This window comes from Pseudomonas sp. CFBP13508 (assembly GCF_005233515.1).
Classification (GTDB): Bacteria; Pseudomonadota; Gammaproteobacteria; order Pseudomonadales; family Pseudomonadaceae; genus Aquipseudomonas; species Aquipseudomonas mercuritolerans.
Genome location: NZ_QFZZ01000006.1, coordinates 115,344 through 172,514, shown reverse-complemented (window position 1 = coordinate 172,514; position 57,171 = coordinate 115,344). Strand labels below are relative to the sequence as shown.

The window sequence follows — 57,171 nt, the reverse complement described above, 5'->3', positions numbered from 1 at the left end:
ACAATGCAGGCCCCGGACCGAAGCGCGAGCCTGCGCAACAACGCCCAGCCCCGCGCCCCATCCTTGTCCGCCCGCCACATCTCCCCCGATACGCCACCGACCAGAGCCAGGACGATCACTAACCAGATCGGCATTTCTGCCAGTGCTTGTTGCTCGCTTGTCATCGCCTACCCCATGAACGCAAAAACCCGGCGCAATGGCCGGGTTTGGTGGTGTGGTGCCTGCCGCTCTCTGCGGTCGCACCTATCGAAGATGACTACTTTTTACAGGTCGATTCCGGTGGCAGCAACCCTGTTTTAATGCCACCCGGTGAATAAGTGGGTAACGCAGGGTGAATGCCTAGCGAATGTCGGCGAATACACCACCACGGCATTCTGTTGTTGCGGCGGTGTCCCATACGTCCCACTTTTCAGAATCGAAGTGGGACGCCTGAGAGCGCCTAAAATCGGGGCTTCGCCCCACTGTCCTACTTATCTTTCTTCTTTCTCGTGTAAAGGAAGAATTTTAAGAACACGCGTTCGCGCGTAAGCGCGTAGTGCTCGCCCGCTACGCTCACACGGGCGGGAGGCACTACTAAGCGGGACGGTGGGACAGCCCAACAACGACAAGGCCCACACCTGTCCCACTGCATCAAAACGCAGCGAGACAAGACGGGCCAGTGGGACAACCACAACCGGAGCGCTACCTGGGGTCACGCAGCCGCCCCCATCAGCACCCAGTAGATCTGCAGATGCGCCTCATGCAAACGCTGGTAGTACGTATCGCGGCCACAACCGCAGTGGACATACCGCAAGCGCATATCCACATCGAGCGTGCAGTAATGCTCACGCACCACCGTCACCAGCTCTGGCGCGAGGTGCTTGGTCACGATCAGCTCAATGTCCAACGAACTCTCCAGCGGCGCACGGAAGGCACGCCGCCCTCTGATCAGTTGCCCGTTGCTCTCCATCATCATGGCAACCATATTCCCCCCAGCCAGCCCCCCTTTCGAATGTTCCGAGTGCAGCTCCTGCGCCCACAACCGAAGCAGCGAATCGATCTCCTTAATCAAAGCAAGGCTCCTCGAACTCCACTCGCTGCAACGCCGAGGCACCGCCCCACCCTGTCGGCTTTTTGTAAGCCCAGGGCCGCTGGCCGCTCTTAGCCAACGCCGGCAACCGAACACGCCGCCAGCCCAACCGGTGCATGATCGCGCCGACACGCATCTGCTCCGGCTTGCCCCAGTGCCCGAAGTCCAGCTTCAAGGCACTGGTGAGCACGTCACTGCCGGTGGTGGTCTCGCCGATCTGCGACTCCTCGAGCCAGGTCAGAATCGGCCCTTCCCATTCATCCACAACGAAACGCTCGTCCTGCTCCTCGCCGAACATCGCCGCTTCATCCAGCGTTACCCACCAGAGATCGCCCGCGTCGTAGCAGAACACCGCCTCGGCCCATAGCTGATCGCGCATCGAGCGCAACAATTCCAGATCCACCTTGGTACACGCGACCGGCCAGTAACGCCGGTTGCCGGTGGCGTCCTTCAGGTACTCGTCTTGGTTGGTGGTACCCACGAAAACACACTGGCGTGGCACGTCCATCGTTCTGCGGCCGTAGCTCTCGCGGTAAGTGTCAGTGGACGCCGAAAAGAACTGCTTGGCCTTCGTACTCTCGGCCTTGTTGAAGCTATCCAGCTCCCCCAGCTCGACGATCCACTTGCCCCGGATCGCCTGAAAGCCGTCTTTGTCACCCAGCGCAAACGGGGTGTCCATAAACCACTCGCCGCCGAGGATGCTCATCGCCGTCGACTTACCGGCGCCCTGTGCACCTTCCAGAATCATCACCGAGTCAGCCTTGCAACCGGGCTTCATCACCCGCGCCACCGCCGATAACATCCAGCGCTTGCCGACCTTTGCTGAATAATCTGTCGCCTTCACGCCCATGACGTTGGTAAGCCAACTTTCAAGCCGAGGCACCTGGTCCCACTGCAGCTTGCGCAAGTACTGGCGCACTGGATGGAACGCATGGTCATGCGCAACGACACTCACCGCCTCGATCACATGCGAGGCCTTGACCCGCAAGTTGTACTGCTGCGCGAGCCACTTCATTACCCGAACATCGTCAATATCCGCCCAATCGCCTGTGCCGCCGCCATAAGGCGCCGCACGCAGCTTCACGATCTTCGAGCTGAACGCGCTGTAGCTAATCACACCGGCCCAACGCTCATCGTTGGCCAGGATCAACTCGACGTTCTGCATGTGCGCAATCAGCGCGCCGCTTTCGCTGCGTGCCAGCAGATCTTTCCAACCACCAGCAGCCGGCGGCTTGACCACCGCCAGTACCTGACGGCGCACCGCCTCCAAACCTTCCGCAACATGCAGATCGTTGAAGTCGGTCCACTTGGCTTCACGCTCACCGGAAAAGATCGGCGCAACAACCTGGCCACCGACAATTAGCGCCGCGTTGTTTGCTTTCTCTTCACCAGGGTTCCACGCATCGCCATTCGGCTTGGTGGTCTTCCAGTCATCGTCTCGGCAGATGATCAGCGGGCAACCGGCGAAACGCTCGCGCATGGCCTTGCAAACCACCAGCAAATTGCCCGCATCAAACGCAACGGCCACGGTCAATGACGTGGCCATATGCAGACTTGCGCCGGTCGCGTAGCCCTCACACACTAGCACCGGCTCGCCCGGATCCGGGTGCGGCCCGATCAGATGGAAAGCGCCCTCCTTCGACATGCCGTAAGGCCAATAGGACTTGTCCCGGCCGGTATCCTCTTGCTTGGTTGGGAACACCACCTGCAGGCCGACAATCTCGTCCCGGACATTGCTCATTGGCACCAAGAAAGCGCCGGTGCGCGGCGCATACCGAACGCCGAAGCCGACAATCTGCTTGCGATCCAGATAGTCGCTACGCCCCTTCTCCGGCATGCGCTTGAACATACCCGCCGCCCGCTTGGCCGCACGACGTGCCGCGTTGGCTGAAATCTCAGCCGCCCGCCGTTTGGCCTCTTCCTGCCGAGCGCGCATAACTTCGCGTTCTTCAGGCGACATTCGGCCGGCCTTGACCTTGATCTTCTGAGACTCGCCCGAACGCCAGTCACCGAACGCACCGAAGATCAGCGTCTCGCCTTTCTCAGTGCGCTGCTCGTGAACGACATACCAACCGTTCTTTTCCTTGCCCTTGTCTTGCATCGTCTTGCAGCGGGTCAGCTTGCCGAAAACCAATGGCTGCGCAGGCTCAAGACCGTAATCCGCGAATTGCCCTAACACCTCATCGAGCATGGCGCGCCCCTTTCAATTCTGCGAGGGAAAGGCAATCCACGCACTGAGTACAACCGGGCTGCGCCAGACGGCGAGCCTCGGGGATGGGGCCATCACAGGTTTCACAGAACAGAAACGAATGCGCCGCCAAAGTGGGCTTGGCGGCGAGGAGACGTGCAGCGAGCGCCTGATCGATGCGCTCTTGCACCAAGTCATTAGCAAAGTCGACGATATCAACCACGGTCAGTACCCCGCGTCGTCTGATTGACGTAGGTGGCGCGGTTGAACAGCCCCAGCAGTCCTTGAATGCCTCGAAACACCTGCAGGCGAATCGCGGCCAGTTCCTCATCGGAAACCACCCCGTCGCCAATGCTCTTGGCCCAGATATCCGCCAGATCGGCGACCTTCCGGAAGTACTCGGCAATCCCGATGGTCAACGTCTCGGGCATGTCATTGGTGTACGCCTCAGCCAGTTCCTGCCAAGTCGTATCACCGACCAAGGCATGCACTGCATCCAGAATGCGGCGATCCTTGGTCAGCTCCAGAATCTCGCCGAACTCTTGAATGTTCACCGTGTGGCTGGGGTGGGTTGGGGACAGCTTGTGCTGCAGCGTGGTCGCATTCCGGCCGGTGGTGGCGGCGATGGCTGCGGCGCCACCGGGGTAGTCCCGTGCGGCATGGTAAAGCGCGAGATCGAGCGGCAAAACTTCCCGCTGCGCCCGCTCAACAGAACTCAGAGCGATACGGCTCATGGCATTAATCCTTGTAAGTTGCCAGTGCCGCGCGACATGCAGTGGTGATACATTTGCCGCGTGGCTTGAAAGGGCCCAAACGCCGGCTAGATCTTCGGGATCGACACCGGCACCGTGCCGGGGCGAGCAATCCGTTGCTCACCCCTGGCGCAACAGCTGCCAAATCTGTGGTGGAAGAGGCAGCAACACCAAGGCTTCCGAGCCTTGGAAAAGCGCGATAAAGAGAGGTGGTTGCATGTGGTGTGCCCGCCTTTCTTTATCGCGACCCGACAGCGCTGTGGTGGCGCATGCCGGGAGGAACTGGGCGACCTTTGGGTCGCCTTTTTTCTGACTACGCTGCAGCTTTTTGTGGAGCCGAAGCGTTCAACAGCCAAGCCGCTTGGAATGCGTTGCCTTTTTGCTTCGCAGCAGTCGCTAACAGCTCGGCGTATTTGGTTTCACCTGTGTAATCCGTTCGCGGCAGGCATGCAGCCTGACGCCATTTGTTCAGTGCCTGGTAGCTTCTATTGCATACCTTCGCAGCGGCCCCGATGCCGCCTACGGCTTCAAACGCAAACGCAATTGCGCTCGGAAAATCTGCGGGGTCCAACATGACAACCTCCATTTATCAACTTGCGGTTGATGTTATAGATCAACTGACTATTGCGCAACCTTTATGAGACTCTCAACTCATGGTTGATAAAAATTCCCTTCGCGCAGCTTTCAGCGAGCGCCTACACGAAGCTCTCGACGATGCCGGCGTACGCGCTCGTGGTCGTGGAGTGGATATTCATCGTCAACTGAAAAGTGCAGGGGTGGATAAAACCACGCAAGCCATTAGTAAATGGCTGAACGGCGAAGCCATTGCTGAAGCAGACAGCATGTCAGCCCTATGCTCGTGGTTGAGGGTACGGAGGGAGTGGCTTGAATACGGTGTGCTGCCAAAAGAACAGGCAGGCGAAAGCAATGTTCGACAATTCGGAGTTAGTGACGGAACCAATGTAAGAGAAATCAATGAGCGATTTGGTAAAGTACCGTTGATCTCGTGGGTTCAGGCTGGTGCTTGGTGTGAAACTGTTTCGAACTTTGATTCCTATGATGCTGACTCTTGGCTTTCTTGCCCCGTCCCAATTAGTAACAATGGGTATGCACTTAAAGTGCTTGGCGACTCAATGACCAACCCTGGTCCTGGGCGCAGTTATCCAACGGGCTGTATCATTTTTGTTGACCCAGAAGCCGAAGCAAAAACTGGAGATCGTGTAATTGCTAGAGTCCCAAGAACAAATGAAGCGACTTTCAAAATTCTCGTTGAAGATGCCGGAAGACAATATTTGAGGCCAATAAATCCGCAATATCCAATCATCGATATTACGGAGGAGACTCATATCTGTGGAAAAGTAGTGGGCTCCTTCATCCCTGAATAAACGATAACGCCTCACAGCTACAACTCTATTGCATTGCCGAACATGTAGTAGCCATCCTTTAGCAAATAATCAACAATTTCAACTGAAAAACCTTGTTCCTTCACGAACTCGCCTAATTTTCTCAAATATTTCTCATCACATTCAAGCTCCGCCAGACTCTTCATTTGCAAGCCGAGTGCGGAGACTGCATATCCCTTGATTTTTAACGTAGCATTGAGATCGCTATGCGTGATCAACAATCCTTTTTTATGAGATCGCAAGAACCGAATCCACTTAACACCAGGCTCATGAGTAGTAATATTATTAGAAATATTTCCCGTAACACCAGTCAAAATTCCCAAGCTTTCCAGCTCTAAGTATTCTGCATAGCGCAGCGCGCCGTCCTCAACTTCAAAACCTGACCAAATAGCCCCATCCAAATCGAGCCTTAACACTCTCTCTATAAGTTTTGCCTCCCTCTGGGATAAATTTCGCACGAATTCCAGACAACGCAGAGAATAAGCTCCGGGTTGTTTAACCTCTCCCGCGAGCAACCGCCCCCAGAGCCTCTGCATGTCATCTGATGAAATTTGGCTAGCACAGTCTTTCCAGCGATAAATCCAGTCGTCTTCAACTTTTTCGTCACTTGGCTCCGCATCATCCTGCATTACTGATTCCTCAGCATAGATCAAAGCCTTTGTAATATTGACCTCTTTTTGAAGACTATCAGCCATCCCCTGCAAACTAACTTTTTCAATCAAAGTGGCAGTATTGATAACTGGCTCCACGCGAAGATTACTCTTGACTCTTCTTTCATCAGCAAAGGGAAGCTTCAAAGAAAAATCCGATAGCTCTCTGGTGCCATTGCGAATTTCTTGAATTTCACGTTCCATTTGAGCTAACGCTAACTGCTCAGCACGACGAACTTCAATATTTGCCAAACCTTCACGCCTAATCTGAGCTGGTCTGAAAATACTACCTATGCCTTTATCCGCGACTGATTCCCATATTCGGATAATGAGCTTCTCACCTGGTAACGTCATTTTGTTAGCCCTAGATAGGTTGGGAGTGGAAACGAAGAATGCGGTCGCCATGTCAATCTAGAACGCGCAAAGCAAAATCTCAACAGTCAACCAAAGGTTGTTGACCAATATCAATTATTGGTTGATATTAGCTTCACTCTTCCACCACAGAGCGAGGCAACACCATGCACACCACAGCAACCCTGCACGTCCACCCGGCCGCTGCCAACCCCTTCCAAATTTTTGAGATCCGGCGCCTAGCCCGCAAGTACGGCTGCGCGTTCGCCATCAGCAAACCGAAGCTGACAGCACGCATCACTCCTGCCCCAGTCAATCCGAACGGCGGAGGGCATGCAGCATGATCAAGTACAAAATCGACAACCGCACCCTGCAATTGCTCAATGCTCAGGTCAACTTGACTGAGACCTTCAACCATGTCCTCCGAACCGCGCCCAAGCGCGAGTGCCTGGCGTTTCGCCTCAAGGTTGAACGTGGCATCTCGGAAAGCACCTTCGTCGTGGAGCTGGGCAGCGAGCGCCACACGCTGACCCTGCCGAACGAAAAGAAGATGCATCTCAAGCTGGCCGACTTCATCGAAGAGATCGCCAACGGCCCGTTCGATGCGAGCAATACCAGCGATCTGCTGCACCGTCCCCACGCCAGCCGCGAATATGGCCGCTTTGAAATCTCGGACAAGCAGCGAGTGTTTGAGCTGGTGCGCACCGGCGGCGTGCTGAACCTCGATATGGGTTTCGACTACCCGCTAATCGTCGCGCTTCATCGCACTCATTCTCGATCAGGTGTCACCACCATCCTGAGCATCGGTAACAAAAGCCCGCACACCCGTTGCTTCACCGTGTACGGCAGCGATGACGAGATCTACGGAAAAGTCAGCGAGTCCATCAACCACCTTGCTGCAGCGGCAACACCAGCTGCGCACGCGGCATGAGGGGCACACCATGGAACGCACTCTCGCCCAAGCCGCAACCCACCTCGGCCTGACTCGGCCGAAGCTCATCGCACGTATGCGTGAAAAAGGTCTGCTCAACGAGCGGAACCTACCGGTCTATCCCAACCGTGATCGCGACTTCCTGCGAATCAAGGACGGCCAGTGGTACCACGATCAGCTCGGCATGCAGTACAGCCAGTCGACCAAGGTGAAACAACCTGGCATCCGCTGGCTAGCGGAACAGTTGGGTATCGATCTGCCTGCAATCCCGGCAGACAGCCGTGACGTGGCCTAGGGAATACGCCCGCCAGATCATCGCTATGCGGACACGAGAGGAGCGCAACGCCGCGCTCCTTGAAGTGCCCGAACATCTGCGCGAGCTGACCAGAACGCATTGCCTGAATGCCTGGAACCACCCGGCCAAAAAACAACGCAAGGAGGCCCAACAAAGCCATGAGTAACACAGCACAAAACCCGCTGCGCCTGCACCCGGCGCCGGAATCAGCCACGGTCGAATTGCTTTACCGCATTTTCGGCGACGTCCTGATCCCGCTCGACAAAGTGCGCGAGCAGTACTTCCGCAACCTCAACGAGCAATCGTTCGTGGCCGAGATCAGCAGCGGCCGCATCCAGCTCCCCATCACCACGCTGGACACCAGCCGCAAGGCACCGAAGTACGCACACATCCGGCACGTCGCTTCCCTGATCGACATCCGCGCCTACAAGGCCGACGAAGACATGCAGCGGCAGCAGGACGACGCCAACGAGTAACACCCAAAACCGAACGGCTGCCACCACCAGCCGAAGACTTCACCAGGAGCACACCACATGACTGCAGTTCAAATCTACGCGCTGATAGCGATCGTCCTCATGGTCGCCGGCGTTTACTGGCTCGCCTACCGGCACGGCTTCAACAGCGGCCGAGCCGAGGGACATTCAGAGGGTTACAGCGAAGGCTATGACGTTGGCGGCTGTGTTGGGTATCGAGACGGCCAAGCGATCCAGAGCGCTGATAGCGCGGAAGAAATCCGCAACTTGCAGCACACCCTTGATCAGGCGCACGACCAACGCAAGAAACTCTACGCCCACTATGAGCGCGCCTTGGCTGCCTCAAAACTTGGCGAACAGGAACGACTGACCCTACTGGAAATCGCCGAGAAACTCCGGATCGCATCTGAAACGTTCAGCGCCTTTCGCACCGGCAAAAAGCTGGAACGCGATACCAGCGTCCTCCGTGACCAGGCGCTAGCCATGGCTGCTCTGCTGGAACCGGCCGAGCAGGAGAACGCCGCATGAGCGAAATCCGTCCCCAATCCAGCACCCACCGCAACCCGGCTAACGCCCCATCAGCGATTGATGCACCAACGCGCACTCAAATTTCGGAGGAAAGCGGTATGCAAATGGACCAGCACGACACCCAAACCACGACCGCTTTGCTCCGCAAGGAAACCAGCGTCGACACACTAGAAACAAACAGTCTCTGCTGCGCAGCAGCAGGCATTATTGCTCCTTGCAGCAGCTCCACCGAGGCACTTATACCCCACGAAAAGCTGCGCGAGGCAGCGACCCCCAATGCCACGCTAAACGCTCAGAATCGTTCGCCCGCGCAGCCTGCCGAGGGGTATAAGCATCCCTCGTGCTCGCCCGAACGCACAGCGAAAATTGCCGCCAACAAGGTGCAGATCAACGAGCGTGCCGAGTTCGAAAAAGAGTTCCCAGTGCCCGAAGGTCTGCAGTACTGCACACAGCGAGGCACGTACATCACCGCACCAGGCGCGAAGACATCCGATTCATTCGCCCGTGAGCATTACGCGTATCGGGCCGGCTTCGCCGCGTGGAGTCGCAGAGCGTGGAAGCATGCCGCGCTCGTTGCTCAGCAAGAAGGGGCGAGCCCATGCAGCCTCTAACATTCGTCCTGCGTTTGATGCTGCAGGAGGCACAATCATGAGCCTTCCTCGCTGGGTAATGATCAACCGAGCCTCCGAACTCACCGGATATAGCGAAGACGCAATTCGCCACAAAGTTAAAAACGGTACGTGGGCTCAAGGCAGGGTCTGGCGCAAGACACCGGACGGCCGCATCGCAATCAACATGACGGAGTATGACAAGTGGGCCGAGAGCGCACCTCAGCAAGCGGCCTAGAAGCGGAGCTGGCTAAACACAAAGGGATTGAAATACACGGCGGAAGCATTCGCGTCGTATTCATGTGGCGGCGAATTCGCTGCCGCGAAACCCTTGGCCTGCCCGTGACCAAAGCCAACATCAAGCATGCCGCCCTACTCAGGGCGGCAATTCTTCACGAGATCAAGACGGGACATTTTGAATACGGCCGCCACTTCCCGAACTCAAAGAATGCGACCAACTACACCACGGTAAAAGACGAGCGGATCGGGGCGTTGATGGAACGTTACAAGCCGCTGAAGGCCGTCGACATAACTCCGATGACCGAAGAAAAATACGGCTACGCATTGGATATCTGCGCCGATCTGCTCGGCTCGGAACGCTTGGCGGGCGTCCTATTACCCGAAGATATCCAGCGATTGAGGACTCAGCTCATCGCCACCAGGGCGCCGTCGACGGCGAACCATTACCTGGCGACTTTCGCCGGCTTCTTAGCGTGGTGTGAAGACAACAGATATTGCCGTGAGGGGTTGGCGGCGGCTTGCGTCCGCTTCGCAATGATCGGACGTGAGCCAGATCCCCTGACGAAGGCAGAGTTCGACCAGTTGATAAATAAGGGCTGTTTACACGTTCAGGATTCGGCTGCGATCACACTCGCCGTTTACACAGGACTTAGACCCGGAGAATTATGCGGGCTGGCGGTGGAGGATATTGACCTGGCGTCCGGGCAGCTACACATAACCAGAGCGATCACTGCAGACGGCACCTTCAAAGTCCCCAAAACTGGTAAGCCCCGCACCGTATTTTTGATGCCACCAGCCCTCGATGCTTGCAAAAGCCTTATCGGTCTCGTCGAAAACCATGAACCGAGGACTATCGAGATTTATATGAATCGGCATGAGAGCAGGCAGGAAACGGTAACGCCATTGCTGTCTCCGACCACGCAGGCTCGAAAGAAAATCATCAATCACTGGTACGTCCCGACATCATGGAATACCAAATGGGCCGCCGTACAAAAACGCTCTGAGATACGCCCGCGTCGGCCCTATCAGACCAGACATACATATGCATGCTGGTGCCTGACTGCACGCGGAAATCTGGCGTTCATTGCGAAACAGATGGGTCACAAAGACTTCACTATGCTCGTGGAAGTCTACGCGAAATGGATGGACGATGAATCCCCCCAAGAACTTGAACTTATCTGGCACAATATTAAAAAATTAGCAAAACCCTTAATTTAGTCACCACCACCGTCCTTCTTCCCCATTTTAGAGGCGAACAAGCGCTTTTGCTCTTCGTATATTTCAGCAACCAGTCTTTCCGCCTCACGCTTTCTTCTGCGGACTTCTCGTGGATCACTAGGAGACCTAGCAGAAATCGAATTATTATACGCTCGCTGAGTTGCTATTAACTGCGCATAGGCGAGAGCAACATCACTAGGAACAGGATTATTATAAGGATTAGTGATCGCGTCAGTATTAATCTCATCAAAATCTAGCTCTTCACCTATGGCATGAGCCCAGGTGTGTTTTGAGGAATTATCGAACGTAATCTTCCACTCGGCGGCGTCATCCAAGGCAGCCTCTCTCACTTCATCAATAACCTCTGGGGATGTGGTTTGTTCCAAGTAAGTATTAGCGAAATCGAGGAATTGGTGGTGGCTATACAGAAAAAAATCCTGTCCAGTCTCCTCTGAGAATTCTTCGATTAAGCGCGGCAATGGTCCAATCGTCTTGCCTCCTTGCCTATCCCACCAGTCGTCTTTCTGCTCTCCCGTCACCAGTATGACGGGCTTGTTAACCGCTTTAGCTTTTTCAATAACTTGCTTCCAAATAATCAAGTCACCATAACGTTTGCATACATCACTAAAAACGGTAGAGCCTTTGTGTTTTCCAACATCTTCGAAGCCAGGAGGAATTCTATTCGCATACCGAACCTCTCCATCTTTTACAACAGCTCTCAATTGCTCTTCGGAATACCGAGCCCCTACCTTGCCCATCAACATTTCAGAAAGCGAAGACTTCACATCATCCGCGGTCAGTCGAGATTCGTGAAAGTCACGCTTAGCCTCAAGCTCAGCAATGACTTTATTAGAAACCTCAACAAATTCCTTATGCAGACTCTCAGGCAAAAAAGGATGTTTCGTTGCGCTATCGAAATTATCAAGTACCGAAGTCAGGCTACCTACGGCTGCTGTGTATAATCCGGCTTGTGCATGAGCAATTGAAGCGCGGTTATCGAGCAACTCATAGATTACTTGATATGGAATCCATAAACGGTCACCGAGGGAAGCAATCACTTTATAGAGCGCATCTCGCGCTTCATCAGATCGTTTATATACTGAGGTTAGGACGTTTGTATCAAAAACAAAAAAGCAGTTTTGCCATAATTTTGCGCGTCGTTCAGCGTCATCAGCGAAATGACTAGAGAACACATCCTTCATGCCTAACCCCTCCATATGAACAATGGCACATTAATACCATGCCGAGCTGATCCTCACCACTGTACTTGGCGTTGAGGGCAGGGCATCACGACGTGATACCCTTAAATACAGAATCTTACGATTTGGGTCTTTGTAATCCACGTGCCGTCAAATGCCCCAAATTTGCCCCATTTTTTTCAGCGTACCCTCCTAACCTACTGATGAATAAGCCAATTTCCGATCTATCCAGCCACACTCCGATGATGCAGCAATACTGGCGCCTGAAGAATCAGCACCCGGACCAGCTGATGTTCTATCGCATGGGCGATTTCTACGAGATCTTCTACGAAGATGCGAAGAAAGCCGCCAAGTTGCTGGACATCACCCTGACCGCGCGCGGGCAGTCGGCGGGTCAGGCGATTCCGATGTGTGGGATTCCTTACCACGCGGCGGAAGGTTACCTGGCGAAACTGGTCAAGCTCGGCGAGTCGGTGGTGATTTGCGAGCAGGTCGGCGACCCGGCCACCAGCAAAGGCCCGGTGGAGCGCCAGGTCGTACGGATCATCACGCCGGGGACAGTCAGCGACGAGGCGCTGCTGGATGAACGCCGCGATAACCTGATTGCAGCTGTATTGGGCGATGAGCGCCTGTTCGGTCTGGCGGTGCTGGACATCACCAGCGGCAACTTCACCGTGCTCGAGATCAAAGGCTGGGAAAACCTGCTGGCGGAACTGGAGCGGGTCAACCCGGTGGAATTGCTGATTCCGGATGACTGGCCAAAAGACCTGCCGGCGGAAAAACGCCGTGGCGTACGCCGTCGCGCGCCGTGGGATTTCGAGCGTGATTCGGCGCTGAAAAGTCTCTGCCAGCAGTTTTCCACCCAAGACCTGAAAGGCTTCGGCTGCGAAAACCTGACTCTGGCCATCGGCGCTGCCGGCTGCCTGCTGGCCTACGCCAAGGAAACCCAGCGCACCGCCCTGCCCCACTTGCGCAGCCTGCGTCACGAACGTCTCGATGACACCGTGGTGCTCGACGGCGCCAGCCGGCGCAATCTGGAACTCGACACCAATCTGGCCGGTGGTCGCGACAACACTCTGCAATCGGTGGTCGATCGTTGCCAGACCGCCATGGGCAGTCGCTTGCTGACTCGCTGGCTGAATCGGCCGCTGCGCGATCTGACGGTACTGCTCGCCCGCCAGACGTCGATCCGTTGCCTGCTCGACGGTTACCGCTTCGAAAAGCTGCAACCGCAGCTTAAGGAAATCGGCGACATCGAGCGAATCCTGGCGCGGATCGGCCTGCGCAATGCGCGGCCGCGTGACCTTGCGCGTCTGCGCGATGCACTCGGCGCGCTGCCCGAACTGCAAGTGGCGATGACTGATCTGGAAGCGCCGCATTTGCAACATCTGGCGGCCACCGCCAGCACTTACCCGGAACTGGCGGCGCTGCTGGCCAAAGCCATTATCGACAATCCGCCTGCGGTGATCCGTGACGGCGGTGTGCTGAAAACCGGTTACGACAGTGAGCTCGACGAACTGCAATCGCTGAGCGAAAACGCCGGTCAGTTCCTCATCGATCTGGAAGCCCGGGAGAAGGCTCGCACCGGTCTGGCCAATCTGAAAGTCGGCTACAACCGTATCCACGGCTACTTCATCGAGCTGCCGAGCAAGCAGGCTGAATCGGCGCCCGCTGACTACATCCGCCGGCAGACGCTCAAAGGTGCCGAGCGTTTCATCACGCCCGAGCTGAAAGAATTCGAAGACAAGGCGCTGTCGGCCAAGAGTCGCGCGCTGGCTCGGGAAAAGATGCTTTATGAAGCGCTGCTCGAAGACTTGATCAGCCAGTTGCCGCCGTTGCAGGACACCGCCGGCGCTTTGGCCGAGCTGGATGTGCTGAGCAACCTTGCCGAGCGCGCGCTGAACCTTGACCTTAACTGCCCGCGGTTCGTCAGCGAGCCGTGCATGCGCATCACTCAGGGTCGTCACCCGGTAGTCGAGCAAGTGCTGACCACGCCGTTCGTGGCCAACGACCTGAGCCTGGACGACAACACGCGCATGCTGGTCATCACTGGCCCGAACATGGGTGGTAAATCCACTTACATGCGGCAAACCGCTTTGATCGTGCTGCTGGCGCATATCGGCAGTTTCGTGCCGGCCGCCAGTTGCGAGCTGTCGCTGGTGGACCGGATTTTCACCCGCATCGGTTCCAGCGATGACCTCGCCGGTGGTCGCTCGACCTTCATGGTCGAGATGAGCGAAACCGCCAACATCCTGCACAACGCCACCGAGCGCAGCCTGGTGCTGATGGACGAAGTCGGGCGCGGTACCAGCACCTTCGACGGTCTGTCGCTGGCGTGGGCGGCGGCCGAGCGCTTGGCTCATCTGCGCGCCTACACCCTGTTCGCCACCCACTATTTTGAACTGACGGTGCTGCCGGAAGCCGAACCCCTTGTAGCTAACGTGCACCTTAACGCTACCGAGCACAACGAACGGATCGTGTTCCTGCACCACGTCCTACCTGGGCCTGCCAGCCAGAGCTATGGCTTGGCGGTGGCACAACTGGCGGGTGTGCCGAGCGAAGTGATCCTGCGAGCACGGGAGCATTTGAGCCGTCTTGAAGACACCGCCCTGCCCCACGAAGCGCCGAAACCGGCTGCAAAGGGCAAGCCGTCGACGCCACAGCAAAGCGACATGTTCGCCTCGCTGCCGCATCCGGTGCTGGACGAATTGGCGAAAGTGGATCTGGACGACATGACGCCACGCCGTGCGCTGGAAATGCTCTATGCACTGAAGAACCGGATATAAGCACTGAAGAAGCGGATATAACGCAAATCGCTTCAAGCTGTTAGAATCTCGCGCGGTTCGGGATGCTGCTGGCTCATAGCCTGGTCAGCAGGTATCGCTCCCGAACCTGGCGACCCCAACCGTGAAGGGGCAACGCTGCCGCCGCCTGAGGAGAAAATTAGAAATGACCTTCGTCGTCACCGACAACTGCATCAAGTGCAAGTACACCGACTGCGTAGAAGTCTGTCCGGTGGACTGCTTTTACGAAGGCCCGAACTTCCTGGTGATTCACCCGGACGAGTGCATCGACTGCGCGCTGTGTGAACCAGAATGCCCGGCTGTGGCGATCTTCTCGGAAGACGAGATCCCAAGCGGCATGGAAAACTTCATCGAGCTCAATGCCGAGCTGGCGGATATCTGGCCGAACATCACCGAGCGCAAGGATCCGCTTCCGGATTCTGCTGATTGGGATGGCAAGCCGAACAAAATCGAACAACTCGAACGCTGATCTACCCCGCGCTCGACTGAAAGGCCCCTTGCGGGCCTTTTTGCTTTTGCAGGTTTTACTTTTCTGCAGACGAAAAAAGGGGCGGTATGACCCGCCCACATTTTTTCCCTATTCCCTGTATTCCTTTTCATCGTCCTGATGAATCGCCTCCTGCGATGTCCGTTCCCCTCTTCCGTGATGGGCGTGTCTGTCCGTCGACACAGGCTTGATATTAGAGAGTTTCCGCAGCGGAGCAATCAGGCTCAGGCGCAGGTCTACGCTGACATAAAGACATAACAATTGAAAAATGTTCATATAAATCATCGAGTTAACGTTCACCATTGAGCGCAATCGCCTTCTGCCGAAGTATAAAAATAGCGAACACTTACGACACAGTAAGCAAAGGCTTACAGCGCGAGACTACAAACACAGAAATTGCCTACCGCTTGTCAGGTGTCTCGCGCTGACAGACCCGATGCACGAGACAGGCATAAATAAAAAGCCCCGACTGATTGAATCAGCCGGGGCTTTTTGCGGGCGGTCGATCAGGCGCTTATTGGAACAGCGACTCGCTCGACAGGCCATTCTTCTCCAGGATCTCGCGAAGGCGCTTGAGGCCCTCCACCTGGATCTGTCGTACCCGCTCGCGGGTCAGACCGATCTCCAGGCCTACGTCCTCCAGAGTACTGCTCTCATGACCGCGCAGGCCGAAGCGGCGGATCACCACCTCGCGCTGCTTGTCGGTCAGCTCCGACAGCCATTGATCGATGCTTTGCGACAGGTCGTCATCCTGCAGCAGTTCGCACGGATCGGTCGGACGATCGTCAGTGAGGGTGTCCAGCAGGGTTTTATCCGAATCCGGACCCAGCGAGACGTCGACCGAAGAAACCCTTTCGTTGAGGCCGAGCATGCGCTTGACCTCGCCCACCGGTTTCTCCAGCAGGTTGGCGATTTCTTCGGGTGAAGGTTCGTGGTCGAGTTTTTGCGTCAGCTCCCGTGCGGCCCGCAGGTACACGTTGAGCTCCTTGACCACATGAATCGGCAGCCGGATGGTCCGGGTCTGATTCATGATCGCGCGTTCGATGGTCTGACGGATCCACCACGTGGCGTAGGTCGAGAAGCGGAAGCCGCGCTCGGGATCGAACTTTTCAACCGCGCGGATCAGGCCGAGGTTGCCCTCTTCGATCAGATCCAGCAGCGACAGCCCCCGATTGACGTAACGCCGGGCGATCTTGACGACCAGCCGCAGGTTACTTTCGATCATGCGCTTGCGTCCGGCAGGGTCGCCACTTTGCGACAAGCGCGCAAAATGAACTTCTTCTTCCGGGGAGAGCAGAGGGGAAAAGCCGATTTCGTTGAGATACAGCTGCGTGGCATCAAGTGCCCGAGTGTAGTCGATGTATTTATGTTGTTTGAGTGTGGCGGAGTGTCTGGATTTGGAACGAACGGAAGGTGGAGCAGCCCCTTCATCATTCAACATCGAATCCGAATCGATGCCGGTCTCCATAAGGAGAACCTCATCGTCGATGTCAAACTCCGGCACTTCTTTACTGAGAGCCATTGTTATAGTCCTTTGGTGAGTTCGACCCCAAGCTCAAGCGACGCCTTTATCCTTGGCAACGCTGGAGCCTGTCCCCTCTACGCGACGGAACAGGCTGGCCTTCAAATCAACGTCTTGGCAGGAACTGCAGCGGATCTACAGGTTTACCTTGGCGGCGAATCTCAAAATGCAGTTTCACCCGGTCTGTACCCGTTGACCCCATTTCGGCAATTGTCTGTCCGACCTTGACCTGCTGCCCCTCCCGAACCAACAGCCTGCGGTTATGTCCGTAGGCACTGACGTAGGTTTCGCTGTGTTTGATGATGACCAATTCGCCGTAGCCCCTTAAGCCACTCCCGGCGTATACGACCGTCCCATCAGACGCAGCTAAAACAGGCTGTCCCAAATCTCCGGCGATATCAATTCCTTTATTCAAACTACCGTTTGAAGAGAATTTTCCAATCAGAACGCCATTAGATGGCCATCCCCAGCCGGTCGGGGCCGGGCCTGCCGGAGGCAGTGGAGCGGGTGCAGGTTTGCTCGCGACGGACGGTACAACCCCTTTGGAACCGGTGGTTGTAGTGGTTGTGGTGCCATTCGCCTGGCGCCGGATTACCGTGGTTTTACTCGACGAAGAAGGTGAAGAACTGGAGTTGCTGACGACCGCCGTCGGTGTTGAACCGCTGCGCCCGTCGAAGCGAATTGTCTGACCCGGATGGATCGTATACGGCGTAGGAATGTTGTTCCGGGCGGCGAGGGTTTTGTAGTCCCAGCCGTAACGAAAGGCGATCGAAAACAAGGTATCGCCGGGACGGACTACATACTGTCCGGTGGTGACGGTAGGACGTTGCGCCACCGTATTGTTGCGATCAACAACCCGCACGCTGCTCGATTTGGTGCTGGAGCAACCGACCAGCAAGGTGCTCAAGACAAGGCCAGTCACCAGGCGCTGAAAGCTCGTGTTACCCATACGCTGCGCAATGACTGTGAGACTCACCCGCCGCTCCCTTTGTGGTGGCTGAAAAATTCTGAATGCCGCGTTGCGGCATGAGGTGTCGCAAGTATAACGGGCCGAAACGGCTTTACCTTTAATGAAGCGAAATCACCGTGCGCACACGTTTGCCAAGGGCAAGTACGCTGCGTTTAAACTCTGGCTGCCGCTGTAAGACCGGCGCCGTTGAAAGGAATTCAGCGCCTGTTTGCAAATGCTCAGGCCAGTGGCCCATTGAGCAAAGGCACGAAACGCACAGCGCCCAGAACGTGTCGGGAGAAGCCATGTTCCTCGCGCACGATCAGCATCAGTTGTTGCACTTCCCCGGAGCCGACCGGAATCACCATGCGCCCACCGGGGGCCAACTGATCAAGCAAAGCTTGCGGTACATCGGTGGCCACGGCGGTGACGATGATGCCGTTGTAGGGCGCCAGCGCCGGCCAGCCTTCCCAGCCATCGCCCCAGCGAAACACCACGTTGCGCAGGTTCAGCTCGACCAGACGCTCCTTGGCGCGATCCTGCAACAACTTGATGCGCTCGACGGAAAACACCCGTTCAACCAGTTGCGACAACACCGCTGTCTGGTAGCCGGAACCGGTGCCGATCTCCAACACTTTATCCAGCGGGCCGGCCTCCAGCAGCAGCTCGCTCATGCGCGCCACCATATAAGGCTGGGAGATGGTCTGGTTGTTGCCGATCGGCAGCGCGGTATCTTCATAAGCGCGATGCGCCAGCGCCTCGTCGACAAACAGGTGACGCGGCGTGCGGCGGATCACTTCCAGGACTTTGGCGTTCGATACGCCTTCTTCATACAGCCGCTGGATCAGTCGCTCGCGTGTACGCTGGGAGGTCATGCCAATGCCGCTGCGCAGGCGGTCGTCATGTTCACGCATCAGCTCAGCCCTCCAAGCCAGCCATCGAGACTTCTGAAGGCATCATTGAAGGTGCGATCGATCTGCAACGGCGTGATGGACACATAACCCTGCATCACGGCATGAAAATCGGTGCCCGGGCCGCCATCTTCAGCGTCGCCGGCAGCAGCAATCCAGTAACCGGCCTTGCCGCGCGGATCGACCACTTTCATCGGCGCCGCCGCGCGGGCGCGATGGCCGAGCCGGGTCAACTGAATGCCACGGATGTGATCGATAGGCAGATTGGGAATGTTCACGTTGAGTACCGTGCGCGGCGGCAGATCGAGCCCGGCGTGGGCCTCGACCAGTTTGCGCGCAAAGTAGGCCGCGGTCGGCAGGTTATCCACCTGACGCGAGACCAGTGAAAACGCAAACGATGGGCGCTCAAGAAAACGTCCTTCAAGCGCCGCTGCCACTGTCCCGGAATACAGCACATCGTCACCGAGGTTGGCGCCCAGGTTGATGCCGGAAACCACCATGTCCGCTTCGCGCTCAAGCAAGCCGTTAAGGCCCAGGTGAATGCAATCGGTCGGTGTGCCGTTGAGACTGATAAAGCCATTGGCCAGGTATTGCGGGTGCAGCGGACGGTCGACCGTCAGCGAACTGCTGGCGCCGCTTTTGTCCTGCTCCGGGGCGATAACCACGCATTCGGTGTAATCCGCCAGCGCAGCATAAAGCGCGGCGAGACCGGGCGCGGTTACCCCATCGTCGTTAGAAATCAGAATACGCATGGGCTGTCCGTCTGCCCCACCGGCACCAGATCAACGAGCTCGCGCACCAATACGGTGGCAAAGCATCCGGCCGGGAGGACGAATTCCAGTTGCAGAATGTCAGGTTGGGGATAATGCCACGTCAACCCGCCAATGGGCAGCCGCAGGATGCGACGTTCATGGCTCATTCCGGCGTGGATCAACCAGTCGCGCAGCTCCGCTTCGCGGGCGGCGATCTCCTGCTCCAGTTCATGGACTGCGCCAGCTGCGGGCGAGTCACCTTCGCCCCACTGCGGACCGGTCGGGTGCAGGTCGAGAATTGCCAGGCGCGGGTCGCTGCATTCGGCTTCACCGGCGGGAAAAAAACTGCGGCTGTCCGTGAAAGCCAGCAAATCGCCAACCAGCGCGGTGTTCCAGGTGCCATCGGCGACGCGCGCCGCCAGCACCTGGTTGAACAGAAAGCTGCGCGCCGTCGACAGTAACCGCGAGCGTACATTGCGCTGCTCCGGCAGAGCCTTGCGCGCCGCCCACACCCGCGCATCGACAACGTTGCCGCCGTCATGGCCGAAGCGCTGGGCGCCAAAATAGTTGGGAATGCCTTGTTTGGCGATCAGTTGCAACCGTTGTTCAAGCGCGTCTTTGTCGCCATTGAATTGAGTCAGGCGCAGGGTGAAACCGTTGGCCGAATGCGCACCGCGTTGCAGCTTGCGCTTGTGGCGCGTGGTCTTGAGGATCTTCAGCGTGTCGTTTTCCGCCGCCGACAGATCCGGATCGGCCTTGCCCGGCAACTGCACGCTGAACCACTGTCGGGTCAGGGCCTGACGATCCTTGAGACCGGCATAGCTGACAGTGCGCAACGGCACGCCCGCCGCTTTGGCAATCCGCCGCGCCGCTTCTTCGGTATTGAGGCCGCGCTTTTCCACCCAGATCCACAAATGTTCGCCGTCACCGCTGAACGGAATATCCAGCACTTCATCGACCTGGAAATCTTCGGCGCTGGCTTTCAGTACCGCTGTGCCGAGAGGTTGGCCATAGGCCCGAGGGCCGAGCAATTGCAGTTCATTCATGCGCGCAGCAACAAGGCAACGGAGTGCACGGCGATGCCTTCTTCGCGACCGACAAAGCCAAGCTTTTCGGTGGTGGTAGCTTTGACGTTCACTTGATCCAACTCAACTTGAAGATCCGCCGCGATCAGCGCGCGCATCGATTCGATATGCGGCGCCATTTTTGGCGCCTGGGCAACGATGGTGTTGTCGACGTTGCCGATTTTCCAGCCCTTGGCGTGGATCAGACTGACCACATGACGCAACAGCACGCGGCTGTCGGCGCCCTTGAATTGCGGGTCAGTGTCCGGGAAATGTTTGCCGATATCACCCAGCGCCGCCGCGCCGAGCAAAGCGTCGCTCAAGGCGTGCAGCAAGACGTCACCGTCGGAATGAGCGAGCAGCCCGAAGCCGTGTGCAATCCGCACGCCGCCCAGAGTAATGAAATCGCCTTCAGCGAAACGGTGCACATCGTAGCCGTGGCCAATACGCATAAAAAAAACGCCCCGATTTTTGTCAGGGCGTGATTCTACCTGCATTAACCGCGCAGAGCGCGCGCGTGATGCTGCAAGTGGTCGTCAATGAAGCTTGAGATGAAGAAATAGCTGTGGTCGTAGCCCGGTTGCAGGCGCAGCTCCAGCGGATACCCCGCTTGTTTTGCGGCGTGTTGCAGGGCTTCGGGTTTCAGCTGGGTGGCGAGGAAATCATCGCGATCGCCTTGATCGACCAGCAACGGCAACTTCTCCGAGGCCTCGGCAATCAGCGCACAGGCGTCCCACTCCTTCCACTTCGAACGGTCTTCACCCAAATAGTTGGAGAAGGCTTTCTGGCCCCACGGGCAGTCGATCGGATGGGTAATCGGCGAGAACGCCGACACTGATTGATAACGCCCGGGATTGCGCAGCGCGCAGACCAAAGCACCGTGGCCGCCCATCGAGTGGCCGCTGATGCTGCGCTTGTCGGAAGCGGGGAAATGCGCTTCAACCAGTGCCGGCAATTCCTGCACGACATAATCATGCATCCGATAATGACGCGCCCACGGTTCCTGCGTGGCGTTCAGATAAAACCCGGCGCCGAGACCGAAATCCCAAGCCTTGTCCGCATCGTCCGGGACATCCGGGCCACGTGGGCTGGTGTCCGGGGCGACGATGATCAGACCAAGCTCGGCAGCCATGCGCATCGCACCGGCCTTCTGCATGAAATTCTCATCGGTGCAGGTCAGCCCCGACAACCAGTACAGCACTGGCAGCTTGCCGCCCTGCTCCGCCTGCGGCGGCAGGTACACGGCGAAGACCATGTCGCAATCAAGCACTTCGGAGCGATGGCGATAGCGCTTGTGCCAGCCACCGAAACTCTTCTGACAGGAAATGTTTTCCAGATTCATAGCACTTCAGCCGCAAGCTGCGAGCTTCAAGCTGCAAGAGGGCGTTGCGCCTGCTTGCAGCTTGTGGCTTGTAGCTTGCCGCTGCTCCTTAGAAATGAATGACGGTGCGGATGCTCTTGCCTTCGTGCATCAGGTCGAACGCCTTGTTGATATCTTCCAGGCCCATGGTGTGGGTGATGAAGGTATCCAGCGGGATTTCGCCGCTCTGGGCCATGTCGACGTAGCTCGGCAATTCAGTACGGCCACGCACGCCACCGAACGCCGAACCGCGCCAGACGCGACCGGTAACCAACTGGAACGGACGGGTAGCGATTTCCTGACCGGCACCGGCGACACCGATGATGACGGACTCGCCCCAGCCTTTGTGGCAACACTCAAGCGCGGCGCGCATCAGTTGCACATTGCCGATGCACTCGAAGGAGAAGTCGACGCCGCCATCGGTCATGTCGACGATCACTTCCTGGATCGGACGATCAAAGTCTTTCGGGTTCACGCAATCGGTGGCACCGAGTTGTTTGGCGATCTCGAACTTGGCCGGGTTGATGTCGATGGCGATGATGCGCGCAGCCTTGGCTTTCACCGCGCCGATCACGGCCGACAAGCCGATGCCACCGAGACCGAAGATCGCCACGGTGTCACCCGGTTTGACCTTGGCGGTGTTGAGCACGGCGCCGATACCGGTGGTGACGCCGCAGCCGAGCAGGCAGACCTTTTCCAGCGGTGCGTCTTTGGAGATCTTGGCTACGGAGATTTCCGGGAGCACGGTGTATTCGGAGAACGTCGATGTGCCCATGTAGTGGAAAATCGTCTCGCCCTTGTAGGAAAAACGCGAAGTGCCATCCGGCATCAAGCCCTTGCCTTGGGTAGCGCGAATCGCCTGGCAGAGGTTGGTCTTGCCCGACTTGCAGAATTTGCACTGGCCGCATTCCGGGGTGTACAGCGGAATGACGTGATCGCCGACGGCAACCGAGGTCACGCCCTCACCGATCGCTTCAACGATGGCGCCACCTTCGTGACCGAGGATCGACGGAAAGATGCCTTCCGGGTCTGCGCCGGACAAGGTGTAGGCATCGGTGTGGCACACCCCGGAAGCGACAACGCGCAGCAACACTTCACCCGCCTTCGGCATGGCGACATCGACTTCTACGATTTCCAGCGGCTTCTTGGCCTCGAAGGCAACGGCGGCGCGCGACTTGATCATGCTGACTCTCCAGTGAACCCGATAAATAAAAAAGCAGACAGACAGTGTAGTTCAGCGCGCCCTGATGAATAATCCGGACGAAAGCAAAACATTATTGCCATACAGGGATAATCCAAGTGTCGGAAAACCGCTGGGAAGGCATCGACGAGTTCGTTGCCGTCGCCGAATGCAACCAATTCACCGCCGCTGCCGAGCGTCTTGGGGTTTCTTCCTCGCACATCAGTCGACAAATCGTACGGCTCGAAGAGCGTTTGCAAACGCGCCTGCTCTATCGCAGCACCCGGCGGGTGACGCTGACCGAGGCCGGACAAACGTTCCTGCAACATTGCCAACGCCTGCAGGACGGTCGCGAAGAAGCCTTGCGCGCAGTGGGTGATCTGACCAGCGAACCGAAAGGCATGCTGCGCATGACTTGCGCCGTGGCCTACGGTGAACGGTTTATCGTGCCGCTGGTGACGCGGTTCATGGGGCTGTATCCGCAGCTGCGCATCGATATCGAGCTGAGCAATCGCCAGCTTGACCTGGTGCATGAAGGTCTGGACCTGGCGATTCGCCTGGGCCGGCTACAGGACTCGCGCCTGGTCGCGACACGTCTGGCGCCACGAAGAATGTACCTGTGCGCGTCGCCTTCCTACCTGGAACGGTATGGGCGCCCACATAGTTTGTCGGAATTGAGTCGGCACAATTGCCTGATTGGCAGTTCGGATATCTGGCAACTGGAACAGAACGGCCGGGAATTTTCCCAGCGCGTACAGGGAAACTGGCGCTGCAACAGTGGGCAAGCGGTATTGGATGCAGCCCTGCAGGGTGTCGGGTTGTGTCAGTTGCCGGACTATTACGTGCTTGAGCACCTGCACAGCGGCGCGCTGATTTCCTTGCTCGAGGCGCATCAGCCGCCGAATACGGCGGTGTGGGCGTTGTATCCGCAGCAGCGGCATCTGTCGCCGAAGGTGCGCAAGTTGGTGGATTTTTTGAAGGTGGGACTGGCTGAAAGGCCGGAGTACAAGCTTTGAGTTATTGATTGCCCGTGCGACCGCTTTCGCGAGCAGGTTCGCTCCCACAATTGACCGAGTTCGACAGCTGGATGCTTTCCCTCTGTGGGAGCGAGCCTGCTCGCGAAGGCAATGGCACAGCGACCGCAAATCTCAGCGGCGGTTAGCCCATCGCTGGCGCAACCACTCCAGATCTTCCGGCCGGGTCACCTTGAGGTTATCCGCGCGCCCTTCGATCAGACGCGGTGCCAGACCGGCCCATTCCATCGCCGAAGCTTCATCGGTAATGACGGCATCCGCGACCAGGCTGTCGGCCAACGCCCGATGCAACGCACCGAGGCGAAACATCTGTGGCGTATACGCCTGCCAGATCACGCTGCGATCCACCGTTTCAACTACGCGCCCGTTTTTATCGACGCGTTTTAGCGTGTCGCGGGCGGGTACCGCCAGCAAACCACCCACTGGGTCATCCGCCAATTCAGCCAGCAACCTGTCGAGATCATCGCGACTCAGATTGGGCCGGGCCGCATCGTGCACCAGCACCCAGTCGTCATCGTCGGCACCTTGCGCATGCAGATGCAGCAAGGCGTTTAGCACCGAAGCGGAACGCTCCGCCCCGCCATCAACCCGCTGAATGCGCGGATCGTTGACGCATGCCAGATTCGGCCAATAGGGATCATCGACAGCAAGACTGAGCACCAGGCCCTTGAGGCTCGGGTGATCAAGGAAACAGCCGAGGCTGTGTTCGAGAATTGTGCGCCCGCCCAGTTGCAGATATTGCTTGGGACGGTCCGCGGCCATTCGGGCACCGACGCCCGCGGCAGGAATTACGGCCCAGAAGGCCGGCAGGGAATCGATCATTGGGCCAACTGGTAAAGGGTTTCGCCGTCCTTGACCATGCCCAGTTCGTGACGAGCCCGCTCTTCAACGGTCTCCATGCCTTTCTTCAACTCGCTGACTTCAGCGTCCATCACCCGGTTGCGCTCCAGCAGGCCTTCGTTTTCGGCATGTTGGTCGGCGATCTGCTGTTTCAGCTCGGCGACCTGCGCCAGACTGCCATTGCCCACCCACAGGCGGTACTGCAGACCGGCCAGCAGCAAGAGCAAAACAAGAAACAACCAGTAAGGACTGCGCATCGAATATCAGGTATCCAGTGAAAAAAGACAGCCACGCATAATGTTGCAGCATCTGATAGCACGAAGCCTGGAAAGATCCAGGCTTGTGCTTAAGGCATCAGATTAGTGGCAAATCCATCGCTGTCACGACTTTTCCGACACAATCCGGTGTCCTTTGATCAGGTTGCGCTTAACCGCGGAACTCGGCACGGCCGTTGTACTTGGCCTTGCCGTTCAACTGCTCTTCGATACGCAGCAGTTGGTTGTACTTGGAAACGCGGTCGGAACGGCACAGCGAACCGGTCTTGATCTGGCCAGCCGAGGTGCCCACAGCCAGGTCGGCAATGGTCGAATCTTCGGTTTCGCCGGAACGGTGCGAGATCACTGCGGTGTAACCGGCAGCCTTGGCCATCTGGATGGCTTCCAGGGTTTCGGTCAGGGTGCCGATCTGGTTGAACTTGATCAGGATCGAGTTGGCGATCTTTTTGTCGATGCCTTCTTTCAGGATCTTTGTGTTGGTCACGAACAGGTCGTCGCCCACCAGTTGGGTTTTCTCGCCGATCTTGTCGGTGAGGATTTTCCAGCCAGCCCAGTCGGACTCGTCCAGACCGTCTTCGATGGAGATGATCGGGTAACGCTCGGTCAGACCTTTGAGGTAGTCGGCGAAACCTTCAGCAGTGAACACCTGGCCTTCGCCGGACAGGTTGTACTTGCCGTCTTCGTAGAACTCGCTTGCAGCGCAGTCCAGCGCCAGGGTCACGTCGGTGCCCAGTGTGTAACCGGCGTTGGCCACGGCTTCGGAGATCACTTTCAAAGCGTCTTCGTTGGACGCCAGGTTCGGTGCGAAACCGCCTTCGTCGCCAACGGCGGTGCTCAGGCCACGGGCCTTCAGCACAGCTTTCAAGTGATGGAAAATCTCGGTACCCATGCGCAGACCTTCCGAGAAAGACTTGGCGCCAACTGGCTGCACCATGAATTCCTGGATGTCGACGTTGTTATCGGCGTGCTCGCCACCGTTGATGATGTTCATCATCGGTACCGGCATCGAGTACACACCCGGGGTGCCGTTGAGGTTGGCGATGTGTGCGTACAGCGGCAGGTCCTGATCCTGCGCAGCCGCCTTGGCCGCAGCCAGGGACACGGCGAGGATGGCGTTGGCGCCCAGGGTTGCCTTGTTTTCGGTACCGTCGAGCTTGATCATCGCGTGGTCGAGGGCTTTCTGGTCGCTTGGGTCGGTGCCCAGCAGCAGATCGCGGATCGGACCGTTGATGTTGGCTACCGCCTTGAGCACGCCCTTGCCCAGGTAACGGCTCTTGTCGCCATCACGCAGCTCGAGCGCTTCACGCGAGCCAGTGGATGCACCGGACGGCGCGCAGGCGCTGCCGATGATGCCGTTGTCGAGAAGCACGTCCGCTTCCACGGTGGGATTGCCACGGGAGTCGAGAACTTCACGACCTTTGATGTCGACGATTTTTGCCATTGTTGTAAACACTCCAAAGTTGACGAAAACGACGCAGCTAGAGGAAATCTTTATCGTCGGCAAGCGAAGTACAGCGGGCAGACTTGCAGACGACAACGCTCACGCCCGAGGGCATGAGCGACAAATCGTGCGGTACTTTACCGGAGAATCGAGCGTTACGCGGTTTCTACCGTCGGAAAACTCTTCACCAGTTCGTCCAGAGCCTTGAGCTGGGCCAGGAATGGCTCCAGTTTGTCCAGACGCAAGGCGCAAGGGCCGTCGCATTTGGCGTTGTCCGGATCCGGATGCGCTTCGAGGAACAGACCCGCCAGCGACTGGCTCATGCCGGCCTTGGCCAGATCGGTGACCTGCGCGCGGCGACCGCCGGCCGAGTCGGAACGACCGCCGGGCATTTGCAGCGAGTGGGTCACGTCGAAGAACACCGGGTATTCGAACTGCTTCATGATGCCGAAGCCGAGCATGTCGACCACGAGGTTGTTGTAGCCGAAGCTCGAACCGCGCTCGCAGAGGATCAACTGATCGTTCCCGGCTTCTACGCACTTGTTCAGGATGTGTTTCATTTCCTGAGGTGCGAGGAACTGGGCTTTCTTGATGTTGATCACGGCATTGGTCTTGGCCATCGCGACGACCAGATCGGTCTGACGCGACAGGAAGGCCGGCAGCTGGATGATGTCGCAGACCTCAGCGACCACCGCGGCCTGATCCGGCTCGTGGACGTCGGTGATGATCGGCACGCCGAAGGCCTGCTTGATGTCCTGGAAGATGCGCATGCCCTCTTCCAGGCCAGGACCGCGATACGACGTCACAGAAGACCGGTTGGCCTTGTCGAAGCTGGCCTTGAACACGTAAGGGATACCGAGTTTTTCGGTGACCTTCACGTATTCTTCGCAAACCTGCATGGCCATGTCACGGCTTTCCAGCACGTTCATGCCACCGAACAGCACCATGGGTTTGTCGTTGGCAATCTCGATGTCGCCGACGCGGATGATCTTCTGTGCCATCGGGTTACGCCTTCTTCTGGTGTTGCGTCAGTGCTGCCTTGACGAAACCGCTGAACAGCGGATGACCGTCGCGTGGTGTCGAGGTGAACTCAGGATGGAACTGGCAAGCCACGAACCATGGATGATCCGGTGCCTCGACCACTTCAACCAATGCGCCGTCGCCTGAACGCCCAGAGATCTTCAGGCCCGCATTCATGATCTTCGGCAGCAGGTTGTTGTTCACTTCGTAACGGTGACGGTGACGTTCGACGATCACGTCTTTGCCGTAGCAGTCGTGCACTTTCGAGCCCGGCTCAAGCAGGCATTCCTGTGCGCCAAGGCGCATGGTGCCGCCCAGATCGGACGCTTCGGTACGCACTTCAACAGCGCCGGTGGCGTCTTCCCACTCGGTGATCAGACCGACAACCGGATGGCCGCTGGCACGATCGAACTCGGTGGAGTTGGCGTCTTTCCAGCCCAGCACGTTACGCGCGAACTCGATGACCGCCACTTGCATGCCCAGGCAGATACCCAGGTAAGGGACCTTGTTTTCACGAGCGTACTGAACAGCAGTGATCTTGCCTTCCACGCCACGCAGACCGAAGCCGCCGGGTACCAGAATCGCGTCGACACCTTCGAGCAGCGCAGTGCCCTGGTTCTCGATGTCTTCGGAATCGATGTAGCGCAGGTTGACCTTGGTGCGGTTGCTGATGCCAGCGTGGCTCATCGCTTCGATCAGCGACTTGTAGGCGTCGAGCAGTTCCATGTACTTGCCGACCATGGCGATGGTCACTTCGTGTTCCGGGTTCAGCTTGGCATCGACCACTGCTTCCCACTCGGACAGATCGGCGCTGTCGCATTGCAGACCGAAACGCTCGACGACGAAATCGTCCAGGCCCTGCGAGTGCAGGATGCCCGGGATTCTGTAGATGGTGTCGGCATCTTCCAGCGCAATCACCGCACGCTCTTCAACGTTGGTGAACTGAGCGATCTTGCGGCGCGAGGAAATATCGATCGGGTGGTCGGAGCGGCACACCAGCACGTCTGGCTGCAGACCGATCGAGCGCAGATCCTTGACGGAGTGCTGGGTCGGCTTGGTCTTGGTTTCGCCGGCGGTGGCGATGTAAGGCACCAGGGTCAGGTGCATCAGCATCGCGCGCTTGGCGCCGACTTCGAAACGCAGCTGGCGGACAGCTTCGAGGAACGGTTGCGACTCGATGTCACCGACGGTGCCACCGATTTCGACCATCGCCACGTCAGCGTCACCGGCACCCTTGATGATGCGGTGCTTGATTTCATCGGTGATGTGCGGGATGACCTGGATGGTCGCACCCAGGTAGTCACCACGGCGCTCTTTGCGCAGCACGTGCTCGTAGACACGGCCGGTGGTGAAGTTGTTGTTCTGGGTCATGGTCGTGCGGATGAACCGCTCGTAGTGCCCCAGGTCCAGGTCGGTCTCGGCGCCGTCGTGGGTGACGAACACTTCACCGTGCTGGAACGGACTCATGGTGCCCGGATCGACGTTGATGTACGGATCCAGCTTCAGCATGGTGACCTTAAGCCCCCGCGCCTCCAGGATAGCCGCCAATGAAGCCGAGGCAATGCCTTTCCCCAATGAAGAAACAACACCGCCCGTGACGAATATGTAGCGCGTCATGAAAAACCCTAGAAGTCTGCGTTAAAGCGGAACGAGCCGCCGGGGAAAGCGAAGGAAGGCCGAAGCCCCCGATCACCTGCATTAATCACAGTGCACCTTTCGAAAAAACCGCCGCGTTGTGACAGACCGGCAGATGAAACACCGGTACGTTGCTCGCTACACATTTTTTGGAATCGCCCAGCAAAGACTGCTTGGTAATCGGCAACTCCTGCAATTCAGGCGAATCCACAGAAGTTGTATCAAGAAGGGAGCGTAGTCTACCGGAATGCTCCTTTCAGCTCAAACCTTGATCTTCGTCTGTTGGCTGCCAATGCAACGTCCAGCCTTCGTCCATCTGACCATCAAGACCCGGCAGGTTCGCCACCGCGAGTAATTCTTCACCACGAAACAGCAGCGGCAATCTGCCACGCACGAAGCTTGGTAATGCGCGCTCATTGAGCAGACGCTTGAGATCACGGTGGCCGCGATCCGCCAGATGCATTACTTCACCGCCCTGCCGATAGGCGATGCGCAAAGGCGCGGACGGAGTTTGGCCGTGAAACATGACGCGCCCGTTATCGGCCAAGCGTAGCGTTGCAGCCGGGGTCTGCCAGTCGGCGCCGATCACCGGCGTGCGCAGCCAATGGCCGCTGAGCCACCAGGCGCGACCGGCGCTGCGGTGCAGCTCTCCGTCGGCGAGACGCCAGATCGGTGAAGCGTCGGAGCTGGCATCGCGCAGGTCGATCCAACCCGACCAATGGTCAGCATCTGGCAGGCGAGTCAGTGGCTCAAGCCAGTGACCGAGGGCGTTTCGCTGGCGTGCGTCAGACAATGCAGCCAACGGCGCCAGCTCAAGTGATGGAACACCCAGCCAAGCGAATTCATGGACCGTTTGGGCTTGTGCGAGATCGATCTGCGCCAGCTCATCGAGCAAGCCCTGGGCTTCACGCAGATGCACAGCCGTGCGTGCCATGCTGGCCTGCGCTTGCGGCCAGCGCTCGGTCAGCACCGGCATGACTTGATGGCGCAGGTAGTTACGGGAAAACTGCCGATCCTGATTGGACGGGTCTTCGATCCAGTGCAACTGATGTGCCTGTGCATAACTTTCCAGTTCGGCGCGACTGACGTCGAGCAACGGTCGAACCAGAGCGCCCTGCCCCACTGGACGCTGCTGCGGCATCCCGCCAAGCCCACGCACTCCAGCTCCGCGCAACAGCCGAAACAGCAGCGTTTCGGCTTGATCGTCGCGGTGCTGGCCAGTCATCAGCACGTCATTGGTCTGTGTCAGCGAACTGAACGCAGCATAACGCGCATCCCGCGCCGCCCGCTCCAGGCTCGCCCCGCCCTTTACGGTCACCCGCTTCACTTGCAACGGCACGCCCAGCGCATCGCAAACGGACTGGCAATGTTGCGGCCACGCATCGGCCGTAGCCTGAAGGCCGTGGTGGATGTGGATGGCGCTTAGCGCAGGGAGGGATTCGGCGTTCGCCAGAGTGGCGAGCAGATGCAGGAGGACGGTGGAGTCGAGGCCACCGGAGAAGGCGATGCGCCAATGAGCGGCGTGGCGCCAGGGCTCAAGGTTCAGCAGAAGCCGCGACGGCAAATCACTCTTAGAGGAATTCATAGAGAGGGTCGCTTCTCAGAAATCCCTATAGAAGCTGCCGAAGGCTGCGATCTTTTGATTCTGACAAGCAAGATCAAAAGATCGCAGCCTTCGGCAGCTCCTACAGGGGATAGCGCTCGACTTAGAGACCGTAGCTCATCAGGCGATCGTAACGGCGCTTGAGCAGCGCTTCGTTATCGAACTGCTTGAGCATCGCCAGTTGCGAGCTCAGCTCGGCGCGGATCGACGCAGCGGCAGCAGCCGGGTCACGGTGGGCGCCGCCCAGTGGCTCGCCGATCACTTTGTCAACAATGCCCAGGCCTTTCAGACGCTCAGCGGTGATGCCCATCGCCTCAGCGGCATCCGGTGCTTTCTCGGCGGTTTTCCACAGGATCGATGCGCAACCTTCCGGCGAGATCACCGCGTAGGTCGAATACTGCAGCATGTTCAGTTGGTCGCAGACGCCGATGGCCAGTGCGCCGCCGGAACCACCCTCACCAATTACGGTGGCAATGATCGGGGTCTTCAACCGCGCCATCACACGCAGGTTCCAGGCAATCGCTTCGCTCTGGTTGCGCTCTTCGGCGTCGATGCCTGGGTAGGCGCCCGGGGTATCGATGAAGGTCAGGATCGGCATCTTGAAGCGCTCGGCCATCTCCATCAGACGGCAGGCCTTGCGGTAGCCTTCAGGACGCGGCATGCCGAAGTTGCGACGGACTTTCTCGCGCACTTCACGGCCTTTCTGGTGACCGATGATCATCACCGGCTGGTCTTCCAGACGGGCGATACCGCCAACAATGGCAGCGTCGTCGGAGAAGTGACGGTCGCCGTGCAGTTCGTCGAACTCAGTGAAGATGTGCTCGATGTAATCGAGGGTGTAAGGGCGTTTCGGGTGACGCGCCAGACGTGCGATCTGCCAACTGGTCAGCTTGCCGAAGATGTCTTCGGTCAGCGTCCTGCTCTTGTCCTGCAGGCGGGAGATCTCATCGCCGATATTCAGCGAATTGTCATTACCGACCAAGCGCAACTCTTCGATCTTGGCTTGCAGGTCGGCGATCGGCTGTTCGAAATCTAGAAAATTCGGGTTCATAGGCGTCCGTCTTGGGTCGTGTCCCAAGTGAGCTTGGGCCGGCCGGTTGTCTATTCGCGCCCTACCTTAAGGGAGAGGCGCGCTGAGGTCGAGATTAAAAATTCAGGTTGCGGGCAAGCGCAATGGTGGCACTTGCCGGTCAACGGTATTGGAGGAAGACGTTGTCTCGCCCGAACTGGTCACGCAGGGCTTGAATCAAGGTATCCGCCGGGTCGATCCGCCAGGTCTCGCCGAACTGCAGCAAGGTCTTCGCATCCGGACTGGTGTACTCCATGGTGATCGGGCACGCGCCGCGATGACGCTTGAGCAGTTCGCCCAACCAGCGTAGCTGATCGCCTTTCAGATCCTGGGTGTGCAGTTTCAGGCGCAGGCTTTCGGCCAGATTGGTACGCGCATCCTCCATGCTCATCACCCGCTTGACCCGCAGGCGCAGGCCACCGGAGAAGTCGTCGTTGCTGACCTCGCCCTCGACCACCACCATCGCGTCGGTCTGCAACAGTGATTGCGCCGAATGGAACGCATCGGCAAACAGCGACGCCTCGATCCGCCCGGAGCGGTCATCAAGGGTGATGAAGCCCATCTTGTCGCCCTTCTTGTTCTTCATCACCCGCAGGGCAATGATCATCCCCGCTACGGTTTGCGTGTCACGTGCCGGTTTCAGGTCGATGATGCGCTGACGGGCGAAACGGCGGATCTCGCCTTCGTATTCGTCGATCGGGTGACCGGTCAGGTACAGGCCCAGGGTGTCTTTCTCCCCCTTGAGGCGTTCCTTGAGGGTCAGCTCCTTGGCCTTGCGATGGGACGCATAAACATCGGCATCCTCTTCGACGAACAAGCCGCCGAACAGGTCGGCGTGGCCAGAGTCGTGAGTCCGCGCAGTCTGCTCGGCAGCCTTGATCGCTTCTTCCATCGCCGCCAGCAGCACCGCACGGTTGCGGTCGATATTGGCTTGATAGGCTTTCTGTTCGTCGTGGAAATACGGGCCGAGACGATCCAGCGCACCGCTGCGGATCAGACCGTCGAGGGTGCGCTTGTTGATGCGCTTGAGGTCGACCCGCGCGCAGAAATCGAACAGATCCTTGAACGGACCGGCCTGTCGCGCCTCGGTGATCGCTTCCACCGGACCTTCACCGACGCCCTTGATCGCGCCGAGGCCGTAAACGATGCGGCCATCGTCGTTCACCGTGAACTTGAACTCCGAAGTGTTCACGTCAGGCGCGTCGAGGCGCAGCTTCATCGTCCGCACTTCTTCGATCAAGGTCACGACCTTGTCGGTGTTGTGCATATCCGCCGAGAGTACCGCAGCCATGAACGGCGCCGGGTAGTGAGCTTTCAGCCACGCGGTCTGGTAGGACACCAGGCCGTAGGCGGCGGAGTGGGATTTGTTGAAGCCGTAACCAGCGAATTTTTCTACCAGGTCGAAAATGTTACCGGCAAGATCCGCGTCGATGCCGTTGGTCGCGCAACCCTCGATGAAACCGCCGCGCTGCTTGGCCATTTCTTCGGGCTTTTTCTTACCCATCGCCCGACGCAGCATGTCCGCACCGCCAAGGGTGTAACCGGCCATGACCTGAGCAATCTGCATCACCTGTTCCTGATACAGGATGATGCCGTAAGTCGGCGCCAGTACCGGCTTCAGACCGTCGTACTGGTAGTCCGAGTGCGGATAGGCCAGTTCGGCGCGACCGTGCTTACGATTGATGAAGTCGTCCACCATGCCCGATTGAAGCGGCCCCGGACGGAACAATGCAACGAGTGCGATCAAGTCTTCCAGGCAGTCGGGCTTGAGCTTTTTGATCAGCTCTTTCATGCCTCGCGATTCAAGCTGGAACACCGCCGTGGTTTCGGCTTTTTGCAGCAACTGGTAGGTCGGTTTGTCGTCCAGCGGGATAAAAGCGATATCGAGCGGCGGCTCGTTGACCTTGGCGCGGTCGCGGTTGATGGTTTTCAGCGCCCAGTCGATGATCGTCAGCGTACGCAGGCCGAGGAAGTCGAACTTCACCAGACCGGCCGCTTCAACGTCATCCTTGTCGAACTGGGTTACCAGACCGTCGCCGGCCTCGTCGCAATAGATCGGCGAGAAGTCGGTGAGTTTGGTCGGCGCGATCACCACACCACCGGCGTGCTTGCCGACGTTGCGCACCACACCTTCGAGCTTGCGCGCCATCTCCCAGATTTCCGCCGCTTCTTCATCGACCTTGATGAAGTCGCGCAGGATCTCTTCCTGCTCGTAGGCTTTTTCCAGGGTCATGCCGACTTCGAACGGAATCATCTTCGACAGGCGATCCGCCAGGCCGTAGGATTTGCCCTGCACCCGCGCCACGTCACGGACCACAGCCTTGGCGGCCATGGAACCGAAGGTGATGATCTGGCTTACCGCGTTGCGGCCGTATTTCTCGGCCACGTAGTCGATCACGCGGTCGCGACCGTCCATGCAGAAGTCGACGTCGAAGTCGGGCATGGAGACCCGTTCCGGGTTGAGGAAACGTTCGAACAGCAGGTCATATTCCAGCGGGTCGAGGTCGGTGATCTTCTGGACATACGCCACCAGCGAACCGGCACCCGACCCACGGCCCGGACCTACCGGTACACCGTTGTTCTTGGCCCACTGGATGAAGTCCATCACGATCAGGAAGTAACCGGGGAAGCCCATCTGGATGATGATATCCAGCTCAAAATTCAAGCGGTCGACGTAGACCTGGCGCTTGGCTTCGTAGTCTTCGGTGGTGTCCTTGGGCAGCAGCACCGCCAGGCGCTCTTCGAGCCCTTCGAAGGAAACCTTGCGGAAATATTCGTCGATGGTCATGCCATCGGGAATCGGGAAGTTGGGCAGAAAGTGCGTGCCCAGCTTCACTTCGATGTTGCAGCGCTTGGCGATCTCGACGGTGTTTTCGATGGCGTCGGGGATATCGCTGAACAGCTCGAGCATTTCCTCGGCGCTTTTCAGGTATTGCTGATCGCTGTAATTCTTCGAACGGCGCGGGTCATCGAGGGCGCGGCCTTCACCGATGCACACACGGGTTTCGTGGGCGGCGAAGTCTTCCTGCTTGATGAAGCGCACGTCGTTGGTCGCCACCAGCGGCGCACCGAGCTTGTCGGCCAGCGCCACGGCGCCATGCAGTTGTTCTTCGTCGTTGGGACGGTTGGTGCGCTGGATTTCCAGATAGAAGCGATCCGGGAAGACCGTCATCCACTCGCGCGCCAAGGCCTCGGCCTCCGCCGGGTTGCCGCCGATCATGGCCATGCCGATCTCGCCTTCTTTGGCGGCGGACAGCATGATCAGGCCTTCGCTGGCCTCAGCCACCCACTCGCGCTCGACGATGACCATGCCGTTGCGCTGGCCTTCGATGAAGCCGCGCGAGATCAGTTCGGTGAGATTGCGATAACCCTGAGCGTTCATCACCAGCAGGCTGAGGCGGCTCAGCGGTGCATCCGGGTCCTTGTTCGCCAGCCACAGGTCGGCGCCGCAGATCGGCTTGATGCCGGCGCCCATGGCGTTTTTATAGAACTTGACCAGGGAACACATGTTGTTCTGGTCAGTGACCGCGACTGCCGGCATGTTCATGGCGGTCAGCGCCTTGACCAGCGGCTTGATCCGCACCAGCCCGTCGACCAGGGAGTATTCAGTGTGCAGGCGTAGATGAACGAATGAAGCCGGCATAGTGATCCTGTCCAGTTACATAGAGACAACGAGGCCCGGATTGTACCGGGCCTCGAATAAAACATCAGCCTTGCGCCTAAACCTGCGTCAGGCTTTCCCGCGCCTCGTAAGCCAGGCGCACCGGGGCGAACGAGCGGCGGTGAATCGGCGTCGGGCCGAGCCGCGCCAGTGCTTCCAGATGAACGGGCGTCGGATAGCCTTTATGGCCGCCAATGCCGTAGCCCGGGTAGATCAATTCGAACGCCGCCATTTCGCGATCACGACTGACCTTGGCCAGAATCGACGCCGCCGCTATCGCCGGCACCTTGCCGTCGCCCTGAATCACCGCCTCGGAACGCATCGGCAGATGCGGGCAGCGGTTACCGTCGATCATCGCCAGTTTCGGCTGAATGTGCAGACCGGCAACCGCGCGCTGCATCGCCAGCATGGTCGCGTGGAGGATATTCAGATCGTCGATTTCTTCGACTTCGGCGCGGGCGATGCACCAGCTCAGGGCCTTTTCGCAGATCTCGTCGTAGAGCTTTTCGCGCTTGGCTTCAGTAAGTTTCTTCGAATCGTCGAGGCCGAGGATCGGCCGGTTCGGATCGAGAATCACTGCCGCCGTCACCACCGCACCGCACAACGGACCACGACCGACTTCATCAACACCGGCGACCAGTTCTTCGACTTCGGCGACCAGAGTGAAATCCAGGCCCATTTGCATGCTTGTCTTGCTCATTGTGGTTTGCCGATCAGGTCAAGGACGGCTTGCGCCGCCTGATTGGAAGCATCGCGCCGCAGCGTGCGGTGGATCTCGTCGAAGCCGCGGGTCTGTTCCTCGCCACCATCGATCAATGGCGACAGCGTCTGCGCCAACGCCTCGACAGTCGCATCATCCTGCAACAATTCCGGCACCAGCAAGCGCTGAGCGAGCAAGTTGGGCAGCGACACGTACGGGCTCTTGACCATGCGTTTGAGAATCCAGAACGTCAGCGGCGCCAACCGATACGCCACCACCATCGGCCGCTTGTACAGCAGCGCTTCAAGGGTAGCAGTGCCAGAGGCGATCAACACCGCGTTGCACGCGGCCAGGGCCAGATGGGATTTACCGTCGAGCAATGCCACCGGCAAATCTCGGCCAGCGAGCAAGGCCTCAAGTTGCACCCGACGTTCCGGGCTTGCACAAGGAATGACAAAGCGCACGCCCGGACGCATGGCGCGCAGACGTTCGGCAGTGTCGAGGAACAGCGCGCCGAGGCGACTGACTTCACCGCCACGGCTTCCCGGCATCAACGCCACCAGCGGACCGTCGGGCAAACCCAGCTCGGCGCGCGCAGCGCCGCGATCGGCTTGCAGCGGAATGGTATCGGCCAAGGTGTGACCGACGAAACGCACCGGCACGCCTTTCTCTTCGTAGAATTTCGCTTCGAACGGCAACAGGGTGAGCATCAGATCGCAGCCTTCGCGGATCTTCAGCACCCGTTTCTGCCGCCATGCCCACACCGACGGGCTGACGTAATGCACGGTCTTGATCCCGGCCTGACGCAGCTTGAGTTCGATATTGAGGTTGAAATCCGGCGCATCGATGCCGATGAACACGTCTGGCTTTGCGGCAATCAGTGTGGCAATCAGCTCTTTGCGGCGCTTGAGCAACTCACGCAGCCGGCCGAGGACTTCCACCAGCCCCATGACCGACAAGCGCTCCATGGGGAAGTACGAGGTCAGGCCTTCGGCCTGCATCAGCGGACCACCGACACCGATGAATTCCACTGCCGGGTGCTGAGCCTTGAGGGCGCGCATGAGGCCGGCGCCGAGAATGTCACCGGAAGCCTCTCCCGCCACCAGCGCAATACGCAGACTGGCCATGATCAGCGGGTGATGCCGCGAGTCGATGCCTGGATCGAATCGCGGAACACGGCGACTTCAGGGAACTGCGCAGACGGTTCCGCCAGCTCGGCCAGCGCCTGCTCGACCGTCAGGCCCTGGCGGTAGACCGTTTTGTAGGCACGACGCAAGGCGTGGATCGCGTCTTCGCTGAAACCGCGACGGCGCATGCCTTCGAAGTTCATGCTGCGCGCTTCGGCCGGGTTGCCGAAAACGGTGACGAACGCCGGAACGTCCTTGCCGATCGCCGTGCCCATGCCCGAAAAGCTGTGCGCGCCGATATGGCAGTACTGATGCACCAGGGTGAAACCGGAGAGGATCGCCCAGTCGTCAACGTGTACATGCCCGGCCAACGCTGTGTTGTTGACCAGAATGCAGTGGTTGCCGATGACGCTGTCATGGCCGATGTGGGCATAGGCCATGATCAGGTTGTGATCACCCAGCGTGGTTTCCGAACGATCCTGCACGGTGCCACGGTGAATGGTCACGCCTTCGCGGATGACGTTGTGGTCGCCGATCACCAGGCGGGTTTCCTCGCCTTTGTACTTCAGATCCGGGGTGTCTTCGCCTACCGAGGAAAACTGGTAGATGCGATTGTATTTACCAATGCGGGTCGGCCCCTTGAGGATCACATGCGGCCCGATCACGGTACCCTCGCCGATTTCCACACCTGCGCCGATGATCGACCACGGGCCGACCTCGACGCCGTCAGCCAGTACGGCGGACGGATCGATGATTGCGCGAGGGTCAATCAAACTCATACTTTCTGTTCCGCGCAGATGATTTCTGCCGAGCAGACCGGCTTGCCATCCACCGAAGCCTGGCATTCGAACTTCCAGATCTTGCGCTTGCAACTGATGAAGGTCGCTTCAAGGATCAACTGATCGCCCGGCTTGACTGGCTGGCGGAAGCGCAGCTTGTCGGAGCCAACGAAGTAATACAGGGTGCCGTCGGCCGGTTTGACGTCGAGCATCTTGAAACCGAGGATCCCGGCAGCCTGAGCCATCGCTTCGATGATCAGCACGCCCGGCATGATTGGATGCGCGGGAAAGTGACCATTGAAGAACGGTTCATTGATGCTGACATTCTTGTAGGCGCGAATTCGCTTGCCTTCAGTGTCCAGTTCCACCACCCGGTCCACCAGCAGGAACGGGTAACGGTGAGGCAGGTATTCGCGAATCTCGTTGATGTCCATCATTTCAGGGGAAAGCCTATGTAAAGATTGGGAGCGCGACTGACGCGCACTCCTCTAGCAAATCAAGGAGGCAGTCTAGAGGCTGTGCACACTTGATATGGAAATGGTATCAGCCATCAGATGAAGCATTGCCGTCAGGGGTCACTTCCCCTACGCGCTTTTCCAGCTGTTTCAACCGTCGCGCGATGTCATCGAGCTGACGGATGCGGGCCGCGCTTTTGCGCCATTCGGCCGCCGGTTGCATGGCTGTGCCGGAAGAATAGGCACCCGGCTCGGTAATCGAGTGGGTCACCATGGTCATCCCGGTCAGGAAAACGTTGTCGCAAATATCAATGTGGCCGACCAGACCGACACCGCCGGCGAGCATGCAGTGCTTGCCGATTTTGGTGCTGCCGGAAATGCCGACGCACGCGGCCATGGCGGTGTGATCACCGACCTGGACGTTGTGTGCGATCTGGATCTGGTTGTCGAGCTTCACGCCGTTGCCGATCACGGTATCGGCCAGAGCGCCGCGGTCGATGGCGGTGTTCACGCCGATCTCGACATCGTCGCCGATGGTCACGCCACCGATCTGGGCGATTTTCTGCCAGACGCCCTTTTCGTTGGCGAAGCCGAAGCCCTCGCCGCCGATCACCGCGCCGGACTGGATCACCACACGTTTGCCGATGCGCACGTCGTGATACAGCGTGACGCGCGGAGCCAGCCAGCCGCCTTCACCGATTTCGCTGCGAGCTCCGACCACGCAGTGCGCGCCCAGCGTCACCTGCGCAGCGATACGCGCACCGGCTTCAATCACCACGAACGGGCCGATGCTGGCGCTTGGATCAACCACTGCATCCGCCGCAATCACCGCTGTCGGATGAATCCCCGCAGCAGCTTTTGGTTTTGGATCGAACAGGTGCGAGATGCGCGCGTAGGCCAGGTAAGGATCCGGCACCACCAGGGCGTTACCGGCAAAACCCTCGGCATCGGCTTCCTTGAGCAGCAGTGCAGCTGCCTGGGAACCGGCCAGGTATTTACGGTATTGGGGATTTGCCAGAAAGCTCAACTGAGCTGGGCCAGCCTCTTGCAAAGTGGCTAGCCCAGTAATTTGCGTCTCGGGGTCGCCACGCAGAGTGGCGCCGAGGTGCTCGGCCAACTGGTCGAGCCTGATAGTCACGGTCATGGGTTACTTCAGCTGATTCATGCGCTCGATAACCTGGCGCGTGATGTCGTACTGAGGTTTGACATCGATGACTGCGCCACGCTCGAACACCAGGTCGAAACCACCTTTCTTGATGACTTCTTCCACGGCACTGTCCAGTTTCGGCTTCAGCTGCTTGAGCATTTCACGGTCGGCAACGGCTTTGGCTTCATTCAGTTCCTTGGACTGGAACTGGAAGTCACGAGCCTTTTGCTTGAATTCCAGCTCCAGACGCTCACGCTCGCCCTGCTGCATTTTGTCGCCACCGGCCATCAGACGGTCCTGAATGCCTTTGGCGCTGCTTTCCAGGGTTTTCAGCTTGGTCAGTTGCGGACCGAACTTCTTCTCGGCATCCACGGCGTACTTCTTCGCCGCGTCGGATTCCAGCAGTGCCATCTGATAGTTCAGCACGGCAATTTTCATGTCGGCGAACGCCGGGCCTGCCACCAGTACGGAGGCCAGGAGAACCAATTGAGTCAACTTACGCACGATGCACTCCTACAAAATCCATTGTCGTTATCTTGGGTCAGACGCTTAGAACGTCTGGCCGAGGGAGAATTGGAACACTTGAGTTTCAGCGTCATCCGGTTTCTTGATCGGCATCGCCAGCGCGAAGCTCAACGGCCCCAGTGCGGTGACCCAGGTCACGCCGACACCGACGGAACTGGCCATGTTGCTCAGGCTGATGTCGTTGCACTTGGTGTTGGACGACGAGCCATTGGCGTTCGTAGTGTCCTTGCACTGCGAGTCAAACACGTTACCGACATCCCAGAAAACCGAAGTCCGCAGGGAACGCTGATCCTTGACGAATGGCAGCGGGAACAGAACTTCCACACCGCCCTGGATCAGGACGTTACCACCGAACGGCAGTGGATCCTGGTCCGGATCAAGCGACGTGCCCGGGTTGGTGCCACGGCTCGGCGTACTGCGCGGGCCGAGGGTGCTGTCCTTGAAGCCACGAACCGAGTTGAAACCACCGGCATAGTAGTTTTCATAGAACGGCAAACCATCGGTCGAACCGTAACCATCGCCATAACCGAGTTCGGAGTGCAGGCGCAGGGTGTAGTTTTCAGTGATTGGCTGAAACAGCTGACCACGGTAGTCGAGCTTGAAGAACGACAGGTCGCTGCCAGGAATGGTGGTTTCCAGGGTCAGACTCTGGGAACGACCACGGGTCGGCAACACGCCTTTGTTCAGGGTCGACTCGGACCAACCGGCCGAGGCCTTGAAGTTCAGGTAGTTGTCGCCTTCCTTGTCGACGAAATCGAAAATCTCGTCAACGGTATAGCGACCGGTGTTGATCTTGTCCTGCTGGGCAGACAGACCGAAGGTCAGACGCGATGTTTCGCTAATCGGGTAGCCAACGTTGACGCCAGCGCCCAGGCTGTCGACGGCGTAGCTCGAGATATCGGCATCGAGCTCATCGTAGTCAGTGGTGCGATAGAACGCGTTGTAACCCAGGCTCACGCCATCGGCGGTCCAGTAGGGGTCAACGTAGCCGAAGTTGTAGCGGCTCTGGTATTCGCTGCGGGTCAGACCGATGCTGACGCGGTTACCGGTACCGAGGAAGTTGTTCTGGGTGATCGAGCCACCGAGGATCAGGCCGGCACTCTGAGCGAAACCAACGCTGGCAGTGATCGAACCGGAAGCCTGCTCTTCAACCGCATAGTTCACATCAACCTGGTCGTCGACACCCGGCACAGCCGGAGTCTCAACGTTGACTTCCTTGAAGAAGCCCAGACGCTCCAGACGGGTCTTGGACTGGTCGATCAGGTAGGTCGAAGCCCAGCCGCCTTCCATCTGACGCATTTCACGACGCAGCACTTCGTCCTCGGACTTGGTGTTGCCACGGAAGTTGATGCGGTTGACGTAGGCACGCTTGCCTGGATCGACAGCGAACAGGATGTCCACAGTGTGGTCGTCGTCATGCGGCTGAGGCACGCCGTTGACGTTGGCGAAGGTATAGCCCTCGTTACCCAGGCGGCGGGTGATCAGTTCGGAGGTAGTGGTCATCAGCTTGCGCGAGAACACCTGGCCTTTCTGCACCAGCAACAGCGACTTGACCTGGTCTTCAGGGACTTTCAGGTCACCGCTGAGCTTGACGTCACGGACGGTGTACTTCTCGCCTTCGGTGACGTTGACAGTAATGTAGACGTGCTTCTTGTCCGGGGTAATCGATACCTGGGTCGAAGCGATGTCCATGTTGATATAGCCGCGGTCCAGATAGTAGGAACGCAGACGCTCCAGGTCACCGGAGAGTTTTTCGCGGGCATATTTGTCATCGTTCTTGAAGAACGACAGCCAGTTGGTGGTTTTCAGTTCGAACAGGTCAGTCAGGTCTTCCTCAGGGAAAACCGTATTGCCTACCACGTTGATGTGCTGGATGGCGGCAACGGTGCCTTCGTTGATCTTCACCTTCAGACCCACGCGGTTACGCGGCTGCGAAACCACCTCGGTATCGACGGTGGCCGAGTAGCGACCCTGGGCCACGTACTGACGTTGCAGTTCGTTACGCACACCCTCAAGGGTGGCGCGCTGGAAGATTTCGCCTTCGGCCAGACCGGATTGCTTGAGGCCCTTCATCAGGTCTTCAGTGGAAATCGCCTTGTTGCCTTCGATTTCGATACTGGCGACCGATGGACGCTCGACCACGGTGATGACCAGAACGTTGCCTTCGCGGCCCAGCTGGATATCTTGAAAGAAACCGGTTTTGAACAACGCACGAGTGGATTCCACCAGGCGACGATCATCCGCCTGCTCGCCGACGTTCAACGGCAAGGCACCAAAGACGCTACCCGCGGAGACCCGCTGGAGGCCATTAACGCGAATATCAGAGATAGTGAAGGACTCGGCGTGAACTTCGGCGATCATCAATACGGTGAGAACCGCAGTTAGCAGCAGACGTTTCATGAAGTCCTTTCTTATTCCAACTGGCAATAAACAAACTGCCGCAAAATGCGGCAGATTCGCAATTCAGCGAAGCGTTACAGTCGACCCAGATCGTTGACCAGAGCAAGCAACATCACCCCGACCACCAAACTGATACCGATCTGTATCCCCCAACCTTGCACCCGATCCGACAAGGGGCGACCACGCACCCACTCGATCAGATAAAACAACAAATGCCCCCCATCCAGTACAGGAATGGGCAGCAAATTCAGAACGCCCAGGCTAATACTCAGATAAGCAAGGAAATTCAGGAAATCAGCGACGCCCGACTGGGCAGAAGCGCCCGCCACTTTAGCAATGGTTATCGGTCCACTCAAGTTTTTTACCGAGAGCTCGCCGAACAGCATTTTCTTCAGTGAATCCAGCGTCAGGATGCTCATGGTCCAAGTGCGACGGGCGCCCTCGCCAATCGCGGCCAGCGGACCATAACTGACCTCGCGGATCATTTCCGGCGGCCAGTCGATGGCTTTGACGCCAGCGCCCAGATAACCGCTCGGTGCTTTGCTTTCACCGCGCGCTGCGAGGGTCACAGGGACGTCGATTTGAGCATTGTCGCGCTCGATGCGCAGCATGATTTTGGTATCAGGACGCGTACGAACGGTATCGACCACCTGCTGCCAGTCATCGAGTGGCTTGCCATCAAGGGCCAGCAAACGATCACCGGTTTTCAGGCCTGCCGCTTGCGCGGGGCCTTTCGGATCGAGCTCGGCAAGCACCGGCGGCAGGGCCGGGCGCCACGGACGAATCCCCAGCGAGCGGATCGGATCCGGCTCGTCGGCGCCTTTTAGCCAGTTATCCAGTGCCAGCGTGCGCGGCGACTCAGCAGTCGAACCCTGCTCTCGCACCAGCAATTGAATGGCACCGCTTTCACCGAGACGACGGACCAGTTGCAGATTGACTGCTGCCCAACCCGACGTGGGCTCGCCATCGATCGAAACAATCTCCTGACCGGCATTCAGACCAGCCCTGGCGGCGATGCTGCCAGACTCGACCGCGCCGATGACCGGCCGCACCTGCTCGCTGCCGAGCATCGCCAGCACCCAGAAGAACACCAGCGCCAGCAGGAAGTTGGCAATCGGGCCAGCGGCAACAATGGCGATACGCTGACGTACCGATTTGCGATTGAACGACTGATCGAGTTGATCGACCGGCACTTCGCCTTCGCGCTCGTCGAGCATCTTGACGTAGCCGCCCAAGGGAATCGCGGCAACCACGAATTCAGTGCCTTGCTTGTCATGCCAGCGCAGCAACGGCATGCCAAAGCCCACGGAAAAACGCAGAACCTTGACGCCACAGCGACGCGCGACCCAGAAGTGGCCGAATTCGTGGAAGGTGACCAGCACACCCAGGGCGATCAGGGTGCCGGCAATCATATAGAGCGCGCTCATCTACTTTCTCCGCAATCCTGTTCAGTGTCGCGTGTCGCCGTTGTGTTGCACAAACTATCGGCCGTGCCGACTTAACCATTGCTCGGCCAGCAATCGCGCTTTGGCGTCCGCCGTAAACACGGCATCCAGATCGTTCAGCGCCACCACCGGTTCCAGATTCAAGACTTCCTCGATGATACTCGCGATTTCCAGGTAGCGAACCCGTCCGTCGAGAAACGCCGCTACGGCCACTTCATTGGCCGCGTTGAGCATCGCCGGCGCGCTGTCGCCGGCTTCGGCCGCCTGACGAGCCAGACGCAGACAAGGGAAACGGCTTTCATCGGGCGCTTCGAAATCCAGTCGCGCAATGGCAAACAGATCCAGTGGCGGTACGCCGGAATCGATACGCTCCGGCCAGGCCAGGGCATTGGCGATCGGCGTACGCATGTCCGGGTTACCCAATTGCGCCAGCACCGAGCCATCCACATAGTCGACCAGAGAATGGATCACGCTCTGCGGATGGATCACCACTTCGACCTGAGCCGGCTTGGCGTCGAACAGCCAGCAGGCTTCGATCAGTTCCAGACCCTTGTTCATCATGCTCGCCGAATCCACCGAGATCTTGCGTCCCATGGACCAGTTCGGATGCGCACAGGCCTGTTCAGGCGAAACATGCGCCAGCTCGGCCATCGGCGTCTGCCGGAAAGGACCGCCAGAGGCCGTCAGCAATATCCGCCGCACGCCCACCGAGCTCAAGCCGCGCGCGAAATCTGCGGGCATGCACTGAAAAATCGCGTTGTGTTCGCTGTCGATCGGCAGCAGTACCGAGCCGCTTTTGCGCACGGCCTGCATGAACAGAGCGCCGGACATCACCAGCGCCTCCTTGTTGGCCAGGAGAATTTTCTTGCCCGCCTCGACCGCCGCCAGTGTCGGACGCAGCCCGGCCGCACCGACAATGGCCGCCATGACCGCATCGACTTCAGGCGCGGAGGCAACCTGACACAGGCCCTCCTCGCCCACCAGGACGCGAGTCGGCAAACCGGCTGCACGCAAGTCGTCCTGCAACCCGCGCGCTGCGGCACCTTCAGGCACCACGGCAAATCGCGGTACATGACGCACGCACAGCGCGAGCAGCTCGCTGAGACGCGAGAAGCCACTCAATGCAAAAACCTGATAACGCTCAGGATGACGGGCAATCACATCCAGAGTGCTCAGACCGATCGAACCGGTCGCACCCAACACCGTAATCTGCTGGGGACGACTCACGGTGCGGCCATCCAGAGCAATACGGCGAACACCGGAATGGCCGCGGTCAGGCTGTCGATGCGATCCAGCACGCCGCCATGCCCGGGCAGCAGATTACTGCTGTCCTTGATGCCGGACTGACGCTTGAACATGCTCTCGGTGAGGTCACCGACCACGGAAATGAAGACGATCACTACAGCACCGATCAGGCCTTTGAGCAGCTCGGCCACGGTCCAGTCGCGCACCAGCCCGACAATTGCGGTAATCACCAGACTCAGCGCCAGACCACCGTAGACGCCTTCCCAGCTCTTGCCCGGGCTTACCTGCGGCGCAAGTTTGCGCTTGCCGAACTTGCGTCCGGAGAAGTAAGCACCGATGTCCGCCCCCCAGACCAGCACCATCACCGCCATGATCAACCAGTTACCCAGCGGATATTGCTTGATCTGCACCAACCCCTGCCATGCAGGCAGCAGGATCAGCAGACCAATCAGCAGCTTGGTCGCCGCGGTGGACCAATGCGCGCTGGAGCGTGGATACGTCAGCACCAGATAAGTCGCAATCGCCCACCAGATCACCGATGCACCGAGCACCCAAGGCGCCAGCCCGGGCAACACATACATGACGAACAGCATCAAGGCGACCACGGCGGCGAAGCCGACGCGGAACGATTGCGCGGTGAAGCCGGCCAGACGCGCCCATTCCCAGGCACCGAGGCTGACTACCAGGCCGATGAACAGTGCGAAGCCGGCACCCTTGAGCAGGAAAAACCCGCACAAGGCAATCGGCAGCAGGATCAGTGCAGTGATTATTCGTTGTTTAAGCATTAAACCCGGGCTCCAGCTTCGACCTGTTCGCTCGTTTTACCGAAGCGACGCTGGCGCGAAGCGAAATCGGCCAGCGCGGTGCGCATGGCGTCGTGTTTGAAGTCCGGCCAGAACAGGTCGGAGAAGTACAACTCGGCGTAGGCCAGTTGCCATAACAGGAAGTTGCTGATGCGATGTTCGCCACCGGTGCGGATGCACAGGTCGGGCAACGGCAGATCGCCGGTGGCCAGACAGGTCTGCAGCAAATCCGGGGTGATGTCCTCCGGGCGCAAATGCCCAGCCTGAACTTCACGCGCCAGGCGCTGTGCGGCCTGGGCAATATCCCACTGGCCACCGTAATTGGCGGCGATCTGCAGGACAAAGCGGTTGGCTCCGACGGTCATGGCCTCGGCCTCGCGCATCGCCGCCTGAAGCTCAGGGTGGAAACGCGAGCGATCACCAATGATACGCAGGCTGATGTTATTGTCGTTGAGGCGCTTGGCCTCACGACGAAGCGCCTTGAAGAACAGATCCATCAAGGCGCTGACTTCATCGGCCGGGCGCTGCCAGTTTTCACTGGAGAAGGCGAACAGGGTCAGGACTTCGACCTTGGCCTCAGCGCACACCTCGATCACCGCCCGCACAGCATCCACGCCCGCTTTATGCCCGGCGACACCCGGCATAAAGCGTTTTTTCGCCCAGCGATTATTGCCATCCATGATGATCGCGACATGGCGCGGCACCGCGGACGGCGCAGTCTGCTTGGTCTTGTCCATTTAAAACTCGACCCTTATACGGCCATCAGGTCTTTTTCTTTCTCGTCCGTGGCCTTGGTGATCTGGGCCTCGGATTCTTTGGTCAGCTTGTCGATATCAGCGATGGCGCGACGCTCTTCGTCTTCGCTGATCTCCTTGTCCTTGACCAGTTTTTTCAGCTCACCCAAGGCATCACGACGAATGTTGCGCACAGCAACGCGCGCGTCTTCAGCTGCGCTGCGGGCCTGCTTGGTGAAGCCCTTGCGGGTTTCCTCGGTGAGGGCCGGCATCGGGATCAACAGCAACTCGCCGAGGTTGGTCGGATTGAGGTTCAGACCGGCGCTCTGGATTGCCTTGTCGACAGCCGCGAGCATGTTGCGCTCGAACGCCACGACCTGCAGGGTGCGAGAGTCCTTTACGGTGACGTTGGCAACGCCGCTCAGCGGAGTGTCGGTACCGTAGTAAGGCACCATGACGCTGCCGAGGATGCTCGGGTGAGCCTTGCCGGTACGAATCTGGCCGAACGCGTGGTTCAGCGATTCCAGGGATTTCTGCATACGCGCTTGGGCGTCTTTCTTGATTTCGTTGATCATTATTGGCCTTCCTCGATCAAAGTCCCTTCAGCGCCGCCGTGCACAATGTTCAGCAGGGCGCCGGGCTTGTTCATGTTGAAAACGCGCAGCGGCATCTTGTGATCGCGGCACAGGCAGATAGCAGTCAGATCCATTACGCCCAGCTTGCGATCCAGTACTTCATCATAAGTCAGATGATCGAACTTCTCGGCATGCGGGTCCTTGAACGGGTCTGCGGTGTAGACGCCATCAACCTTGGTGGCCTTGAGCACAACGTCAGCGTCGATTTCGATTGCACGCAGGCAGGCTGCCGAATCCGTGGTGAAGAACGGATTGCCGGTACCGGCCGCGAAGATCACGACGTCCTTGGAGTTCAGGTGGCGCATGGCTTTGCGGCGATCGTAGTGATCGGTCACACCAACCATGGAAATGGCCGACATGACGATGGCCGAGATATTGGCACGTTCCAGCGCATCGCGCATGGCCAAGGCGTTCATCACAGTGGCCAGCATGCCCATGTGGTCGCCTGTGACCCGATCCATACCGGCTTTGCTCAGTGCTTCGCCACGGAACAGGTTGCCACCGCCGATCACCAGACCGACCTGGACGCCGATGCCGACCAGTTGGCCGACTTCCAGCGCCATGCGATCCAATACTTTAGGATCGATCCCGAACTCTTCCGAGCCCATCAGGGCCTCGCCGCTAAGCTTGAGTAGAATGCGTTTATAGCGAGCCTGATAACCACTGCCCTGCTGAGCCATTGCGAATCTCTCCTGCGGCGTATTTAAAATTCTTTGCGAGCTGTTTACAGCTGGCGTTCACTCTAGCTTGGCGCTGCTGCAGCGCCATCGGAACATGGCTTTGTAAGTCAGTTCCGGTTGGAAACCAAATAAAAAATTGGTAACCCCATCTGAAAAGAGGCTGCGCGCGTGAGCGGGCAGCCTCTTTCGGGCGACAGTTGAAAAACCGTCTTATTGCTTGGCGGCAGCCAGCTGGGCAGCAACTTCTTCAGCGAAGTTGTCGACCGGCTTCTCGATGCCTTCGCCTACTTTGAAGTAAGTGAAGGAAACGATTTCAGCGCCGGCTTTCTTGGCCAGTTCGCCAACCTTGACTTCAGGGTTCTTGACGAACGCCTGCTCGACCAGGCTCGCTTCTGCCAGGAACTTGCTGATACGGCCCTTGACCATGTTCTCAACAATGTTTTCTGGCTTGCCTTTGATCTTTTCTTCGTTCAGCTGCAGGAACACAGCTTTCTCACGCTCGATCGCTTCGTCGGAGACTTGCGAAGGCAGCAGGAACTCAGGGTTGCTTGCAGCAACGTGCATAGCGATGTCTTTGGCCAGCTCGACGTCACCGCCTTTCAGGACAACAGCAACACCGATCTTGTTACCGTGCAGGTAGGTGCCGACAACGTCACCCTCTACGCGTACCAGACGACGGATGTTGACGTTCTCGCCGACTTTGGCAACCAGGGCTTCACGAGCCGATTCCTGAGCGGCGATCAGCGGAGCTGCGTCGGTCAGTTTTTCGTCGAAAGCTTTTTCTACGCTGGCAGCAACGAAGTTCTTGAAGTCGTCTTGCAGAGCCAGGAAGTCGGTCTGCGAGTTGACTTCCAGCAGTACGGCTGCCTTGTCATTCGATTTGATGGCGATTGCGCCTTCAGCGGCAACGTTGCCGGCTTTTTTCGCAGCCTTGATGGCGCCCGAAGCACGCATGTCATCAATGGCTTTTTCGATGTCGCCGTCAGCCTTTTCCAGGGCTTTCTTGCAATCCATCATGCCTTCGCCGGTACGCTCGCGCAGTTCTTTGACCAACGCTGCAGTAATTGCTGCCATTTTCAAATTCCTCTTGGATAGGTTTTCAACCATTCCACCCGATCGAACGGGCGTTCAATTCTTCCCGAACCACCCATGTTGGCTGCCGCACATGACAAATACAGACGTGGGCGCCGACAAATGGTTTTCGAGGTGGCAAAAAGGGGGCCAAGCCCCCTTTTTGCTTACTGAGTCAACGCCAGGGGCGTCGATTACTCAGCTGCAGCCTGAGTTTCTTCAGCTGCGAATTCAACAGTACCGCCAGCAACATTGTTGCGACCACGGATAACTGCGTCAGCCATCGAACCCATGTACAGCTGGATAGCGCGGATGGCGTCATCGTTGCCTGGGATGATGTAGTCAACGCCTTCCGGGCTGCTGTTGGTATCGACAACGCCGATGACCGGGATGCCCAGCTTGTTGGCTTCGGTGATCGCGATGCGCTCGTGGTCAACGTCGATCACGAACAGTGCGTCTGGCAGACCGCCCATGTCCTTGATGCCGCCCAGCGAACGATCCAGCTTCTCAAGATCACGGGAGCGCATCAGCGCTTCTTTCTTGGTCAGCTTGGCGAAAGTACCGTCTTCGGCTTGAACTTCAAGGTCACGCAGACGCTTGATGGAAGCACGAATGGTCTTGAAGTTGGTCAGCATGCCGCCCAACCAGCGGTGATCGACGTACGGCGAACCGCAACGTGCTGCTTCTTCAGCAACGATCTTGCCAGCGGAACGCTTGGTGCCGACGAACAGAATCTTGTTTTTGCCCTGGGCCAGACGCTCTACGAAAGTCAGAGCTTCGTTGAACATTGGCAGGGTTTTTTCAAGGTTGATGATGTGAATCTTGTTACGCGCGCCGAAAATGTACTTGCCCATTTTCGGATTCCAGTAACGGGTTTGGTGACCGAAGTGCACACCGGCCTTCAGCATATCGCGCATGTTGACTTGGGACATGATAGTTCCTTGATAAGTCGGGTTTGGCCTCCACGTATCCCAATGACCAACCAGAGGCATAAAGCCCAAGGCACCCAGGTCATCGTGTCGACACGTGTGTGGATTTAAGCTTTTCGGGGCATCCCCGGAAAGCGGCGCATTTTATACCACAGGGTGCGCAGAAACGGAACCCGGAATCTGTATTCGCACCAGTGACATGGGCGCAGCCCCCTTGGAATCGGCTCGATGCGCACCATTGTATAGATAGAAGCTGGACATGCAGGCGCGGATTTGCGCCTCCCGTCTGGTAGAATCGCGTTTTTCAGGGTCGCAAAATGTACGCTTGCCACCCAATTCGTATCCGTAAGCGCCGCCGAGCGCAGAGAGAGCCTGTATGACCGTCAACCTCAAAACCCCCGAGGACATCGCTGGCATGCGTGTTGCCGGCAAACTGGCCGCCGATGTGTTGGAAATGATTGCCGAACATGTCAAACCGGGCGTGACCACTGATCAGCTCAACCAGATCTGCCACGACTACATCGTCAATGTGCAGGAAGCCATCCCTGCCCCGCTCAACTACAAGGGCTACCCGAAGTCGATCTGCACTTCGATCAACCATGTGGTCTGTCACGGCATCCCGAACGACAAACCGCTGAAAAACGGCGACACCCTGAACATCGACGTCACGGTGATCAAGGACGGCTACCACGGCGATACCAGCCGCATGTTCCACGTCGGCCAAGTACCGGTCTGGGCCGAGCGCCTGTCGCAGGTCACCCAGGAATGCATGTACAAGGCGATCGAGATCGTCAAACCCGGCTGCCGCCTTGGCGACATCGGTGAAGTGATCCAGAAGCATGCAGAAAAGAATGGTTTCTCCGTGGTCCGCGAGTTCTGCGGCCACGGCATCGGCAAGGTCTTCCACGAAGAACCGCAGATCCTGCACTACGGTCGCGCTGGTACCGGCATGGAGCTGAAGGCTGGCATGACCTTCACCATCGAGCCGATGATCAACCAGGGCAAGGCCGACACCAAGGTTCTCGGCGACGGCTGGACCGCGATCACCAAGGACCGCAAGCTCTCGGCCCAGTGGGAACACACCCTGCTGGTCACCGACACCGGTTACGAGATCTTCACCTTGCGCAGCGATGACACCATCCCGCGCGTCTCGGCCTGATTCACAAAACGCTCCCAGCCTATAAAAGGAAAGCCAATCGATGCCGCAGGTGGATCCCGAACTCTTCGACCGCGGCCAGTTCCAGGCTGAACTGGCCCTCAAAGCGAGTCCTATCGCGGCGTTCAAGAAGGCGATCCGCCAGGCCCGCGAGGTCCTCGACACGCGTTTTCGCAATGGCCGCGACATCCGCCGCCTGATCGAGGACCGCGCCTGGTTTGTCGACAACATCCTGCAAAAGGCCTGGGAGCAGTTCAACTGGAGCGAAGACGCCGACATCGCTCTGGTGGCGGTAGGCGGCTACGGTCGTGGCGAGCTGCACCCCTATTCCGACATTGATCTGCTGATCCTGCTCGACAGTGCCGACCACGAAGTTTTCCGCGACTCCATCGAGCGTTTTCTAACGTTGCTGTGGGACATCGGTCTGGAAGTCGGCCAGAGCGTGCGCTCGGTCGACGAATGCGCAGAAGAGGCCCGCGCCGACCTGACTGTGGTCACCAACCTGATGGAAAGCCGCACCATCTGCGGCCCCGAGCGTCTGCGCCAGCGCATGCTCGACGTCACCAGCACCGCGCACATGTGGCCGGCCAAGGAGTTCTTCCTCGCCAAGCGTGCCGAGCAGAAGGCCCGTCACCACAAATACAACGACACCGAATACAACCTCGAACCGAACGTCAAAGGTTCGCCCGGCGGCCTGCGCGATATTCAGACCATTTTGTGGGTGGCCCGCCGTCAGTACGGCACCCTGAACCTGCGCGCCCTCGCTGGCGAAGGCTTTCTGGTCGAGAGCGAAAACGCCCTGCTCGCCTCCTCCCAGGAATTCCTGTGGAAAGTGCGCTACGCCCTGCACATGCTCGCCGGCCGTTCCGAAGACCGCTTGCTGTTCGATCATCAGCGCACCATTGCCGGCCTGCTCGGCTTTGAAGGAGACGACGCCAAACAGGCGGTCGAAAACTTCATGCAGCAGTACTTCCGCACGGTGATGAGCATTGCCCAGTTGAGCGATCTGATCATCCAGCACTTCGAGGAAGTCATCCTCGCCCCGGAAGACGAAGCGCCGCCGCAACCGATCAATTCGCGCTTCCAGTTGCATGACGGTTACATCGAAGCGCGCAACGACAACGTGTTCCGCCGCACGCCGTTCGCCATGCTGGAGATTTTCGTGCTGATGGCCCAGCAGCCGGAAATCAAAGGTGTGCGCGCCGACACCATTCGTTTGCTGCGCGAACATCGGCACCTGATCGATGACAACTTCCGTAACGATATCCGCAACACCAGCCTGTTCATCGAGCTGTTCAAGTGCAAGATCGGCATTCATCGCAATCTGCGGCGAATGAACCGCTACGGCATTCTCGGGCGTTATCTGCCGGAGTTCGGCTTTATCGTCGGGCAGATGCAGCATGACCTGTTCCACATTTATACGGTCGATGCGCACACGCTGAATCTGATCAAGCACCTGCGCAAACTGCAGTACACCCAGGTCTCGGAAAAATTTCCGCTGGCCGCCAAGCTCATGGCGAAGCTGCCCAAGCCTGAGCTGATCTACATGGCCGGTCTGTATCACGACATCGGCAAGGGCCGGCACGGCGATCACTCGGAGATCGGCGCGGTCGATGCCGAAGCGTTTTGCCAGCGCCATCAGTTGCCGGTGTGGGACAGCCGCCTGATCGTCTGGCTGGTGCAGAACCATCTGGTAATGTCCACCACTGCGCAGCGCAAGGATCTGTCCGACCCGCAGGTGATCCACGATTTTGCTCAGGCGGTCGGCGATGAAACGCGCCTCGACTACCTCTATGTGCTGACCGTGGCCGATATCAACGCGACCAACCCGACATTGTGGAACTCATGGCGCGCCAGCCTGCTGCGCCAGCTCTATACCGAGACCAAGCGCGCCCTGCGCCGCGGTCTGGAAAACCCGGTGGATCGCGAAGAACAGATTCGCCAGACTCAGAGTGCGGCGCTGGACATTCTGGTGCGCGGCGGCACCGACCCGGACGATGTCGAGCAACTGTGGGCGCAATTGGGCGATGACTATTTCCTGCGCCACACCGCCGGCGATGTAGCCTGGCACAGCGACGCGATCCTGCAGCAACCAGTCGATGGCGGGCCGCTGGTGCTGATCAAGGAAACCACCCAGCGCGAGTTCGAAGGCGGCACGCAGATCTTCATTTATGCACCGGACCAGCATGATTTCTTCGCCGTGACCGTGGCGGCGATGGACCAGCTCAACCTGAACATTCACGACGCCCGGGTCATCACTTCGAGCAGCCAGTTCACTCTCGATACCTACATCGTGCTCGACAACGAAGGCGAGTCGATCGGCGACAACCCGGCGCGGATCAAGCAGATCCGCGAAGGCCTGACCGAGGCACTGCGCAACCCGGACGACTACCCGACGATCATCCAGCGCCGGGTGCCGCGTCAGCTCAAACACTTCGCTTTCGCCCCGCAAGTAACGATTCACAACGACGCCCAGCGTCCGGTGACCGTGCTGGAACTGACGGCGCCTGACCGGCCGGGCCTGCTGGCGCGGGTCGGGGGGATTTTCCTCGAGTTCGACCTGTCGCTGCAGAACGCCAAGATTGCGACCCTGGGCGAGCGCGTGGAAGACGTGTTCTTCATCACCGACGCGCACAACCAGCCGCTGTCCGATCCGCTGCTGTGCAGCCGTTTGCAGGATGCGATCGTCGAACAGCTGAGCGTCAATCAGGAACCGGATATCAAACTTTCGCGGATCAGTGTCTGAATCACCCGTTTATCCCTGTGAATGCAGCCCATGCTTTCCTCCGGTACATACAATCCCCTGTGGCAAGGGGATTTATCCCCGTTCGGCTGCGAAGCAGTCGTAAAACCTGTGTATGCGGACATTCAGTTGAACCGCAGTGAATGGTTTTGGGGCCGCTTCGCAGCCCAACGGGGATAAATCCCCTCGCCACAGAAAGCTCTTGAGCATTTAAAAGAGGCCCCCATGAACAACGCTCTGAACCAGCTCCAGCCGTACCCGTTCGAAAAGCTCCGCGCCCTGCTCGGCAGCGTTACGCCGACCCCGGACAAACGCCCGATCGCCCTGTCGATCGGCGAGCCGAAACACCGTTCGCCGAGTTTTGTCGCCGAAGCGCTGGCGAACAATCTGGATCAGATGGCGGTGTACCCGACCACCCTCGGCATCCCGGCCCTGCGCGAAGCCATCGCCGGCTGGTGCGAGCGTCGTTTTGGTGTGCCGAGCGGCTGGATCGATCCGGCGCGCAATGTGCTGCCGGTCAACGGCACCCGTGAAGCGCTGTTCGCCTTCACCCAGACCGTGGTCAACCGTGGCGACGATGCGCTGGTGGTCAGCCCCAACCCGTTCTATCAGATCTACGAAGGCGCGGCGTTTCTCGCCGGGGCCAAGCCGCATTACCTGCCATGCCTGGATGAAAACGGCTTCAACCCGGACTTCGACGCAGTAGCGCCGGAGATCTGGCAGCGCTGCCAGATTCTGTTCCTGTGCTCGCCGGGCAACCCGACCGGCGCGCTGATTCCGGTCGAGACCCTGAAGAAGCTGATCGCCCTGGCTGATCAGTACGACTTCGTCATTGCCGCCGACGAGTGCTACAGCGAACTGTACTTCGACGAGCAAACTCCACCGCCGGGCCTGCTCAGCGCCTGCGTCGAACTGGGTCGCAATGACTTCAAGCGCTGCGTGGTCTTCCACAGTCTGTCCAAGCGCTCCAACCTGCCGGGCCTGCGTTCAGGCTTCGTTGCCGGCGATGCCGACATCCTCAAGGGTTTCCTGCTCTATCGCACCTACCACGGCTGCGCGATGCCAGTCCAAACCCAACTGGCCAGCGTTGCCGCGTGGAATGACGAAGTGCATGTGCGCGCCAACCGCGCACTGTATCGCGAGAAGTTCGATGCGGTGCTGAACATCCTCAGCCCGGTCATGGACGTACAGCGTCCGGACGGCAGTTTCTATCTTTGGCCGAACGTGAAGGGTGACGACGCGGCGTTCTGCCGTGATCTGTTCGAACAGGAACACGTGACCGTGGTGCCGGGCTCGTATCTGTCTCGCGATGTCGATGGCGTCAATCCTGGCGCCGGGCGTGTGCGCATGGCGCTGGTTGCGCCGTTGGCGGAATGCGTCGAAGCCGCCGAACGGATTCGCGATTTCATCACCCGTCAACAATAAGTAATATCGGCCCGCGCCAGGCAATCTGGCGCGCGGCTTGATCACTGCGATACATATCAAAGCAATTAACGACTTCCAACCCGCCTTTACCAAAGATAGTCTTCTGGCTCAGTTACTGTCGCTTTTATCGATTCAGAAAATAACCTGCAAACAGCACCCACAACCATCTCGTAAATCAATATGGATATTGATCATGCACCACTACCCCTTCGTCAAAATGCGCAGTCGCAACTTCACCTCGGGAGAACGTCACAAGCGTGCCATCGCCTGCTCCAACCGCTTATGGAGCAACGCCAGCACGGTAACTTTTTCGTTCATGGAAGATTTACCCGATGAAGTTGCCTACCGGGTCGAACGCATAATTCGCCAATGGGAACCGGTTGTCAGCCTGACATTCGAACAGGTCGAACAAGGCCAAGGGCAAATCCGTATCGCCCTGAACGGCGACGAGAACTGGTCGGCAATCGGCACCGAAGCCCTGGACCTCGGCCCCGAAGAACCCACGCTGGTCATACAGACCGCTTTGCAAGACCCGCAGTTTGAAGCCACGCTGCTGCATGAGTTCGGACATGCACTGGGATTTCATCATGCCCATCTGCATCCCGATGCGAATATTCCATGGAATATGGAAGCTGTTTATATGTACTTCAAGGAAACTCAGGGCTGGAATGATGATGAAATTGAAATGAACATATTCCGCATAAACAATTGCGATAGTACTTTCAAAGGAGAATACGACAGTCTTTCAATCATGCATTACCCGGTACCGAATTTCTTGACCCATGGTAACTTCGAGATTGCCTTCAACATGAAACTCAGTGAACGGGACAAACGCCTCGCCAGGCAAAGTTATCCCGCCATTGATTATCGAGCGCAGATTATTTGACCTGGCCCAGGTTGGCCTCACTCAAGTCCAGATCGGCCAACACTTCTCTGAGCACATCATCACCAATCTGATGCTGCCGACTAAGACTGTACAGTTCCAGACGTTGCGCGCGCAGCGCTTTCAAGCGCAAACGCCGTTCAAGCAGATCCATCTGGAATGCCAGCGCCTGGGCTTCGGCGGAATCGTTGAATACATCAAGTTGATGGCGATATTCGGACATGATCCGCGCCTTGAGCTCCGCTGCCAGCGCCGCTTGAGCGGCATCCTGTGGGACGACTTCTTCGGTTTCCAGCGAGTGAATGGCCGCCTCGGCAGTCTTGCGCCAGGCATCGCGCACTTCCTGACGACGCTTGTCGTCGGGACTTTTGTCGATGCCGCGCAGCAGTAAGGGCAGCGCAATACAGGCCGAGACCAGCGACAGCAGAATCACCCCGGCAGCAATGAAGATCAGCAGGTCGCGCTCAGGAAAAGCCTCCGCGCCGATCAACATCGGCACTGACATCACGCCCGCCAGCGTCACCGCCCCGCGCACACCGCCCACCGTCAGCAACCAGCAGGAGCGCGCCGTCGGCACTTGCGTCAGCTCGCCCTTGCCGCGCAATCGGCGCAGCAACACCGACAAGCGCCAGATGCTTTGCACCCAGATGAACCGCAGCAGCACCAGCGCGACGAAAATCGCCAGCACATCGAGGCAGCGATAGAACAGCGTTGGCCACAGCGTCGGCTCATGGCTGACCACAGCCTTGATGATGTCTGGCAATTGCAGGCCCAGCA

General features: G+C 58.4%; 55 protein-coding genes (2 of these 55 running past the window's edge). 15 read left to right on the top strand and 40 right to left on the bottom strand.

The features are described from left to right. The 6 genes from PspCFBP13508_RS17995 to PspCFBP13508_RS17970 all read right to left on the bottom strand — a co-directional run. Positions 1–164: the beginning of a phage holin family protein gene (locus PspCFBP13508_RS17995; protein WP_137215294.1), read on the bottom strand. 181 nt of this gene lie to the left of the window's left edge; only the first 164 of its 345 coding nucleotides appear in the window; it begins with the start codon at positions 162–164; its stop codon lies beyond the left edge, outside the window. Positions 165–691: 527 nt separating this feature from the next. Further along, complete coding sequence (locus PspCFBP13508_RS17990) at positions 692–1,051, bottom strand: hypothetical protein (RefSeq protein ID WP_137215293.1); 360 nt, start codon at positions 1,049–1,051, stop codon at positions 692–694. Further along, positions 1,044–3,260 carry a VapE domain-containing protein gene (locus tag PspCFBP13508_RS17985; RefSeq protein WP_137215292.1) on the bottom strand — a complete coding sequence of 739 codons (2,217 nt, stop codon included), beginning with the start codon at positions 3,258–3,260 and terminating at the stop codon, positions 1,044–1,046. The genes PspCFBP13508_RS17990 and PspCFBP13508_RS17985 overlap by 8 nt, the downstream gene beginning before the upstream one ends. Beyond that, complete coding sequence (locus PspCFBP13508_RS17980; protein ID WP_137215291.1) at positions 3,250–3,480, bottom strand: TraR/DksA family transcriptional regulator; 231 nt, start codon at positions 3,478–3,480, stop codon at positions 3,250–3,252. The genes PspCFBP13508_RS17985 and PspCFBP13508_RS17980 overlap by 11 nt, the downstream gene beginning before the upstream one ends. Beyond that, positions 3,473–3,991, bottom strand: coding sequence for a phage regulatory CII family protein (locus PspCFBP13508_RS17975; protein ID WP_161984084.1), 519 nt, complete (start codon positions 3,989–3,991; stop codon positions 3,473–3,475). Before PspCFBP13508_RS17975 ends, PspCFBP13508_RS17980 begins: the two co-directional genes overlap by 8 nt. A gap of 331 nt (positions 3,992–4,322) precedes the next feature. Further along, the gene (locus PspCFBP13508_RS17970; RefSeq protein WP_103520664.1) at positions 4,323–4,583 is read right to left on the bottom strand and encodes a hypothetical protein; all 261 of its coding nucleotides are present in this window, start codon (positions 4,581–4,583) and stop codon (positions 4,323–4,325) included. A gap of 79 nt (positions 4,584–4,662) precedes the next feature. Here PspCFBP13508_RS17970 and PspCFBP13508_RS17965 point away from each other — a divergent pair, with 79 nt between their 5' ends. Continuing rightward, positions 4,663–5,394 (top strand): S24 family peptidase, encoded by a 732-nt coding sequence (locus tag PspCFBP13508_RS17965; protein ID WP_137215289.1) that lies wholly within the window; start codon positions 4,663–4,665, stop codon positions 5,392–5,394. 17 nt (positions 5,395–5,411) lie between these two features. Here the strand turns inward: PspCFBP13508_RS17965 and PspCFBP13508_RS17960 are convergent, their stop codons facing one another. After that, positions 5,412–6,416 carry a DUF2806 domain-containing protein gene (locus PspCFBP13508_RS17960; RefSeq protein WP_161984083.1) on the bottom strand — a complete coding sequence of 335 codons (1,005 nt, stop codon included), beginning with the start codon at positions 6,414–6,416 and terminating at the stop codon, positions 5,412–5,414. 337 nt (positions 6,417–6,753) lie between these two features. On the opposite strand from PspCFBP13508_RS17960, the gene PspCFBP13508_RS17955 reads away from it, so the two are divergent. The 7 genes from PspCFBP13508_RS17955 (at position 6,754) to PspCFBP13508_RS17925 (ending at position 10,706) form a co-directional block, all read left to right on the top strand. Beyond that, entirely contained in the window at positions 6,754–7,344 is a 591-nt protein-coding gene (locus PspCFBP13508_RS17955; RefSeq protein WP_137215287.1) for a hypothetical protein, read from the top strand. A gap of 10 nt (positions 7,345–7,354) precedes the next feature. Then, entirely contained in the window at positions 7,355–7,639 is a 285-nt protein-coding gene (locus PspCFBP13508_RS17950; RefSeq protein WP_137215286.1) for a phage antirepressor KilAC domain-containing protein, read from the top strand. Between the two features lie 158 nt (positions 7,640–7,797). Further along, the gene (locus tag PspCFBP13508_RS17945) at positions 7,798–8,115 is read left to right on the top strand and encodes a pyocin activator PrtN family protein (protein ID WP_137215285.1); all 318 of its coding nucleotides are present in this window, start codon (positions 7,798–7,800) and stop codon (positions 8,113–8,115) included. Positions 8,116–8,172: 57 nt separating this feature from the next. Then, positions 8,173–8,640 carry a hypothetical protein gene (locus tag PspCFBP13508_RS17940; protein WP_137215284.1) on the top strand — a complete coding sequence of 156 codons (468 nt, stop codon included), beginning with the start codon at positions 8,173–8,175 and terminating at the stop codon, positions 8,638–8,640. After that, the gene (locus PspCFBP13508_RS27690) at positions 8,637–9,251 is read left to right on the top strand and encodes a hypothetical protein (RefSeq protein WP_241669530.1); all 615 of its coding nucleotides are present in this window, start codon (positions 8,637–8,639) and stop codon (positions 9,249–9,251) included. Before PspCFBP13508_RS17940 ends, PspCFBP13508_RS27690 begins: the two co-directional genes overlap by 4 nt. A gap of 37 nt (positions 9,252–9,288) precedes the next feature. Continuing rightward, positions 9,289–9,486: a hypothetical protein gene (locus tag PspCFBP13508_RS17930; RefSeq protein ID WP_034156309.1), complete on the top strand. Its 198-nt coding sequence runs from the start codon at positions 9,289–9,291 to the stop codon at positions 9,484–9,486. After that, positions 9,453–10,706 carry a site-specific integrase gene (locus tag PspCFBP13508_RS17925; protein WP_137215283.1) on the top strand — a complete coding sequence of 418 codons (1,254 nt, stop codon included), beginning with the start codon at positions 9,453–9,455 and terminating at the stop codon, positions 10,704–10,706. The genes PspCFBP13508_RS17930 and PspCFBP13508_RS17925 overlap by 34 nt, the downstream gene beginning before the upstream one ends. Here PspCFBP13508_RS17925 and PspCFBP13508_RS17920 read toward each other — a convergent pair. Then, complete coding sequence (locus PspCFBP13508_RS17920) at positions 10,703–11,908, bottom strand: PIN-like domain-containing protein (RefSeq protein ID WP_137215282.1); 1,206 nt, start codon at positions 11,906–11,908, stop codon at positions 10,703–10,705. The two genes, PspCFBP13508_RS17925 and PspCFBP13508_RS17920, sit on opposite strands and share 4 nt — an antisense overlap. Positions 11,909–12,120: 212 nt before the next feature. Between PspCFBP13508_RS17920 and mutS the strand changes: the two genes are divergently transcribed. Both mutS and fdxA read left to right on the top strand, forming a co-directional pair. Beyond that, positions 12,121–14,691 carry a DNA mismatch repair protein MutS gene (mutS, locus tag PspCFBP13508_RS17915; protein ID WP_178084501.1) on the top strand — a complete coding sequence of 857 codons (2,571 nt, stop codon included), beginning with the start codon at positions 12,121–12,123 and terminating at the stop codon, positions 14,689–14,691. A gap of 163 nt (positions 14,692–14,854) precedes the next feature. Further along, positions 14,855–15,178, top strand: coding sequence for a ferredoxin FdxA (fdxA, locus tag PspCFBP13508_RS17910; protein ID WP_016771449.1), 324 nt, complete (start codon positions 14,855–14,857; stop codon positions 15,176–15,178). 532 nt (positions 15,179–15,710) lie between these two features. On the opposite strand, the gene rpoS is transcribed toward fdxA, so the two are convergent. From rpoS to PspCFBP13508_RS17870, 8 genes are all read right to left on the bottom strand, one after another. Further along, a complete protein-coding gene (rpoS, locus tag PspCFBP13508_RS17905; RefSeq protein WP_016771451.1) occupies positions 15,711–16,718 on the bottom strand; it encodes an RNA polymerase sigma factor RpoS in 1,008 nt (335 codons plus the stop codon). Between the two features lie 106 nt (positions 16,719–16,824). Beyond that, complete coding sequence (locus PspCFBP13508_RS17900) at positions 16,825–17,694, bottom strand: peptidoglycan DD-metalloendopeptidase family protein (protein ID WP_137215280.1); 870 nt, start codon at positions 17,692–17,694, stop codon at positions 16,825–16,827. Between the two features lie 212 nt (positions 17,695–17,906). After that, on the bottom strand, positions 17,907–18,542 hold the full coding sequence (locus PspCFBP13508_RS17895) for a protein-L-isoaspartate(D-aspartate) O-methyltransferase (RefSeq protein WP_161984087.1): 636 nt from the start codon (positions 18,540–18,542) through the stop codon (positions 17,907–17,909). A gap of 38 nt (positions 18,543–18,580) precedes the next feature. After that, positions 18,581–19,330: a 5'/3'-nucleotidase SurE gene (surE, locus tag PspCFBP13508_RS17890; RefSeq protein ID WP_137215278.1), complete on the bottom strand. Its 750-nt coding sequence runs from the start codon at positions 19,328–19,330 to the stop codon at positions 18,581–18,583. Further along, on the bottom strand, positions 19,318–20,376 hold the full coding sequence (gene truD / locus PspCFBP13508_RS17885; RefSeq protein WP_137215277.1) for a tRNA pseudouridine(13) synthase TruD: 1,059 nt from the start codon (positions 20,374–20,376) through the stop codon (positions 19,318–19,320). Before truD ends, surE begins: the two co-directional genes overlap by 13 nt. After that, entirely contained in the window at positions 20,373–20,846 is a 474-nt protein-coding gene (gene ispF / locus PspCFBP13508_RS17880) for a 2-C-methyl-D-erythritol 2,4-cyclodiphosphate synthase (protein WP_042606995.1), read from the bottom strand. The genes truD and ispF overlap by 4 nt, the downstream gene beginning before the upstream one ends. Positions 20,847–20,890: 44 nt before the next feature. Beyond that, entirely contained in the window at positions 20,891–21,736 is an 846-nt protein-coding gene (gene fghA / locus PspCFBP13508_RS17875) for an S-formylglutathione hydrolase (protein ID WP_130910957.1), read from the bottom strand. Positions 21,737–21,824: 88 nt separating this feature from the next. Further along, positions 21,825–22,937 carry an S-(hydroxymethyl)glutathione dehydrogenase/class III alcohol dehydrogenase gene (locus PspCFBP13508_RS17870; RefSeq protein ID WP_007908835.1) on the bottom strand — a complete coding sequence of 371 codons (1,113 nt, stop codon included), beginning with the start codon at positions 22,935–22,937 and terminating at the stop codon, positions 21,825–21,827. A gap of 116 nt (positions 22,938–23,053) precedes the next feature. Between PspCFBP13508_RS17870 and PspCFBP13508_RS17865 the strand changes: the two genes are divergently transcribed. Next, positions 23,054–23,950: a LysR substrate-binding domain-containing protein gene (locus tag PspCFBP13508_RS17865; RefSeq protein ID WP_130930197.1), complete on the top strand. Its 897-nt coding sequence runs from the start codon at positions 23,054–23,056 to the stop codon at positions 23,948–23,950. 132 nt (positions 23,951–24,082) lie between these two features. Here PspCFBP13508_RS17865 and ispD read toward each other — a convergent pair whose 3' ends face one another. The 23 genes from ispD to rpsB all read right to left on the bottom strand — a co-directional run bounded on the left by ispD (position 24,083) and on the right by rpsB (position 50,190). Further along, entirely contained in the window at positions 24,083–24,790 is a 708-nt protein-coding gene (gene ispD, locus PspCFBP13508_RS17860) for a 2-C-methyl-D-erythritol 4-phosphate cytidylyltransferase (RefSeq protein ID WP_130912748.1), read from the bottom strand. Further along, complete coding sequence (gene ftsB / locus PspCFBP13508_RS17855; RefSeq protein WP_007964293.1) at positions 24,787–25,065, bottom strand: cell division protein FtsB; 279 nt, start codon at positions 25,063–25,065, stop codon at positions 24,787–24,789. The genes ispD and ftsB overlap by 4 nt, the downstream gene beginning before the upstream one ends. A 169-nt stretch (positions 25,066–25,234) precedes the next feature. After that, positions 25,235–26,524 carry a phosphopyruvate hydratase gene (gene eno, locus PspCFBP13508_RS17850; RefSeq protein ID WP_137215276.1) on the bottom strand — a complete coding sequence of 430 codons (1,290 nt, stop codon included), beginning with the start codon at positions 26,522–26,524 and terminating at the stop codon, positions 25,235–25,237. A 155-nt stretch (positions 26,525–26,679) separates the two neighbouring features. Then, positions 26,680–27,525 carry a 3-deoxy-8-phosphooctulonate synthase gene (gene kdsA / locus PspCFBP13508_RS17845; protein WP_007954807.1) on the bottom strand — a complete coding sequence of 282 codons (846 nt, stop codon included), beginning with the start codon at positions 27,523–27,525 and terminating at the stop codon, positions 26,680–26,682. A gap of 4 nt (positions 27,526–27,529) precedes the next feature. Then, the gene (locus tag PspCFBP13508_RS17840; protein ID WP_137215275.1) at positions 27,530–29,161 is read right to left on the bottom strand and encodes a CTP synthase; all 1,632 of its coding nucleotides are present in this window, start codon (positions 29,159–29,161) and stop codon (positions 27,530–27,532) included. Positions 29,162–29,435: 274 nt separating this feature from the next. Beyond that, positions 29,436–30,764, bottom strand: a complete 1,329-nt coding sequence (gene tilS, locus PspCFBP13508_RS17835; protein WP_137215274.1) for a tRNA lysidine(34) synthetase TilS — start codon at positions 30,762–30,764, stop codon at positions 29,436–29,438. Positions 30,765–30,885: 121 nt separating this feature from the next. Further along, complete coding sequence (locus PspCFBP13508_RS17830) at positions 30,886–31,833, bottom strand: acetyl-CoA carboxylase carboxyltransferase subunit alpha (protein ID WP_137215273.1); 948 nt, start codon at positions 31,831–31,833, stop codon at positions 30,886–30,888. A 139-nt stretch (positions 31,834–31,972) separates the two neighbouring features. After that, positions 31,973–35,494, bottom strand: a complete 3,522-nt coding sequence (gene dnaE, locus PspCFBP13508_RS17825; protein ID WP_137215272.1) for a DNA polymerase III subunit alpha — start codon at positions 35,492–35,494, stop codon at positions 31,973–31,975. A gap of 76 nt (positions 35,495–35,570) precedes the next feature. Then, positions 35,571–36,197, bottom strand: coding sequence for a ribonuclease HII (gene rnhB / locus PspCFBP13508_RS17820; RefSeq protein WP_130912760.1), 627 nt, complete (start codon positions 36,195–36,197; stop codon positions 35,571–35,573). 11 nt (positions 36,198–36,208) lie between these two features. Next, positions 36,209–37,342: a lipid-A-disaccharide synthase gene (lpxB, locus tag PspCFBP13508_RS17815; protein ID WP_178083764.1), complete on the bottom strand. Its 1,134-nt coding sequence runs from the start codon at positions 37,340–37,342 to the stop codon at positions 36,209–36,211. Next, a complete protein-coding gene (gene lpxA / locus PspCFBP13508_RS17810) occupies positions 37,342–38,118 on the bottom strand; it encodes an acyl-ACP--UDP-N-acetylglucosamine O-acyltransferase (protein WP_137215271.1) in 777 nt (258 codons plus the stop codon). The genes lpxB and lpxA overlap by 1 nt, the downstream gene beginning before the upstream one ends. Continuing rightward, positions 38,115–38,555, bottom strand: coding sequence for a 3-hydroxyacyl-ACP dehydratase FabZ (gene fabZ / locus PspCFBP13508_RS17805; protein WP_016771469.1), 441 nt, complete (start codon positions 38,553–38,555; stop codon positions 38,115–38,117). Before fabZ ends, lpxA begins: the two co-directional genes overlap by 4 nt. A gap of 106 nt (positions 38,556–38,661) precedes the next feature. After that, entirely contained in the window at positions 38,662–39,717 is a 1,056-nt protein-coding gene (lpxD, locus tag PspCFBP13508_RS17800) for a UDP-3-O-(3-hydroxymyristoyl)glucosamine N-acyltransferase (RefSeq protein ID WP_137215270.1), read from the bottom strand. Between the two features lie 3 nt (positions 39,718–39,720). Further along, positions 39,721–40,224: an OmpH family outer membrane protein gene (locus PspCFBP13508_RS17795; protein WP_003222140.1), complete on the bottom strand. Its 504-nt coding sequence runs from the start codon at positions 40,222–40,224 to the stop codon at positions 39,721–39,723. A gap of 45 nt (positions 40,225–40,269) precedes the next feature. Further along, positions 40,270–42,645 carry an outer membrane protein assembly factor BamA gene (gene bamA / locus PspCFBP13508_RS17790; protein WP_130912756.1) on the bottom strand — a complete coding sequence of 792 codons (2,376 nt, stop codon included), beginning with the start codon at positions 42,643–42,645 and terminating at the stop codon, positions 40,270–40,272. 74 nt (positions 42,646–42,719) lie between these two features. Further along, complete coding sequence (gene rseP, locus PspCFBP13508_RS17785; protein ID WP_137215269.1) at positions 42,720–44,072, bottom strand: sigma E protease regulator RseP; 1,353 nt, start codon at positions 44,070–44,072, stop codon at positions 42,720–42,722. A 54-nt stretch (positions 44,073–44,126) separates the two neighbouring features. Further along, the gene (gene ispC, locus PspCFBP13508_RS17780) at positions 44,127–45,317 is read right to left on the bottom strand and encodes a 1-deoxy-D-xylulose-5-phosphate reductoisomerase (protein ID WP_137215268.1); all 1,191 of its coding nucleotides are present in this window, start codon (positions 45,315–45,317) and stop codon (positions 44,127–44,129) included. Continuing rightward, on the bottom strand, positions 45,314–46,120 hold the full coding sequence (locus PspCFBP13508_RS17775; RefSeq protein ID WP_137215267.1) for a phosphatidate cytidylyltransferase: 807 nt from the start codon (positions 46,118–46,120) through the stop codon (positions 45,314–45,316). Before PspCFBP13508_RS17775 ends, ispC begins: the two co-directional genes overlap by 4 nt. Beyond that, on the bottom strand, positions 46,120–46,875 hold the full coding sequence (uppS, locus tag PspCFBP13508_RS17770; protein WP_016771475.1) for a polyprenyl diphosphate synthase: 756 nt from the start codon (positions 46,873–46,875) through the stop codon (positions 46,120–46,122). The genes PspCFBP13508_RS17775 and uppS overlap by 1 nt, the downstream gene beginning before the upstream one ends. A gap of 14 nt (positions 46,876–46,889) precedes the next feature. Further along, positions 46,890–47,447 (bottom strand): ribosome recycling factor, encoded by a 558-nt coding sequence (gene frr, locus PspCFBP13508_RS17765; RefSeq protein ID WP_007954771.1) that lies wholly within the window; start codon positions 47,445–47,447, stop codon positions 46,890–46,892. After that, the gene (gene pyrH / locus PspCFBP13508_RS17760) at positions 47,447–48,187 is read right to left on the bottom strand and encodes a UMP kinase (protein WP_137215266.1); all 741 of its coding nucleotides are present in this window, start codon (positions 48,185–48,187) and stop codon (positions 47,447–47,449) included. The genes frr and pyrH overlap by 1 nt, the downstream gene beginning before the upstream one ends. A 210-nt stretch (positions 48,188–48,397) precedes the next feature. Next, positions 48,398–49,261, bottom strand: a complete 864-nt coding sequence (tsf, locus tag PspCFBP13508_RS17755; protein ID WP_016771476.1) for a translation elongation factor Ts — start codon at positions 49,259–49,261, stop codon at positions 48,398–48,400. 191 nt (positions 49,262–49,452) lie between these two features. After that, complete coding sequence (gene rpsB / locus PspCFBP13508_RS17750; protein WP_003222119.1) at positions 49,453–50,190, bottom strand: 30S ribosomal protein S2; 738 nt, start codon at positions 50,188–50,190, stop codon at positions 49,453–49,455. Between the two features lie 373 nt (positions 50,191–50,563). Between rpsB and map the strand changes: the two genes are divergently transcribed. The 4 genes from map to PspCFBP13508_RS17730 all read left to right on the top strand — a co-directional run bounded on the left by map (position 50,564) and on the right by PspCFBP13508_RS17730 (position 56,397). Further along, on the top strand, positions 50,564–51,346 hold the full coding sequence (gene map / locus PspCFBP13508_RS17745) for a type I methionyl aminopeptidase (RefSeq protein WP_137215265.1): 783 nt from the start codon (positions 50,564–50,566) through the stop codon (positions 51,344–51,346). Between the two features lie 40 nt (positions 51,347–51,386). After that, entirely contained in the window at positions 51,387–54,089 is a 2,703-nt protein-coding gene (locus PspCFBP13508_RS17740; protein ID WP_137215264.1) for a [protein-PII] uridylyltransferase, read from the top strand. A gap of 222 nt (positions 54,090–54,311) precedes the next feature. Continuing rightward, positions 54,312–55,511, top strand: coding sequence for a succinyldiaminopimelate transaminase (gene dapC, locus PspCFBP13508_RS17735; RefSeq protein ID WP_137215263.1), 1,200 nt, complete (start codon positions 54,312–54,314; stop codon positions 55,509–55,511). Positions 55,512–55,704: 193 nt separating this feature from the next. Then, entirely contained in the window at positions 55,705–56,397 is a 693-nt protein-coding gene (locus PspCFBP13508_RS17730) for a M12 family metallopeptidase (RefSeq protein WP_137215262.1), read from the top strand. On the opposite strand, the gene PspCFBP13508_RS17725 is transcribed toward PspCFBP13508_RS17730, so the two are convergent. After that, positions 56,390–57,171: the 3' end of a Na+/H+ antiporter gene (locus PspCFBP13508_RS17725; protein WP_130911687.1), read on the bottom strand. Its footprint extends 850 nt past the window's final position; 782 of the gene's 1,632 nt are visible here — the last part of the coding sequence; its start codon lies off the right edge, out of view; its stop codon occupies positions 56,390–56,392. The two genes, PspCFBP13508_RS17730 and PspCFBP13508_RS17725, sit on opposite strands and share 8 nt — an antisense overlap.

Coding starts and splice junctions, on each gene's coding strand:
- PspCFBP13508_RS17965 (WP_137215289.1), top strand. CDS start 4,663: ATGGTTGATAAAAATTCCCTTCGCGCAGCTTTCAGCGAGCGCCTACAC.
- PspCFBP13508_RS17970 (WP_103520664.1), bottom strand. CDS start 4,583: ATGTTGGACCCCGCAGATTTTCCGAGCGCAATTGCGTTTGCGTTTGAA.
- PspCFBP13508_RS17840 (WP_137215275.1), bottom strand. CDS start 29,161: ATGACGCGCTACATATTCGTCACGGGCGGTGTTGTTTCTTCATTGGGG.
- PspCFBP13508_RS17955 (WP_137215287.1), top strand. CDS start 6,754: ATGATCAAGTACAAAATCGACAACCGCACCCTGCAATTGCTCAATGCT.
- PspCFBP13508_RS17945 (WP_137215285.1), top strand. CDS start 7,798: ATGAGTAACACAGCACAAAACCCGCTGCGCCTGCACCCGGCGCCGGAA.
- PspCFBP13508_RS17895 (WP_161984087.1), bottom strand. CDS start 18,542: ATGACCTCCCAGCGTACACGCGAGCGACTGATCCAGCGGCTGTATGAA.
- ispF (WP_042606995.1), bottom strand. CDS start 20,846: ATGCGTATTGGCCACGGCTACGATGTGCACCGTTTCGCTGAAGGCGAT.
- uppS (WP_016771475.1), bottom strand. CDS start 46,875: ATGGACAAGACCAAGCAGACTGCGCCGTCCGCGGTGCCGCGCCATGTC.
- kdsA (WP_007954807.1), bottom strand. CDS start 27,525: ATGGCACAGAAGATCATCCGCGTCGGCGACATCGAGATTGCCAACGAC.
- truD (WP_137215277.1), bottom strand. CDS start 20,376: ATGAATGAACTGCAATTGCTCGGCCCTCGGGCCTATGGCCAACCTCTC.
- fghA (WP_130910957.1), bottom strand. CDS start 21,736: ATGAATCTGGAAAACATTTCCTGTCAGAAGAGTTTCGGTGGCTGGCAC.
- PspCFBP13508_RS17940 (WP_137215284.1), top strand. CDS start 8,173: ATGACTGCAGTTCAAATCTACGCGCTGATAGCGATCGTCCTCATGGTC.
- tsf (WP_016771476.1), bottom strand. CDS start 49,261: ATGGCAGCAATTACTGCAGCGTTGGTCAAAGAACTGCGCGAGCGTACC.
- rpoS (WP_016771451.1), bottom strand. CDS start 16,718: ATGGCTCTCAGTAAAGAAGTGCCGGAGTTTGACATCGACGATGAGGTT.
- PspCFBP13508_RS17740 (WP_137215264.1), top strand. CDS start 51,387: ATGCCGCAGGTGGATCCCGAACTCTTCGACCGCGGCCAGTTCCAGGCT.
- PspCFBP13508_RS17975 (WP_161984084.1), bottom strand. CDS start 3,991: ATGAGCCGTATCGCTCTGAGTTCTGTTGAGCGGGCGCAGCGGGAAGTT.
- PspCFBP13508_RS17985 (WP_137215292.1), bottom strand. CDS start 3,260: ATGCTCGATGAGGTGTTAGGGCAATTCGCGGATTACGGTCTTGAGCCT.
- map (WP_137215265.1), top strand. CDS start 50,564: ATGACCGTCAACCTCAAAACCCCCGAGGACATCGCTGGCATGCGTGTT.
- rnhB (WP_130912760.1), bottom strand. CDS start 36,197: ATGCAAATGGGCCTGGATTTCACTCTGGTCGCCGAAGTCGAAGAACTG.
- fabZ (WP_016771469.1), bottom strand. CDS start 38,555: ATGATGGACATCAACGAGATTCGCGAATACCTGCCTCACCGTTACCCG.
- PspCFBP13508_RS17960 (WP_161984083.1), bottom strand. CDS start 6,416: ATGACGTTACCAGGTGAGAAGCTCATTATCCGAATATGGGAATCAGTC.
- lpxA (WP_137215271.1), bottom strand. CDS start 38,118: ATGAGTTTGATTGACCCTCGCGCAATCATCGATCCGTCCGCCGTACTG.
- PspCFBP13508_RS17730 (WP_137215262.1), top strand. CDS start 55,705: ATGCACCACTACCCCTTCGTCAAAATGCGCAGTCGCAACTTCACCTCG.
- PspCFBP13508_RS17920 (WP_137215282.1), bottom strand. CDS start 11,908: ATGAAGGATGTGTTCTCTAGTCATTTCGCTGATGACGCTGAACGACGC.
- surE (WP_137215278.1), bottom strand. CDS start 19,330: ATGCGTATTCTGATTTCTAACGACGATGGGGTAACCGCGCCCGGTCTC.
- PspCFBP13508_RS17830 (WP_137215273.1), bottom strand. CDS start 31,833: ATGAACCCGAATTTTCTAGATTTCGAACAGCCGATCGCCGACCTGCAA.
- rpsB (WP_003222119.1), bottom strand. CDS start 50,190: ATGTCCCAAGTCAACATGCGCGATATGCTGAAGGCCGGTGTGCACTTC.
- PspCFBP13508_RS17775 (WP_137215267.1), bottom strand. CDS start 46,120: ATGCTTAAACAACGAATAATCACTGCACTGATCCTGCTGCCGATTGCC.
- pyrH (WP_137215266.1), bottom strand. CDS start 48,187: ATGGCTCAGCAGGGCAGTGGTTATCAGGCTCGCTATAAACGCATTCTA.
- tilS (WP_137215274.1), bottom strand. CDS start 30,764: ATGAATTCCTCTAAGAGTGATTTGCCGTCGCGGCTTCTGCTGAACCTT.
- rseP (WP_137215269.1), bottom strand. CDS start 44,072: ATGAGCGCGCTCTATATGATTGCCGGCACCCTGATCGCCCTGGGTGTG.
- ftsB (WP_007964293.1), bottom strand. CDS start 25,065: ATGCGCAGTCCTTACTGGTTGTTTCTTGTTTTGCTCTTGCTGCTGGCC.
- dapC (WP_137215263.1), top strand. CDS start 54,312: ATGAACAACGCTCTGAACCAGCTCCAGCCGTACCCGTTCGAAAAGCTC.
- fdxA (WP_016771449.1), top strand. CDS start 14,855: ATGACCTTCGTCGTCACCGACAACTGCATCAAGTGCAAGTACACCGAC.
- dnaE (WP_137215272.1), bottom strand. CDS start 35,494: ATGCCGGCTTCATTCGTTCATCTACGCCTGCACACTGAATACTCCCTG.
- PspCFBP13508_RS17930 (WP_034156309.1), top strand. CDS start 9,289: ATGAGCCTTCCTCGCTGGGTAATGATCAACCGAGCCTCCGAACTCACC.
- bamA (WP_130912756.1), bottom strand. CDS start 42,645: ATGAAACGTCTGCTGCTAACTGCGGTTCTCACCGTATTGATGATCGCC.
- frr (WP_007954771.1), bottom strand. CDS start 47,447: ATGATCAACGAAATCAAGAAAGACGCCCAAGCGCGTATGCAGAAATCC.
- ispD (WP_130912748.1), bottom strand. CDS start 24,790: ATGATCGATTCCCTGCCGGCCTTCTGGGCCGTAATTCCTGCCGCGGGC.
- PspCFBP13508_RS17950 (WP_137215286.1), top strand. CDS start 7,355: ATGGAACGCACTCTCGCCCAAGCCGCAACCCACCTCGGCCTGACTCGG.
- eno (WP_137215276.1), bottom strand. CDS start 26,524: ATGGCAAAAATCGTCGACATCAAAGGTCGTGAAGTTCTCGACTCCCGT.
- PspCFBP13508_RS27690 (WP_241669530.1), top strand. CDS start 8,637: ATGAGCGAAATCCGTCCCCAATCCAGCACCCACCGCAACCCGGCTAAC.
- lpxD (WP_137215270.1), bottom strand. CDS start 39,717: ATGACCGTGACTATCAGGCTCGACCAGTTGGCCGAGCACCTCGGCGCC.
- PspCFBP13508_RS17870 (WP_007908835.1), bottom strand. CDS start 22,937: ATGATCAAGTCGCGCGCCGCCGTTGCCTTCGAGGCCAAGAAGCCGCTG.